Here is a 57671-nt window from a genome sequence, read left to right on the forward strand (position 1 = left end):
TAAGAAATAGAATTTTAATTTATAGCAATTTAACAAAAATAAAAATTCCTTCAGCATAAAGCTGAAGGAACAAAAACATTATTTATTTTTTTATTTTTCTCCACCAACACCAGTTGACAAAGAACCAGAAAAATTATATCATATTAGCTGTATTAATCATATAAAAAAAACCGCTATATAAATATAACGGTTTTAAAGTGAGTTTGTAGGCTTTTTAGTATTTTAATTTTGGGAAATATTTAGTATGTAATAATTCATGAGCTTTTCTACTCATTGGATAATCTAAATAATCCCTGTAAATAGCTTTAACTGATTCATTTTCATGGGATCTTCTAATTACTTTGTTTTTATCTATTTTATTTAATCCCCCAGCTCTTTTCTTAAGAACTTCCATTTTATTTCTAGCTTTAGGTTGTCCACCTCCACCGACGCATCCACCTTTACATGCCATAATTTCAATAGCATGGAAAAATTCTTCTCCAGCTCTTATTTTATCTAGCATTTTTGCAGCTTCTTCCAATCCGTGGGCAATTCCTACTCTAAGTTCAACATCTCCAAGTTTAATTTCAGCAGTTCTAAATCCTTCCCATCCTCTAAGTTCATGGAATTCTATATCTTCTAATCTTTCCCCAGTGATCATTTCAACTGTGGTTCTTGTTGTTGCTTCAATAACTCCACCAGTTCTTCCAAATATAATACCAGCTCCAGAATATTCTCCTAAAGGAGCATCAAATTCTTCATCTTCCATATCTCTTAAATCTATATCTGATTGTTTGAATATTTTAATTAACTCTCTAGTGGTAATAACAAAATCTGTATCATAGTTATCTCCCCTTGAAAACTCAGGTCTTGAAGCCTCATATTTTTTAGCTAAACAAGGCATAATAGCAACTACAGAAACTTGTTCTCTAGTTAATCCTAAATTCTTTGCCCATAAATCCTTTGTTACAGTTGAAAAAATTTCCATAGGTGATTTAACAGATGAAGGAACATCTAACATATCAGGATAACTTTGTTCAAAGAATTTTATCCATGCAGGACAACAAGAAGTTAGAATTGGAAGTTTTACCTCATCTCCATTATAAAATCTTTTTAGCCTTTTTTGAAATTCAGTAGCTTCCTCCATTATTGTAAGGTCAGCTGCCCAACTTGTATCAAAAACATAGTCAACACCTATTTTTTTAAGTGCAGCAACTAATTTTTTTTCTAAGTTTTCTCCAGCTTCGTAACCAAAAGCTTCACCAATGGCAACTCTCACAGCTGGGGCTATTTGTGCAACAACTACTTTATTAGGAGTTGCAATATGTCTAAGTAATTGTATTGTATGATCCCCTTCAAAGATTGCTCCAACAGGACAAGCAACAACACATTGACCACAGTGGGTACATTTGTCATTATCTATTTTATGTCTCTTTTTTAATTCTCCAGAAATACAATTAACAGGACAAACTCTAGTACAGGCAGTACAACCTATACATCTATCTGTAATTTTGAACTTCAAAAGTTGAATACATTGTCCAGCAGGACAGTTTCCATTTTCTATATGACATTTATATTCATCATAAAATTTATCAATTGATTCAAGCACTAGATTATTTTCTTGATTTAAAGCTTCTTTTATAGCTTCAGACAATTGTCTTAAAAGAAAAACATCTCTCATATTTGCTTTTCCCATTGAGATTCTTTCAAGTACTCTCCAAGTTCTTTCTATTTCATATTGAACTCTAGAATATCCTAAATATCCCCTTTGTTGCATTTTTCCAAGTAAAAATTCAATGTAGAATTTTGAAAAAGAAATAATACAATCCTCTTCTGATAAAATAATGATGCTTCTATTGTTATTTTTACTAAATAATTTATAGTCTATTGGAGTGTTTAAAAATTCCTCAGTTATAAATCCTCCAAATGGTAGCCCAAATTGAGCTGCTTTAAATTTTTTCTTTCCAGTTATACCACCAGCTAACTCAATTACATCCTTTAGAGATAACCCTTCAGATATTTCATAAACACCAGGATTAACAACTCTTCCTGAAATTGCAATGGCGTTGTTTCCCTTTTTTATAGCTGCTTTTAATTCTTTTTCAGCTGTAGAAGAAAAAACAGAACCTACAGAACTCTGTATGATAACTTGTTTATTACCGCTAAAAAGATTATTTTCAAACATTATTTCCTCCTAAATTAAATAAATTAATAAAATTATTCTTATATATATTATTATACTATGAAATTTGTAAAATACAAACATAAAAATTTAAATATTACTTAACAGATGAAAAATTAGTCTTTATAAAGAGTAAAATAAACTCTTTTAGGTATATATATATTGAATATTTTAGTTGAGTTGATTTTAATCCTTATAAATAAACAAGTTAAAAATAGTATAATTGTATAAGTTTAATAATTTTTTATAATTATATATTGAATAATGATGATTTTAGAGCAAAATATAATCATCATTATATTTTTAATATTAATTTAGAGTTAACAAAGTCAAATAAGAGTTAAAATTATATTAAATCAAAAAAAATTGGTGAAAAAATGCTATAATTTTTTTTTAAATACATGTTATAATTAATATATACTATAATTAGGAGGGAAAATGAATAAAAATATATTTATAGAAAAGCTTTTTCAGAGAGCTAAAGAACTTAAAATAGAAGAATTTGAAGTTTATTATATATCAGGGGAAAATACCTCATTAAAAATTTTCAATGGCAAGGTGGATTCTTTTTCAGACAATACAAATCAAGGAATTTCCTTTAGGGGAAAATTTCATGGGAAAATGGGTTATTCTTACAGTGAAAGTTTTGATGAAGAGGATGTAAACTTTTTAATTAATGAAGCTAAAGAGAATGCATCTATAATAGAAAATACAGATGAACAAATTATATTTGGTGAAAAATGTGACTATAGGGAAACAGAAACTTATAGTGAGGATTTAGATAATATTAAAATAGAAGAAATTAAAGAATTTCTATTTAAAATGGAAGATTATGTAAAATCCTTAGATAAGAGAATAAAAAATGTAAATAATTGTGCCTTTGTAATTGGAAAGGGAGAAAGAATAATAAAAAATTCCAAGGGAATAGATTTAAGGGATATTGGAAATTTCGCCTATACAGTTATTTCAGTTTCAGTTTCAGATGGTTCTAAAATTAAAACAGATTATGATTTTAAAATTGGAAAAAGATTTTCTGATTTTGATTATAAGAAGTTAGGGGATAAAGTTGTTAAAAAAGCTCTTTCTAAACTAGATGTTGTTAATGTATCTTTAAATAATAAACTATGTGTTATAGAAAATACAACCTTAGCATCTTTAATAGGAAGTATGCTTGGAAATTTTTATGCTGAATCAGTTCAAAAGGGAGTATCTAAATTAAAGGGGAAACTAAATGATACCATTGCAAATGAAAATGTAACTTTAATAGATGATCCATTTTTAAAGGATGGCTATTCTAACTCTTCCTTTGATGCTGAAGGTGTTCCCACAGAGTATAAAGAAATTATAAAAAATGGAGTACTAAAAACTTATTTATATAATTTGAAAACTGCAAAAAAAGATGGAGTAAAATCAACAGGAAATGCAAGTAAAAGTGGTTTCAAAGGTACTATAGGAACTTCATGCTATAATTTATATTTGAAAAATGGTGATGCTTCTCTTGAAAAATTGTTTGAAGAATTAGGTGAGGGAGTTTTTGTAACTAGTTTTGCAGGATTACATTCAGGATTAAATTCAATATCTGGAGATTTTTCATTGGCAGGGGAAGGGTTCTACATTAAAGATGGAAAATTAAGCAAAGCTTTGAATCAAATTACAATAGCTGGGAACTTCTATAATTTATTAGAGGATATAATTAAAATAGGAAATGATTTAAAATTTGATTCCTCTGGAATAGGTTGTCCATCTGTTTTAGTTAAAGGATTAAATATAGAAACTGATACTAAAAATTAAAAATAAAAATTAAAGGGGGCTGTTAAAAAACAGCCCCCTTTTGAGATTTTAAATATTTTATTCTCCTGAAGATATAACTCCCACAGGGCAAACTTCAACACAAGCTCCACAGTTAATACAAGTATCGCTAATTCTATATTTACCTTCTTCTGTAGCTGCTATAGCATCCACAGGACAAACTTCAGAACAAGCTCCACATCCAATACAACCTTCTTCGTCAATTATATGCATACACATCCTCCTAAACTTTAAAAGTGTAAAAAATATCAACCTATAGTAAACTAGTTTTGTTTATTCAAAAAATAATTTAATATCATCTTCAACAGTTCCAATTCCAGCTATTCCAAAAGTATCAACTAATACTTTAGCTACATTTGGTGATAGGAAAGCAGGTAATGTTGGTCCTAAATGAATATTTTTAACTCCTAAGTATAATAGAGCAAGTAATACTATAACAGCTTTTTGTTCATACCAAGCAATATTATATATAATAGGAAGTTCATTAATGTCTTCAAGTCCAAATACTTCTTTTAATTTTAGAGCTATTACTGCAAGGGAATAAGAATCGTTACATTGCCCAGCATCTAAGACTCTAGGAATTCCACCTATATCTCCTAAATCTAATTTATTATATCTATATTTAGCACAACCAGCAGTTAAGATAATAGTGTCTTTAGGAAGAGCCTTTGCAAATTCACTGTAGTAATCTCTACCCTTTTGTCTTCCGTCACAACCTGCCATAACTACAAACTTTTTAATAGCTCCTGATTTAACAGCTGCAACAACTTTATCAGCTAAAGCTATAACTTGATTATGAGCAAATCCTCCAACTATTGTTCCTGTTTCTATTTCTTTTGGTGCTTTACAATGTTTTGCCATTTCTATAATTTCAGAAAAATCTTTAATTTCTCCAACTTCTCCAGGTATATGCTTACATCCTGGGTATCCAGCTGAACCTGTTGTAAATATTTTATCTTTATAAGAATCCTTAGGTGGTACAATACAGTTTGTTGTCATAAGAATTGGACCATTGAAAGATTCAAATTCTTCTTTTTGTTTCCACCAAGCATTTCCATAGTTTCCTGCAAAATTATCATATTTTTGGAATTTAGGATAATAATGAGCTGGTAACATTTCACTATGAGTATAAATGTCTATACCAGTTCCCTTTGTTTGTTCAAATAACATTTCTAAATCTCTTAAATCATGACCAGACACAAGTATTCCAGGATTATTTCTAACTCCTAAATCAACTGTAGTTATTACAGGGTTTCCATATGTTTCAGTGTTAGCTTTATCAAGTAAGGCCATTGCTTCAACACCATATTTTCCTGTTTCTAAAGTTAAATTAACTAACTGATCAACTGTTAAACTATCATCTAAAGTTTTAGCTAAAGCTCTTTGGATAAATATATCAATTTCTTCATTATTATTTTTTAAAACATCAGCATGTTTAGCATATGCAGAGATTCCTTTTATTCCGTAAATAACTAATTCTCTAAGACTTCTAATATCTTCATCTTTAGTTGCTAGTACTCCAACACCTTCATGGAAAATTTCAAAATTTTCTCTTTTATCTTGGAATAAAGCAGCCTTTGATAAACCTGTTTTATCTTTAAGTTTTTTGATTAATTCATCTCTTAAAGCACATGTTTTTTCAATTCTATCTTTTATAGCTTCTCCATCAAAATTAGCATTTGTGATTGTTATAAAAAGATTCAATGTAATTAAACGATTTGTTTCCTTGGTGATTTTTTCCCCTTGATTTCTTAATCTAGTTGTTACCTCTGAAAGTCCTTTAGTTGCATAAATTAATAAATCTTGAATTCTAGCAACTGTGTCATTTTTACCGCAGACCCCTTTGATAGTACACCCAGTATTTCTTGCAGTCTCTTGACATTGCCAACAAAACATTTTTTCTTCCATTAATTTCCTCCTCCTAGTTTTAATAAATAAAAAATTCCCTATAACATTATGACTTTTATAAGGGAGATTTAGTTTAAAATTTTTTTATAAAATTAATCCCTAAATATTAACTTTAAAAAGAGATAGAATTATTTAACTTGTTTAAAAATATTTTTAAAATATGAATTTATTTTATCTTGTCTACTTTCACAATAGATTTTTATTTGATCTCTTACTAAATTTTCAATATATTGTATTTCTGAAGTGTTATCAGGGTAATAGATAGGTATTTCCTTTAAAGGGGTAGAGTAAAATTCCAAGTTATATCCCTTGGATTTACCATTTAATTTGTACCATCTATAAAAAACATCTGAATTTAAAAATCCTAGGATATAAAAAATATTAAATCCTGTTTCTTTAGGAGTTAAATAATAAATATCAGCACTTCCATAGAAGGGTTCATTTGAATAGGCAAATAAATTAGTTTTGCATCTTTGTCTCACTATTATTTTTTCCTCTAAGAAAATATTTTCTTTTCTAGACCATTGAAGTTCATACCAACTTATTCTTCCACTTTTAACTTCCCGTCTATTTTCTAATTTTTCTCTATATTCTAGAAGATGATTTCTAAGATAACTATTAATTTTTACATTTTTATCAATGTAGAGAATCCAAAATTTATTTTCTTTAGTGTAAGAATATTTTAATATATCCTTATTTTTATACATTGGTTTTAAATATTCTTTAAATTTTTTATCATATTCTTTTAATACAAAAGCCTTGTCACAGCCAGAAATTATCCCTTGATTCACATGGAAAAGTTCATTTAGTTTATAGTTTGATTTATCTTCAATTCTTTTATTAAACTTAAGATCATTTTCCTTTATTAAAAGAATTTTTTCTTCACTACTATATAGATCTTCTTCTCTCATTATAAAATTAATATTTTCCAAAGTTACATTTACTTTAAAATCTTTACTATTAGAAATAAGGTTGTCATTTGTTTTTTTCCAAAGAAAGATAACATTATGTTGTCCTGGTGCCTCTTCAAAAACAGACATATTAAAATTGTTAATTTCAAGAAATTTTCCATTCCTTCTTAAAAAATATCTAAGGGTTTTACCACTGTCTGCCTTTAACCAGTAATTGGTGGTTATATATGAAAGTATCCCATCTGGCTTTAATATTTCTATTGCTTTTTCTATGAAAAAGTAAAAATAATCCATTTTAGATTCATAATATAATTTTCCAAAATCAGTTTCTTTAATTTTACTAAACAGTTCTTTATTATTTTTTTCTCCAATGTATGGAGGATTACCTAAAACAATATCATATTTTTCATTAATATCACTTAGGATTCCATCCTTATTTTCAAATAATATTTCTCCATTTAAGTTATACTTTTTTAAAATTTCAAAAACATTTCTTTGAAATTTTTCACCAGCATTTTTATCCAAATCATAACCTTGTATCCACGAAGGATTATACGAATATTCCCCATTAATTTTAAAGGATATCTTTATCAATTTCTCAAGAGTTAAACAGAGAAGATTTCCTGTACCACAGGATAAATCTATGATTCTTAGTTTATCTAGTTGTTTCTTTGAATATACATCTTGAAAGTAATATTTAAGAGCTAAAGTTGTTATAATTTCAGCATATTTAGAAGGTGTATAAACTTTAAAATTATTTTTTCCCATTAAAATACCTCTAATCTTTTTTTATATATAGGATAGGCCCATAAAGATAAATAAATCATTGAGAACACAATTAGCTTGATAATGATGTTATCTATATAGAAACTTCCTAAAATACTTAATCCAGTACTTATTAAAACTTTTATTTTAAACTGTATTATTGACTTTAAATTTAAATTAATATATTTTTTTCTAAATGTGTAAAACAATAAAGAAAAATTACAAATAGCAGCAATTGATGTTGAAAGTGCAAGGCCCTTATACTTTAAAGGTCCTATTAAAAGAGCGTTTAAAAGAATATTTATAATTATTGAAATAACAGAAAATTTAACAGGGTCTTTACTGTTTTTCATTCCGTAAAAGGCTCTAGTAAGTAAGTGTATAGCTGTGTAAAAATAAAGACCTATAGAATAGAAAAGTAAGGCACTACCAGTTATGCTAACAGCATTTGCATCAAATTTACCATAACCAAATAAAAGAGAAACAACTTCTTGTGAGTAAAAACAAAATACTCCCATGGAAGGGATAACAAAGAACAGTAATATATTTAACCCCTTTATAATATTATTTTCAACAGCTTTAAAATCCTTATCAACTATTTTTTTTGAAAGAGTTGGATAAATAACAGTTGAAACAGATACTCCAAAAACTCCAATAGGTAAAGAATATAGTCTAGTTGCATTTTCCAAGGCAGAAACTCCCCCAGCTTGTAAATATGATGCAAAGAATTGGTCCACCATTGTATTTATCTGTCTTGCAAATATTCCAATTAGCATTGGAACTATTAAAAACATTAATTTTTTTAAGTATTCATCCTTAAATATTATTTTAAATTTATATCCCTTAACTTTCTTTAAAAAGGTTGGAACCACAAGTAATAACTGCATTGCTCCACCTAATAAAATCCCATAGGCCATAGCTTTAACACCATATTGTCTTCCAAATAAAATAGCAGAACCTAAAATTGCTATGTTAAAAAATATAGATGTTGATGCAGGTAGGGCAAAGCATTTAAAATTGTTTAAAATAGCACCTATCATACCAGCAAGAGCTATAAATATAAAATAAGATGACATAATTTTAAGTAAATAAGAAGCCATCATTTGAGTTTCATAGGAGAAACCACCAACAATAACACTTATTATTTCCTTAGAAAATACAGCGGTAAAAACAGCAACTAAAACAGAGAAAATTAAAACAATATTCATAATGGAAAAAATAAAATTTCTTCCCTCTTCTTCCCCTTGTAACTTAACCTTTTCGTTGTAAAGGGGAATAAATGATGTTCCAAGTGCCCCTTCCCCAAGTAGTTGCCTAAAAAAATTGCTTATTTTAAAGGCACTAAAAAAAGCATCTGTACTAGCAGATGCTCCAAAATAATATGCTATAACTACACTTCTAGCTAGTCCCAATACCCTACTAACTAAAGTTATTATCATCATAAAAAATCCACTTTTAAACATATATCCTCCAGAATTATCTTGTTGAAATTATTTTTATGAATATAGTTTCACTTGTTGAAATTATATCAATTTTTCCATCTTTATAAAAGTCAAGCAAGGCTAGGAAAATATAAACTAGATGCATCCTATTTTCTGAAATTTCAAATATTTCATCTAAAGATTTTTCTTTTTCATACACACATAGAAGAATTTTTTCCTTTTCTTCCTCTATGGAATATGTTTTTTCATATTTTATTTCAATGAATTCATTTTCTTGTCTATTAATAAATTTTGTATAGCTTTTGCATACATCTTCAAGGGTAAGTTTATTTAAATCATATTCCTTTGCTTGGATTTTTTTAATTTCTTTACCATCTTTTTTTGAGTAGGAAATATTAAATTCGTTTTCAAATTTTCTTACTTCAGCAGTAACTTTTTTAAATAACTGATATTCTTCTAATTTTCTTTTAAGTTCCTTTTCAGAATTTTTTTCCTTATCAATGCTAAGTATTGATTTGGCTTTTATTTCCAAAAGTTCAGTGGCCATAATTAAAAATTCAACCTTAACATTTAAAGATTGATTTTTAAGGTCCTCCATAATTTCCAAATATTCATCAATTATTTGTGAAATTTTAACCTCAGATATTTTAACTTTTTTCTTATCAATTAAATAAATCAAAAGTTCCAAGGGACCTTCAAAATTGTCAAGTTTAAAAACAATTTCATTTTTATTTTCTTTTAAATTTTCTCCATCTTTTAACGTCATTTCCAATTCCTTTTACTAATTCTTCAATAGAGTCGAATTTCTTCTCATCACGTAAGTGTTTTTCCAAGTTAACATAAATTCTTTTTCCATATAAATCCCCTTGAAAATCTAGAATATGAACCTCAACACTTAATTCTCCTGGCTTTAAAGTTGGATTTTCCCCTATATTAATTACAGCTGTATGAATAATGTCTTCCCCTTCAATTTTAACAGTTCCACCATATATTCCAAAGGGAGGATAAATTTTATTCATTATTTTAAGGTTAGCAGTTGGAAATCCAAGCATTCTACCAAGTTTCTTACCGTGCTCAACAATTCCAGAAATTAAAAGTGGTCTACCTAAAAATAAATTAGCCTTTGCCATTTTACCATCTAATATAAGTTTTCTTATAACAGTTGAACTAAGGATTTTCCCTCTACATTCAATTGGTGGTATAACATTTATCTTAATATCCATTTTATGTGTATATTCCTTTAGGAATTCTGTATTTCCACTTCCCTTTTGACCAAAGGTATAATTGAAACCAATAAAAATTTCCCTAGCTCCTAATTTTTCAACTAGGATTTTGTCTATGAAATCTTCCTTTGTAATATTTGCAAAGTCATTATCAAAGGTTTGTAAAACAACATAGTCAACTCCAAGTTCTTCTAAAATAAATAATTTTTCCTTTGTAGTATTGATCATTTTAGGTTTTTTATCTGGAAAAATTACTTCTAAAGGATGATTTAAAAAAGTGTAAACAACAGAAATACCATTGTTTTCCTTAGCCTTATCAACAGCTCCTTGTATAAGTTTTCTATGTCCCCTATGAATTCCATCAAAAGTACCTAGTGCAACATAACTATTATTTAATTTTTCATCGCATTTTAATATATCTTTAATTACTTTCATGTGAAAATTTTACTCCTTTTAATTTTCTTTTAGTAGTTCCTTATAAATAGCTTCAATACGTCTAAATCTATTTCTTATACCTGATTTTGATATTCCTATCATCTCAGCTAATTCTTGAAGAGAACTTTCAGGATTTTTAAGTCTTAGAAAAGCTATTTCCTCTAATACAGGAGTTAACTCATTAAGTCCTATTTTTTTCCCAATATAGTTAATCATTCTAGTTTGTTTCAAGCCAGTGTTTAAGGATTTTGTTTCATTTGCCACTTCCCAATTCATTTCTCTAATTGTTTTATTTTTTAGATCTTTCATCATGGTAGTTTCTTCATATTTATAAAATTCTTTAATGGCACCTAGCATAACAAGTACATCTAATATATCTTCTGAATTTCTAAAATATACAAGTTTCTTTTTTCTTTTATCAGTAATAAAAACTTTTTTATGTAAATTTTCAAATATTCTAAATAATTCTTCTCCAATTTCAATGTTATCAATGAAAAAATCCAAGGCATATTCCTTTTCAGGTGATTTAATATATCCACTCATAAGAAACAATCCTCTTATGAATCCAACTCTTTTTTCCTCATCCTTTAGAAGCTGATCCTCTTTGCAAGTTGCTAGTATTCTTAAAAGATCTTTAAATCCATGTTGATTTTCAATTATAATAACATATACCTTATGTTCTCCAAAATGTTTACTTACAAGATATTTAACTCTTATGTTTAAAGTTGTAACTTCCTTTAATATTCTATATACTCTATTGGCAAGTTCAATACTTTCTAATTTTAACTCTATTCTATCTTCAAGTATAGCATTTTTTACCTCTAAAATTCCACGTAATTCTGCTACTTTTTCTTTAGTTGTATAACTTGATTTTTTTATAATTTCATTTTTTACTTTGTAGGTATAGGACATGTATATTTCTCCTTTCTGAAACTATTTAGTTTCTGCCCAATTTTCACCAATTGCACCATTAACTTTTAACCTTACATTTTCAAAATGTACAGTATTTTCCATAATTTTTTCTATAATTTTTTTATAGTCTTCTACCTTGTCTTCCTTTACTTGGAAAATAAGTTCATCATGCACTTGTAATAGCATTTGGATATCTTCTTTATCTTTTATTTCATCATATACTTCAATCATTACCTTTTTAATAATTTCAGCAGCAGTACCTTGAATAACTGTGTTTACTGCCATTCTATCTGCTTGGTTTCTAAGGTTTTTATTTTTAGAATTTATTCCATCTATGTCTCTTCTTCTTTTAAAATATGTTTCTGAATAACCAGTTTTAGTTGCATTTTCTATGATGCTTTCCTCTAGTTCCTTTACTTTTGGGTATTCTTTAAAATATCTATCAATATATGAAGCAGCTTCTGCTCTAGTTATTTTTAATTCATTTGAAAGACCAAATGGAGTTTTACCATATATAATACTAAAATTTACTATTTTAGCCATTGATCTTTGTTTAGATGTAACCTCTTCATCTTCATTTAAGTCAAATATTCTTTTAGCTGTTAAACTATGTAAATCTTGATCTTCCTTGTAGGCTTTTATCAAGCTTTCATCCTTTGATATTTCAGCTAGAACTCTCAATTCTATTTGTGAATAATCTATTCCAAGAAGTTTATATCCTGGTTTAGTAATAAATCCTTCTCTTATTTCAATTCCCTCTTCTGTTTTAACAGGTATATTTTGTAAATTAGGATCAGATGAAGATAGTCTTCCTGTAGCTGTTCCTGTTTGATTAAATGTAGTGTGGATAATATTATTTTTATCAGCTGTCTTAGGAAGAGCGTCTATATAAGTTGATTTTAATTTAGAAAATTTTCTATAATCTAATATATATTTAGCAATTTCTTCTCCTCTGTTATGAAGTACCTCTAAAACTTCACTGTTAGTTGAATATCCAGTTTTAGTTTTTTTAACAGGATCAATATTCAATTTGAAAAATAAAACTTCAGCCAATTGTTTTGGAGAGTTTAAGTTAAATTCTTCCCCAGCAATTTCATAAACTTTTTGTTCAGCTCTATCTAATATCTCTCCAACTTCTTTTCCCATTTTTGAAAAATAATCTTTGTTTATTAGTATTCCATTTTCTTCCATATTATTTAAAACTTCAATTAAAGGCATTTCAATATCATGTAAAACCTCAAGGAGATTTTTATCCTTTAGATCTTCTATTAAATCCTTATATACTTCCTTAATAAGCTTAACTCTTTTGATTAAATAATCTGAGAAATCTTCCATTGAAATATTTTCAGGAAGTTCCTTTTTAAAAACTTCGCTATATTTATAGATTCCCTCAATACCTTCTCTCATTGCAATAGCTTCAATACCAACTCTAGTTTGAGAAGTTATTAAGTGGTATGCAAGCATTTCATCAAGATCCATTTTTTCAACAGGTAATTTATATATATTTTTCAAAATATTTTTAAAATCATAGGTTACAAATTTCTTATCTAAGTTAAATATTTTTTCCAAATGTTTTTTATCTAAGTTTGTATGAGTATCCCCTAACTTTAAATTGTGGAAAAGTGGAATGTAGTAGTTTGTTTTTCTTGAAATAAATGATATACCAGGTCCCTCTTGATAGAAATAAATTCTCTCTTCCCCTTTTAAGTCATCTATCATATTATTAAGGGTATCTGTTGTGGAAACTATAATAGTAGTAGTCTCTATAACTTTTTCCTTAACTTCATTATTTCCAAAAAGAAGTCCCATTTGAGAAGAATTTTCTTCAAAGGATTTTTTAGGAATAGAGGTAACTTCATCATTTTTAACTTCAGCAGCCTTTTCAGGTTCCTTAGTTTCAGCTTCTTTTATTTTTTCAACAACTTCATCTAATTTCATTCTTTTAATAAGAGCTCTAAATCCAAGTTCCTTAAAGAGAGCTAATAATTTTTCACTATTTATATGAAATGCTAAATCTTCAATTTTAATATCAATTTCAATATTTTTTTTAATAACAGCAAGCTTTCTACTTAAAAATGCAAGTTCTTTATCCTCTATTATATTTTTAATAAGTCCAGGTCCTATTCCAGGAAGCTCCTTTAAATGGTCTACATTTTCATAGATACCCTCTAGATCTTTATATTTTGTTAGCATGGGAATTGCTTTTTTAGGTCCAACTTTTCTAACACCAGGGATCCCATCACTTTTATCCCCAATAAGTCCAAATAGGTCAGGTATTTTATTTGCTGGAACTCCAAGATGTTCTATAACATCCTCGTTATTTGAAATTATTTTAAATCCACCATTTTCACCTTTACCCATAAGACAAATATTTATATTTTCATCAACTAATTGAGCTAAATCCTTATCCCCTGTAATTATAAAAACTTCATAACCTTCACGGGAGAATTTCTTACTAATAGTTCCAAGAACATCATCAGCTTCATATCCATTTATTTTATATTTTTCTATACCAAAGGAATCTAGTACTTCATCAATTCTAGGAAGTTGAGTAAGTAAATCTTCTGGCATAGCTTGTCTATCTTTTTTATAATCTTTATATATTTCACTTCTTTTTAAAGTTGCTCTTTTTACATCTTTAGCAGCACCTATAAAATCTGGAGAAAATTGTCTAATAACACTAAGTAAAGTATTGGTAAATCCATATACTGCACCTGTAGGTTCATTTTTTGTTCTAAAATTCATGTTTGCATAAAATGCTCTATACATTATTGCACTTGTATCTAATAATACTATTTTCTTCATCATTTAGGCCTCCAAATTATAATTTGCTCCTAATTATACCATATATAGCATTATAATTGAATGCTATTTAAATTATACTTTGAGTATATTTCTTGTTTTTATATGTATTTTTTGCTATAATTGAGTGAGCAAATATTATAAATAAAATTATAAACTTGGGAGGTTTTTATATGAATTTAATTGTTTTAACTGGAAGATTAACAAGAGACCCAGAACTAAAATATGGTCAAAGCGGAAAGGCTTACTCAAGATTTTCTATAGCTGTTGATAGAACATTTCAAAAGGGTGAAGCTGATTTTATAAATTGTGTAGCATTTGGAAAAACTGCTGAACTTATTGGAGAATATTTGAGAAAAGGTAAAAAAGTAGGAGTTCAAGGTGCTTTACAAATGAATAGATATGAAGTGAACGGAGAAAAAAGAACATCTTATGATGTTGTAGTTTCCAATATAGAATTTTTAGAACCAAAATCAGGAGCAGGAGCACAACATGCACCTGAACAAAAAAATTATGAAAAGCCAACACCATCAAGTGCACCATCGGCACCAGTTGATGATGATGAATTTCCATTCTAAAGCTATTTAACTAAACTTTTATAAATTTATTTACGACACGGAGGGATTATGAAAAAAAATAGTATTCTTATTCTAGATTTTGGTTCTCAATATAACCAATTAATTGCTAGAAGAATAAGAGAGATGGGGGTTTACGCAGAAATCGTTCCCTATTTTGAACCAATTGAAAAAATTAAGGAAAGAGAGCCTAAGGGAATTATTTTATCAGGTGGACCAGCTTCTGTTTATTTAGAAGATGCTTTTATGATTGATAAGGAAATATACAATTTAGGAATTCCTATGCTTACTGTTTGTTATGGTATGCAACTTACTAATTACCTTTTAGGGGGAAAAGTAGAAGCTGCTGCTAAACAAGAATTTGGAAAAGCTCATCTTTTAATAGATGATATTGAAAGTCCTTTATTTGAAGGTATTCCAAATGATTCACAAGTATGGATGAGTCATCAAGACCATGTTGTTCAATTGGCACCTGGTTTTAAACAAATAGCTCATACTGATTCTTGTATTGCAACTTGTTGCAATGAAGAAAAAAACATCTATGGAGTTCAATTTCATCCAGAAGTAACTCACACTGAATATGGAAAAGAAATCTATAAAAACTTTGTTTTTAACATTGCAAAATGTGAAGAAAACTGGAGCATGACAAACTATATAGATGAAACTGTAAAAAACATTAAGGAAAAGGTTGGAGATAAGAAAGTTTTACTTGGACTTTCAGGAGGGGTAGATTCCTCTGTAGCTGCGACTTTAATTCATAAAGCAATTGGAGATCAATTAATTTGTATCTTTGTTGATACTGGGCTTTTAAGAAAAAATGAAGGAAAAACTGTTATGGAAGTATATGCTGAAAATTTCCATATGAATATTAAATGTGTTGACGCTGAAGAAAGATTCTTAACAAAATTAGCAGGGGTTTCTGATCCTGAAAAGAAAAGAAAAATAATTGGAAATGAATTTATTGAAGTGTTCAATGAAGAAGCTTCTAAATTAGAAGATGTTGATTTCCTAGCACAAGGAACTATATATCCTGATGTTATTGAATCACAATCTGTAAAAGGACCTTCTATGACAATTAAATCTCATCATAATGTTGGAGGACTTCCTGAAGATATGCACTTTACTCTTCTTGAACCACTAAGAGAATTATTTAAAGATGAGGTTAGAAAAGTTGGAAGAGAACTTGGAATACCAGATCATATGGTTGACAGACATCCATTCCCAGGTCCAGGACTTGGAATCAGAATTTTAGGAGATGTGGATAAAGAGAAAGCTGATATATTAAGAGAAGCTGACGCTATATTTATTGAAGAATTAAGAAAAGCTGATTTATATACAAAAGTAAGTCAAGCATTTGTAGTTCTTTTACCTGTAAAATCTGTTGGAGTTATGGGAGACGTTAGAACTTATGAATATACTGCAGTTCTTAGATCTGCAAACACTATTGACTTTATGACTGCTACTTGGTCAAAACTTCCATTTGATTTCTTAGAATTAGTTTCTAATAGAATTATAAATGAGGTAAAAGGAATCAATAGATTAACTTATGACATATCATCTAAACCACCAGCTACCATTGAGTGGGAATAGTAGCAATAATAAAAAACCAGAAGAGAGAAATCCCTTCTGGTTTTATTTATTTAATTTGCTTTTTAAAGGTATAAATTTTTAATATTTGACTCTAAATAAAATTGTAAGCAGATAAATTTTAAAATTAGGAGAAGAAAAATGGCTATAAATAAAATTATTAAAATTTTTGAATTAGATTGTGAAATAGCAATGGATATAGAATTTTCATTTAAAGAATTCTTAATAAGAAATTTTGGAAATAAGAAAATAAAAATTACACAGTATTCAGAATTAAATGATAGTTTTTTTCAAGAAAATAGATCCGAGAGTATTTCTCTATTAGGAATTTGTTCTTTTATTCTTGATTATCCTTTGTCTTTTTTTGATGTGAAAAAATTATCTAGAGAAGTTTTAGAAGTAGGAGAAGAAAGAGAAATAATAAGTTATAATAAAATGATTGTAAATGATATAGATTATTCAAGTGATTTAGATAAATTAATAAAACTTTTAGCTAATAATGACAAATCTATTTTAACTGTATTAGACAGATTTAGAAAAGGTTTATTTATGGAGTGTGAAAGTACTCATAGAGCTTCTGATTTATATAATGATGAAGCTATATTAATTTATTTTAATATAATTGAATTTTTAGCGGAAAAATATGGAAAACAATTTTCAAATTATTTAGAATTAAATATTGAAGAGAGTATAGATAATTTTTATGTCAAAGCTTTCTACTTGACTAGTGAAGAGAAAAAAAATAAAAAGCAGGAAAATTTAAAATTAATAAAATCAATTTTATTAGAAAAAGAAAAGACAGTGAAAAATAAAATTTTATTTATGCTAAATGAATTTGGGATATGCTCTAATCAATTGAATTTATTGATTAGTGATTTTGTTAAAAATAGAAATAATATAGCTCACGGAAATGTATATAATAAATTAAGTTCATGTTGTGGACAATCTTTTTTTAATTTAGAGTTGAATTCAATTAATATATCAAATAATCTTAAAACAATTTGTAAATTAATTATTTCAAAACATTTTCAATTAAATGAAATTTTTAAGGAAGATTATTTAAAAATTATGCCAGTAACAAAAAAGATATTAAAAGATATCATTAAAAATCCAACAAGTTACAAATTAAAAAATATGGAATTGATTAATAGCGAGAACAATATTAATTATGAGGAAATTTATCGTTGTTATATTGCTATTGGAGGAATGAAATTAGATGAACTTTCTTTAATTTTAGAAAAAGAATATTTAGAATTAGAAGTTACAGAAGAAATTAAAGATATTGTTTTGGAAATTTCTACAATATTAGCAGATAGTAATATACAAAATATTTCAAATAAAGCAAAAGAGAATATTGAAAAGGCAATAAATAATAATTGGGTAAATAAATCTGATTTAGAAATGATACTTGAACATCAAATTTTTTATGGAGTTAAATCTAATTGGTTAGAATCATATATTAAAGCATGATAATTTCAGATAAAAATTGGAGGAAGTATGTTTATTGAAAAATTAATTATAAAAGGTTTTAAATGTTTTAAAAATAAAACAGAAATAAAAATAGATTCTTTTAATGGAATTATAGGAAATAATGGAAGTGGTAAAACATCAATATTAGAAGCTTTAAGTAGAATGTTTGGGACTGATTATAAATATAGAAAAATAAATAGTAATGATTTTTTTTTAGAACTAGGTGAAAGTTTAGAAAAGAAATCTAAAAGAGAGTTAAGTATTGAAGTTAAAATAGGATTTTATAATGAAGATGTTGATATTTCAGAGTGTTTTAACCAAATGACTGTAGACTCCATAGGCGGGAAACCTTATTGTAGAATAAAACTTGAAGCTATTTGGGAAAAAACAAGTAACCCTGATGGAGATATAGAAGAAAAAATGTATTGGATAAACTCTAGTGATGAAGAAGTTAAAGATTCTAATAAGATACCTCTAAGTATGTCAGATCGCTCTAAAATAAAAGTTTATTATATTCCAGCAACTAGAAATCCCCAAAAACAAATGCAACATACAAGTGGAACTTTAGTTTATCAATTTTTAAAAAACATTAATTGGTCAGAAAACACCTTAGAAAATTTTGAAAAAACAAATGAAATTCTTTCTAAAATAATTCAAGAGGAGAGGGGTTTTGTAACTCTTAATAATAAACTTTCTAGTTCATGGAGTAAACTTTTTAATGAAAAAATTTATAAAAATATTAGTATAAATACAACAAGCAATGATTTTAACTCACATTTATCTAAAATTGAAGCTAGATTTTCTCCAAATCCAGGTGAAGCAGTTGAAACTGAGGAAAAATTAAGTGATGGAATGAAATCATTATTTTATTTTTCATTAATAACTAGCATGTTTGAACTTGAAGAAATGCTAAGAAACTCTCAAGAAGATTCAGGTTTTAGTGTAGACTTGAAGTTAATGCCAAGTTTAACTATTTTTGCAATTGAGGAACCTGAAAATCATTTATCTCCACATTATTTTGGAAAAGTAATGAAAAATTTTAGAGAAATAACTAAAAACAAAAGGTCTCAAGTAATTGTTACAAGTCATTCTCCATCAATAATAAAAAGAATTAATCCTGAAGAAATTAGATATGTATTACAAGATAAAGATAGGATTTCATCAGTTAAAGAAATTGAATTACCTGCGGATAAAAGTGACGCTTATAAATTCGTGAAGGAAGCGATAAAAGCTTATCCAGAACTTTATTTTTCAAGATTAGTTATTTTAGGAGAAGGAGACAGTGAGGAAGTTGTTATTCCTAAAATTGCAGAGGCTTATGGAATTGAACTAGATTCTGATTTTGTATCTATTGTCCCACTGGGAGGGAGATATGTAAATCATTTTTAGAGATTATTGGATCAATTAAATATTCCCTATATTACTTTATTAGATTTTGATAGAGAAAGAGGTGGTGGAGATTGGGGAAGAATAAAATATGTTTTAAAACAGTTACTTAAAATAGATAGAATTAAAAAAGAAGATTTTATTTTAACAAGTGGTAAAATTTTAAGTGATGTTGAATTAGAATCAATGCATACATGGAAAGTAAATAAATTAAATAAGGATGATTCTAAAGTTAAGAGTTGGATTAATTTGTTTGAAAAATATAATATTTATTTTTCATATCCCGTTGATTTAGATTTTTCAATGTTTTTAAAGTTTCCAGAAGCATATAAAAATATAGAAGTAGGAAAAGGACCAAAAATATCTGCTGAAACTGAAAGTATAAAAAGTGCAATTGCTTCTGTTTTAAAAAAAGAGAATAAGTATGTCGAAAATATTTCAGAATATGAAATTGATGATAATTATGATGTTTGGTTTTGGTATAGATATCTTTTTTTAGGAAAAGGAAAGCCTGTTTCACATTTAAATGCTCTTCTTAAGATAGGGGAAGAAGACATAAAAGAAAGAGCTCCTAAAGAATTGGGAAAACTGGTATTAAAAGCAAAAAAACTTTTAGGAGAAGAATAATATGAGAAAATTTATAGAAACTGATTTTTGGACTCCTAGAGGAGTTGAAAAACTAGAATTTAATGCTGAGAAAGTTGTAAAAGAAATAAATAATAATATACTTGTTTCTGCGGGTCCAGGATCAGGAAAAACAGAATTACTTGCACAAAAAGCATGCTATTTATTAGAAACAAATCAATGTAAATTTCCAAAAAAAATTTTAGCTATAAGTTTTAAAAAAGATGCAGCTAAAAATTTAAAAGATAGGGTAGAGTTAAGAGTAGGGAAAGAATTGTCTAATAGATTTGATTCATTTACTTTTGATGCTTTTGCAGTTAATATTTTATCAAGATTTAGAAATGGGTTACCAGATAATTTTAGACCAACAATTAATTATAAAGTTGATCTTAATTTAAACAACAGATTTGTTATGCAAGAATTAATTAGATCTTTTGAAGGACAAAAAGATCTTTTATTATGTGAATTAAATTCTTTAAATCCCAGTACTTTCGAAAGAGAGTATTTATGTGAAAACAAATTATTTTTAGAAAAGAAGATTAATAATAGTATAGGGGAAAAGGTTTCTGAGCTCATCTGGAATAAAAAAATATGTGAAATTTATCCTTCAGAACTTTCTTTCAATATGATTAATAGGCTTTCTGAGTTTATTTTAAGAATGAATCCTTTTATTTTAAAATATCTAAGACAGACTTATGAGTATGTTTTTTTAGACGAATTTCAGGATACTACTCAGATACAGTATGATTTACTTATTACTTGTTTTAAAGGTAGTAATTTAAATTAACTGCAGTTGGGGATAATAAACAAAGAATTATGGGGTGGGCAGGGGCATTGAAAGATGTTTTTAGTATTTTTATCAATGATTTTAGTGCAAAGCACATTAATTTATATAGTAATTATAGATCGGCACCTTGTTTAGTAAAAATTCAACAAACTATAATTAAAGAGTTAGAAGGTCAAGACGCTTTATTACCGGAACCAACTAACAATTGTTATAAAGAAAATGATGGAATTTGTTATGCATGGGCATATGAAAATGAAGAAAGTGAAGCAGTTCATATTGCCGATAAAATAAAAGAATTATTAAATAAAGATAAAATAAAACCCAGAGAAATATGTATTTTAGTAAGGAATAAACCTGAAAAATATACTTTTAGAATTATTCAAAAGTTAATAGACGAAGGCATTGAAGCAAGAATTGAAAAGGAATTTCAGGACTTATTAACAGAACCTTTAATTATTTTAATGTTAGATTTATTTAAACTTATAATTTATAAAAGAAGTTCAAATGCATGGAGAGAAGTATTAGATTATTTGTTAAATTCAATAATAATTTCAGATGATTTTTATAAAAATGAAAGAAAAATTGAAGTAGAATTAGAACATTTTATTAAAGAATGTAAAAATGAGATTAAATTAGGTATAAATTTAAATAAAATATTTGTAAAAACTATTAAATTTTTAAATATAGATAAAATTAAATCAATTTATCCTCAATATAATCAAAATGATTATTGGAAAAATATTTGTAACATTTTGTATTCTAAATTAAACGAGTATATTGAAAATTATAGTCTTGCTGACTCAATAAAAAGATTTGAAGGAGAAAATTCAATACCTATTATGACTATGCATAAAAGCAAAGGGTTAGAATTTCATACAGTTTTTTTTATAGGACTAGAGGATTCTTCTTTATGGAATTATAAAAAAAATTTAAATGAAGAGACTAATGGATTTTTTGTTGCATTTTCTAGAGCAAAAGAAAAAATAGTTTTTACTTTTTGTAGAAGCAGAAAGAAACGCGCTCAAAATTGGTCTGAGATAAAAAGATTATATGAATTATTGAATTCTTCAGGTGTAATTTTAGAATTGATAAATTAAGTGGATAAAAATATATTTCAGAGGTATAATACATTTAGGGAAAGTAAATTAAGGAGGAAATGATGAATTATAAAATAGGATTAGATAATCTTTGGGCTAATGCTTTCATAGAATTATTTGAAAGAAATCAAAAAAAATCAATAGAATTAGAAACATTAAAAAATTTTCAAAGAGTAGTTAAAAACAGGTTAAAAAAAAATGTAGATAATGTAATATTAACAATTCCTGAAAAAGAAGAAAATTTATTTAGAATAGAATATATAGAAAAGTTTTTTTATAAGAAAGAAATAAATGAGTGTATAACTATTGAATTGAAAGAAACTACAGAAATACAAACACTAAGAAAAAAATATAGAGACAATATAGATTATGAAACATTAATTTCTTTTGTTAATGAAGAGACTTTATCAATATTGGGGATTGAGTTAGGAGGAAAATAGAGCATGAACAAGAAAAGATTAAAAGATCCGATATATGGGTATATTGAAATAGATAAAGAAATTATGGAAAAAGTTGTGGATTCTGAATCATTTCAAAGATTAAGAAACATTAAACAAACTAGTTATACGCCTTTGTATTCATCAGCTTTACATAATAGATTTATACATTCGATAGGGGTATATTATTTAGGAAGTTTAGCTTTCGAGGAATTGCGGATAAAAATAGAAAATCAAGATATTTTAGACAAAGAAAATTTAATTCAAATTGGAAAAAGTTTTAGACTAGCTTGTTTATTACATGATGTAGGTCATTCATCTTTTTCACATTCAGGAGAAGAATTTTATTTGAGAGAAGATTCAGAAAATGGGCCTAAGATATATCAAGATTTGATAGAAATAGTTGGTAATGAAATTTTTGAATCCGATGTAAACAAGTATCATGGGTTAAAAAAATTTGCAGCACCCCATGAAATTATGAGTGTAATAGTTTCTTTAGAGAGGTTTAAAGAATTTATAGAATATAAAAAAATAGATATAGATTTTTTTTCTAGATGTATTTTAGGATATAAATATAGTTATGAAACTAAAGAAAATGATATAAAAAACTTATTTATAACTTTATTAAATTCAAAAATAATAGATGTAGATAAATTAGATTATTTAATTAGAGATTCTTTTGTAACTGGTTTTGAAAGTATTTCCATTGATTATAAAAGATTATTAGAGAATCTAGATATAAAAATAGAAAATAATAAAAAATATTTAGTTTTTGATAAGGGAGCTTTAAGTGTTCTGGAAAATGTTATTTATGCGCATGATTCTGAAAAAAAGTGGATTCAAAATCATCCGGTAGTTTTATATGAACATTTTTTGATTCAGCATACTATTAAAAATATAAATAGGAATTTAGCATCTTCTTTGTTCTGTAAAGAAGCTTTATTAAATGAAGGTAAATTAATATCAGAACAAAAATTTAGATTATTGTGTGATTCTGATATAATATTTTTATTAAAAAATAAATATCCAACAGATTTAACAGATGAATATTTTCATAGAAGTGAAAGAAGACATCCTGTTTGGAAATCAGAAGCTGAGTATAAAGCTATTTTTTCTAGAGATTTAGGTGATTATAAATTAAATGAACTAAGTATTATTTTCAAAAAAATATCAAAATACTTAGAAGATAAATCAAAAGTTCCAGTGATTAATGAAGATTTAATTTTATTATTAAAAGAGGCTAAGGAAAAAGTTGTAGAAGATAAAATAATAGATTTAAAGGATAGAAATAGACTTTTAAATGATTATGAAGAAATGTTAAAATGGGTAGAATCTTTAAAAAAATATTCAAAAGAGAACGAATTAAAGTTTGATTATACTGTATTTTTTACCAATAATTTTAGAAGTGGCTTTCAGAAAGCAGAATTTTCAAATTTAAAAATTTATTTTCCAAATTTAAAGAAGAGTTATAAATTAAAAGATATTTTACCACTTTTAAATTCAGATGTTTATGAAGATCAATTTTTTTATCTTTATTATAAAAGATGTGGAAAAGAGATAGACGTTTCTAATTTTGCAAATTTTTTAAAAAAGAATTTATTTTAAAAAGCAAAATAAAAGTATATTTTTTATAAATAATAAAGGGGTTTTATTTATCTAGAATAATTGTCCTGAATAAATTTTATCTGAAATAATATAGACAGTATCTACTATATTTTCACTATGGTTATACTTAGATTTAATTAAATTTATATTTTCAGAAACATATGGAGGAGCATATATTTTAATCTTTGAAGCTAAATTATCAAAGAAAAAATCATTCAAATTAGTTAAATCTCCTCCTATAACAATTGTATCAACAACATTGTCAACACTTTTATTTATTAATGTTTTTTTCAAAGAAACTATCCTAGCCTTGTATCTTTTCATTTATAGAACTCCTAACCATATTTGAGCTGAACGAGGAGCTATTTCAAGATTAAAGTGTTCTTCTCCATTAAGCTTCATTTCATAACCATGAATTAACTCTTTAAATTCTGCAGGATTTTTAAGACCAAAAAGTGAAATATCAGCACTCATGGATTCATTACTTTTATTAATAGCTATAATTCCTTTCTCCCCTCTTCGAAAGATAAGTAAATCATCATGTTCGTAGAGTATCACCATAGGTTCCCCTATAACAGTATTATGAAACTTGATCATAGCTCTTATATCATCTCTTTTATAAGTTCCTACCCACCGATTAGAATCTTCAGGGTGACTTATCCCACTACCATTTTCTAAAGTTGATTCATTATTGTCAGAATAAACTAAAGGTATTCCGCCATCTCTACCAAAAATATAAACATTTGCTAAAAATTCATCCTCTGGATTTAGCATTAAAGGTCTGAAACTTTCATTGAGAGGTAAATCATGATTAACAGTAAATGTAACAGCACGTGACCAATGAAGAGCTTTATCATAAGAAAAAGGATCTACTAAAAGTTTAAGAGAACCTTGATATCCAAATGCTTTTCTAAGCTGTTCTTGAAGAGGGAAATCATAAGCAGAAATATCAGTTTCAGATAAGAATGGTTTTAAAAACATATCAATTTCAGCTTTATTTGTAGCTAGAACTTCTCCAAATAAAAAAGAATCTTCCAAATAAAACTGGTCAACAATATTTTCTATTTGTTTTTCATTAAGATGTTTAACTGCATCTAATCTAAATCCATCAAATCCCATATTTCTTAATTCGTAAAATAATTTACGTTGATGATGCAACACATTTTGTTTACTTTTTAAATCAGGCAAATCTCCAAGTTGCCCATTTTGTACATCAATAGGATCTGTCCAATCTTCAATATTAACCTGATCATTAAAATCTCCTTCATAGAACAATTCTTTCTTTAAATTTCCATATAATTTATTTTTTTCATAATAATCAATGTTTGCTGAATATTTTTCTAACTCCTCTTCCCCAGGAAATGTTAATTTATCCTTTCGATCTTCATTTGCCATATGATTTAATACAATATCAGCATAAATTTTAATTTCTTTTTCATGAGCTTTTCCTATTAATTCTTCAAGATCAGCTTTATCTCCAAGGTATGAAAGAAGAATTCTATAGTCTTTAGGTTGATAGCGTTGCCACCACTCCTTCCCATCAGGGTCACTATATAAAGGTGGAGCAATAAGTATAGCTCCAAAACCACTGTCTGTAATATTTTGTAATTCATTTATAATATCTCTATATTTCCAATTAAAAGCATGAAGAATAACATCTTTCATAAGGTTCCTCCTCCAACAAAATTTTTAATTTATAAATTGTGTATTCAATACTAATATTACCTTTAAATTTTTTAAAAGTCAATTTATACATTATTATAATATTAGACAATCTTTTTATTTTCTGCATCAACATAAGTTCCCGAAAAATTACATTCTAATAAAATAATATAATATTTTTACACTTTAGTTTTGGATTTTATGAAATATGTGTTATGATAATGCTTAGGTTATTTATAACCAATCGCTAAAACAGGAGAAGATATATGAATATTATTGAATTTAAAGATGTAGCAAAATCACATTTCACTCAAAAGTTATATGAAAATGTTAATTTGGAGATCAACAAGGGAGATAAGATTGCTATTGTTGGTAATAATGGAAGTGGAAAATCAACTTTATTAAAATTAATAAATGGAGATGAGGATCCAACTTTTGGAGATATAATAATTGAAGAAGAAGTACAAATTTCTTACTTTGATCAATTTGGAGAAACAAATTTAGATAAATCAGTAAAAGAATTACTAGATTCACCCTTTGAGCATATAATAAAAGCTCAAGCTTACTTGGAAAAAGTTTCAACTGAGTTTACAGGTGAAGCAGAAAATGATGAAAAAGTCATGAAAGAATTTCAAAAAGCATCAGATATTTTTGAAAGTTTAGGAGCATATGACTACATTCATATACAATCTGAATTTATAGATGTATTTGGATTAGGTAATAAATTAGATAGGAAATTTAAAGAGTTAAGTGGTGGAGAAAAGCAATATGTAAGACTTGCAATAGCTTTATTTAAAGAATCTAATCTGATAATGTTAGATGAACCACTATCATATTTTGATAAAAAGAAGACTGCTTGGTTAGCTAACTTTATAGGGGAAAGTCATAAAGCATTTTTAGTTATTTCCCATAATGTTGATTTTATTAGATCATTTTCCAATAGATTCTTTGATGTGGATAATTTTAAAGTAACTACATATGAAGGGGACTATAGAACTTACCAACAGGAAAAAAAGATAAGAATAAAGGAAGAAAAAAAAGAGAATGAGAAAAAAGATGCTGAAATAGCAGAAATGCGTGAAAGAATTTTAAGAAAAGAAAGATTGTTAGAAAGAGTTGAAGACAAACGTTCTCACGCTATAATCTTAAGAAGAATGGAAAGAGAATTGGAAGAATTGGAAAATGGAAAATTTATACATTCTCAAGAATCTGAATATGCTTATAATTCCAAAAGAGAGAAATATTTTACATTTAATAGAGACATTGGTGATGTAATAGCTTCATTTAATAATGTTTCTAAGGAATATCCTGAAAAACCATTATATAAAAATGTTAATTTTGAAATATTTAAAGATAGTAAAATGTGTATTGTAGGAGAAAATGGAAGTGGAAAATCAACTTTATTAAAGATGCTTCTAGGAGAAGAAGTACCTACCACAGGAACTATTGACCTAAATCCTAGGGCAAAATTTGCTTATATAGGGCAAGAAAATATTTTAGAAGATGAAAATATGAGAATTGCAGAATATATTCAAGATAAAACTGGTTTAAACCAAGATTTTATTGAAGGGGCCATTGATACTCTTTTCAATTACCAAGAAGAATTTAGAAGTAAAAAATTAAATATGTTAAGTGGTGGAGAGAAAAAGAGATTAGAAATATTTAGTAATATTTTAGCTGAAACCCACTTACTTGTAATAGATGAACCTTCTACTTATATGGACAGTTACTCTAGAACTACAATTGCAAATATGTTAAAGGAATATGAAGGTGCTGTTGTACTAGTAACCCATGACAAAGAATTATTAAGAATGATTGATTTTCAAATGTTTGACATTAGAGATAGATTATTTAGAGAGAAAGAAAGAGCTTAAAATATTTATTAATAAGGATTGATTCCTGTGTTCCACAGGAGTTAATCCTTTTTGTTTTCAAATAAATAATTAGTATTGCAATATTTTTATAGATATTATATGATTAAGTGGTGAATAGTATAAATATTAGTATAAAAAACAGAAAGGAAAATCATGATAAAGATTAAAAATATTTCTAAAAGTTTTGATGATTTGAAGGTTATTAATGATATCTCTTTTGAAATTGAAAAAAAAGAGATTGTATGTATACTAGGACCTTCAGGTTGTGGAAAATCAACTTTACTAAATATAATAGCAGGGTTAAACAAAGATTATTTAGGGACAATTGAAAATAATGTTGGTAAAATTTCATATGTCTTTCAAGAAGATAGATTACTTGAATGGAAGACTGTATATGAGAATATTCAGTTTGTTAATAGGAATTCAGAAAAAAAAGATATATTAAAATTAATAAAGGAAATTGGACTAGAAGATTTTGAAAATAGTTATCCTAGAGAGTTAAGTGGTGGAATGAGACAAAGATGTTCCATTGCAAGGGCCTTTAACTTTAAAGCTCCACTTCTTATTATGGATGAGCCCTTTAAATCCCTAGACTATACCCTTTCTCTACAAATGATTAAAAAATTAATTAAAGTTTGGGAGGAACGGGAAAATTCAATTTTAATGGTAACACATAATATTGATCAAGCATTGTTGCTAGGAAATAAATTACTTGTTTTATCAAAAAAACCAACAATTTTACTTGAAGAGATAAAAATTCATATTCCACAAGATAAAAGAAAACTTACAGACAAATTCTTAATAGATACAAGAAATAGAATAATAGATTTATTAATTTAATATAAAATAAGGAGAAATAAATGAAAAAAATATTTACATTAATATTCACACTACTATCACTAACTATCTTTGGGAACAATAAAATCAAAGTTATTGCACCAATGGGTGCCCCATCTATGACTTTATTAAAAGTAATGGATGAAAATAAAGTGATTGGAAATAAAGAGATAGAATATGAAATATTAAATGCATCAGATGTTCTTGCATCTAAAATCATATCAAAAGAAGCTGATATAGCAATTATTCCATCAAATTTAGCAAGTAATTTATATAATAAAGATATTAATATTAAATTAGTTTCAACATCAGTTTGGGGAATTTTATATTTAGTTTCAAGGGATGATTCTGTTAAAACCTGGGAAGACTTAAGAGGAAAAGAAATCACTACAATTGGTAGAAACTTAACTCCTGATGCTATTTTAAGATATCTTATAAAAGCTAATAAGTTAAAGGTTGGAAAAGATATAAAATTAACTTATATAAACAGTGCCCCTGAATTAGCTCAACTATTTTTAGCAGGAAAAATTGATATAGCAATTATACCTGAACCTATTCTTTCATCAGTATTAATGAAGAAAAAGGATACCAATATTATTTTTAATATTCAAGATGAATGGAAAAAAACTACAAAAATAGCTATTCCTCAAGTGGTTATGATAGCCCAAGGTGATTTAGTTAAAAACAACAAGGAATTTCTAGATGAATTTATTGAAAATTACAAAAATAGTATTCAATGGGTAAATGCTAATCCTAATAAAGGAGAGGAAATCAGTTTAAAACTTAGCAAAAGGAATCGAGGAAAAATAATGGCTTCATCAATTAAAAGGAGCAATTTAATGTTTAAAAATGCAAAGGATTCTAAAAAAGAGCTGGAAGAATATTATAAAGTTCTTTTAGAATTCAATCCAAAATTAATTGGAGGGAAATTACCAGATGATAAATTCTATTATGAAAAATAAGGAAAAACTATATACGTTATTGTCTATTTTATCCTTAATTATAATATGGAAAGTTTTAGCAGTGATAATAAACAAAAGTATATTGGTTCCATCTCCAGAAGAGACCTTTAAAGAATTAATTTATATTATAAAATCTCCCTATTTTGTAGTCACAGTTCTTGGTACAATTAAAAGGGTTCTTCTTGGATTTTTCATATCCTTTATATTAGCTATAGTTTTAAGTTTACTTGCAGGTTTTAATAATATAATTTATTACCTTCTAAAACCTATAGTGACAATAATAAAAGTAATCCCAACTATGGGGATTATATTACTTGCTCTTATTTGGTTAAAATCAGAATATGCCACTATATTTGTAGGTTTTTTAATTATCTTTCCTATTTTATATGAGAATAATTTAAAGGGAATAAAATCAGTTGATAAGAATTTATTAGAGATGGGTAAAATATATGAGATTAGTCAGTATAATTTAATAAAGGATATTTATTTTCCATCTATGAAGCCCTTTATTCTAGCAGGAATTAACAATGCTTTGTCAATAAATTTAAAAATTATTGTAGCTGCTGAAGTATTAAGTCAACTTCCTAATTCTATTGGAAGTTTTCTTCAAATTGAAAAAACAGCCTTAAACACTTCAGGAGTTTTTGCTTGGTGTTTAGTTGCTTTAATAATAGGTGGTTCTTTTGAAATAATATTAGGTTATATTTCTAAAATAAAGTAAGAGATGCTTAAATTATTTTTATTAAATTAATTTAAGTATAAAAAGTATATCTTTCATCTTAATTTTCTAAGATGAAAGATATACGATAGGGTATAATTGAGAGTTTTGTATTAAAGCTCAGCTATTTTTTCTAATTCATTTTCTTTTACAATAGTTATAATTTTTCCGCTTCTTTTTACAATTCCCTTGTCAATTAATTTTCCTAAAGCTAGATAGAAATTACTTCTACTACATTTCATGAAATCTGAGAATAGAGAAAAGTTTTTTATATTTATTTGTCCATCATCAGAGTAATTAAGAAGTACATAAGCAAGAAATTTTTCAACATTTTTATCTAAACGGTATACTAATTCTTCTATTAATGAAAAGGAGTCTACAGTTGTATTTTTTAGGTACTGAAAAAGAAAGTTACTATTAGTGAGAAGTTCTTTACTTTTTTCAGAAGAAATCTTAAGTATTTCAGTTTTTTCCATTGCTATATAGTAGAAGTTATCAGTGACTTTTCTTTCTAAAAAATAGTCATATCCACCAAGAATCATTCCATTTTTTTTGGAGTTTTTTAAAGGCATTCTTTTTCCTTTATCATCTTCATATACTAAAAGAAGATTTCCTTTAGTCATAATTCCAAATGACACTCCAAAATTATAGTGATAAATGATTTCAAGAGGTTTAAGTTGTATTTTTTTTTCTATATCCGTATCTAAAAATTGAAATTCTGTATTATCTTTCATTTTTCCTCCTTCAATCTTTTTATTTTAATATTATATATCTTAATGATTTATTTATCAATGATAAAAATGTCCTAAATAGGACAGCAGAATATTACTAAAAATGATATTCTTATTTTATAGTGAATATATTTAAAATAATTTTTTAATTTGAGGGGGAAAATATGAATAAAAATTTAAATAAACAAGAAAGTCCAAAAATTTATCAAATTGAAACAAGAAAAGAGGATTATGTAAGTCCTACAACCTTTGTTCCTAAAAAAGTAGTTTCTATAACTGGTGGTATTGCAGAAAGTATCGTTACTTCAACTGAAAGAATTCTTAATAAAGAGGCACCTTTTCTTAAGAAAGGTGTAGTTAAAGCTATTGGTGAAAATCAATATAATGCATGGGAAATGGTTAGTGACGAAGGAGGAAAAGGACATTTATAAACAGCACCAAATCCTTTAACATATTATGCAGCAGGATCAGCATCGAGCTTATTAACTCAAGTTGAAAGAGGAATAAAAATATTAGGATTAGATGTTAATAATGTAAAAGTTGAGTCAGAAATTTTCTTTAGATGGGATAATCCTTTTACCTATAATTGGTCTGGTTATACTGATAAAGTTGTATCAAGTATCATTGTTGATAGTAAAGAATCACCTGAAAAAATAAAAGAATTAAAAGAATTGGCAATTAAATCTTGGGCTGTTGGTGAAGGGTTAGCAAACGAAACTATAATTGATGCAGCAACAGTTATAAATGGTGAGGATAATTGGAAAGGTCATCAAGCTAAACCTGGTAGAGTAGGTTCACCTATTTCTATTGATGAAGGCTGTGAAATTACAAATATAACTGGTGATGTAAAGTTAGAAACATTCCCTTTAAAAGAAGATTTGTCTTTAGAAATGCATAAATTACCACAATCTTTTACATTTTCTGAAGTTGTAACTGTAGAATCGGTACATGATGCTAAAAAACCTTATATGCATAAAATCCAAGCTAAATCTTTAACTGAAAACTATCAAACATGGGAATTTTATTCTGACGACAGTTGTGGAGATGAAAGAATTGGGAAAGTTCCTACATCATGGGATTATTTTACTTTAGGAACTTCATTTTGTTTAATGAGTCAGCTTACTGCAAATCAGATGTATTTTAAACAAAAAGGTGTTAATATTGAAGACTTTAGAGTAGAGCATCAATTTAATTATACAAAAGAAAATTTTATGACACCATCAATGGCAGGCAATCTTAAGAATGTAATAACAAGGATTGTTGTAAAAAGTAATGCAAAAAAAGAAGATATAAATAGTTTTGCTACTCAATCTCTTAAATGTTGTTTTGCTGGAGAGGGGATTCAAAATAAAACTGAAATGGAATCAGATATTTATCTAAATGGTAAAATAATTAAATAATAAAATAGGTCATTACATAATGCTTTGTAATGGCCTATTTTTATAAATATAATTAATTAAAATTTATAGTGAACTCCTAAAATATATTGAGTAGAATCACTAGAATTGGAAGAACTACTATCTACTTCAGTAAAACTATGATTAACTTTTATTGAAGCAGACACACCAAAACTATCCATTTGAAGTTTAAGTTGATTAAACCATTGAAGAGAGTTATCAGTTCCAGAAGTATTGTTCCAACTGTTACTATATTTTTCAGATTCATTAGCACCAAAAACATAATCAATCCATCCACTGTATAAAAGTGTCCATCCATTTTCAAAGCTGTGTATAGGGGCCATATAGGCTACGTTAAATAGATAACCATCCCATTTATTTTCATTTGGTTTCCCATATGATTTTGTTGCATATCTTGAAAATAAATTTACTCTAATATAGTCAAATCCTTCCAAGTCAAAATAAGTTCCTATTCCTACTTGATGACGTCTAAGTCCACCTTTATAGTCTCCATTATCATAATCAAATTGATATGAAAGAAACCATTCACTGAATCTACCAATTGAAAGATCTTTTCCTAAAAGTCCATCTAAAGATATACGAGGATTAAATTCTCCATAAACACTAGGTTTTACCCCGTGCATATCACTACTTCCAGAGTTTGAAATATCAAAAAAATCATCAAACCAATATAAATCTAATAATTTATATCTATGAAATCCTTCCATTTCAGCGTAGATATCGTCAACACTTCCTCTAGTTCCATCAGCAGAATTATTTCCACTAAATAAACTTACTTGAACCATATTATAGTTCCATGGTTCATATTTTGCCATTGCCAGTTGACCAAAGCATAGCATAATAATAATCAATATTTTTTTCTTCATTCTCTCTCCCTATAAAAATATAATGTATTGTGAAGATATTATAACATAAAAAAGAAAATGAGTTTATAGAAAATCATATTCTTAGTTTTTTACTTCTCCCCTCCATTGACTTTTACAAAGGTAACTGATATAATTTATTCCACAAACCCATAAGGGACTATAAGTTAGTTTAGATAAAGCTCTCATTTTGTGGGAGCTTTTATTCTGTTTTTATAACTTATAGAATATATACATATTTAGAAAGAAGGAGATAGAATGTTTATAGACACACATATGCACTGTACAGAAGGTTCTGATGATAGCTTTATTGGAATTGCAGAAATAGTAAAAATAGCAAAAGCAATGGGACTTAATGGAATCTGTATTACAGACCACGACACTAATAGAGCTAAAGAATGTGTTCTTCAATATGGAAAAGAACATAATTTTAAGGTCTTTGTAGGAGCTGAAATTTTAACACATGAAGGGGATGTATTAGTTTTTGGACTAGAGGATCTTCCAGCAGAAAAGCTTCACGCTCAGGAATTAATAGATTTAGTTAATTCAAAGGGGGGAGCTACTATTGCAGCTCATCCATTTAGAGAAAATAATAGAGGTTGTGGTAAACAATTAAGGGATTTAAAAGGTCTTACAGGTATAGAGACTTTTAATGGAAGTACAAAGAACTATAACAATTTAAATGCATATAAACATGCTGTGGAATTAAATTTAGCTACAACAGCAGCTAGTGATTGCCATACAACTGATGCAATAGGTAAATTTTGTACAAAATTTTTAGATAATATTGAAACAGAAAAGGATCTTATAGAAGCTCTTAAGAATAAAAGAGTAAGACCTGCCATATATAAAGATGGAAAATATATTGAAATAAATGTTTAGAAAAATTTTAGAAAATAAAAATAATAAGGAGTATACATATGAAAAAAATATTAGGTAAAATATTAATTGCAAGTTTAATCTTTACTTTAACAGCTTGTGGTTCAAAGGAATCAAAAGAAGTTGCTAAAACACAAAATCAAGAACAAAAATTGGTTATTTATTCAACTCATCCAGAAAATTTAATAGAAGCAGTAGCCTCTGAATTTCAAAAGGAAACTGGAATAGAAGTGGATTATATAAATTTAAAGGGGGCATTAGCTGATAGAGTATTAGCTGAAAAAGACGCACCTCAAGCAGATATAATGTATGGTGGAGCCTCATCATTATTTATAGACTTATCTAAAAAAGATGTTTTTGAAAAAACTAATCCATCTTGGGCAAAGGATTTAAATCCACTATTTAAAGATCCAAATGGTACATGGTATGGAACAATCCAAACTCCAGTAGTAATATTTTATAACAGTGAAATGTTAAGTAGCAATGAAGCACCAAAGGATTGGAGTGATTTAATAAAACCTGAATATAAAAATAAATTAGTATTTAGAGATGCAAGATCATTTTCAGCAAAGGCAACATATTCAAGTTTATTGTATCAATATGAAAAGGAAGGAAACTTATCTCAAGGTTGGGAATTTATGAAATCATTGGATAGTAATACTAAACAATATTATGGAAGTGGATCATTACAGTTCCAAGCTGTTGGAAGAAAAGAAGCTCCAATAAGTTTTGCTGTTTTAAGTTCTGTTATTGTAAACAAAGAAAAAGGTCTTCCACTAGAAATAGTAGATGCTAAAAGTGGTTCCCCTGTAATTACAGATGCCATTGCAGTAATAAAAAATGCTAAGCATAAAGATGCAGCAATTAAATTCTTAGAATTTGCAGGTAGTGAAAAAATTCAATCTGAACTTGCAATTAAATTTAATCGTATGCCAACTTTAGATAGTGCCCTAGCTAATTCTCCAGAGTGGATGAAAGAAAGTAAATATAGAGTGATGGATGTTGATTGGAGAGTATTATCAGAAAATGAATCTGATTGGATGCAAAAATGGGATTCTGAAATTAAAAGTAACAATTAATAATTAAAAGGGCGATTGCCCTTTTTTTGTATAAAGGAGGATGTGTGATAATTTTCATAGAGATTGTCATACAAGTATTATATGGATAATGTGATTATTAAAAATATAACTAAAAAATTTGATGAAAAGACAGTTGTTGAAAATGTAAGTCTTAATATTGAAGAGGGAAGTTTATTTACTTTTTTAGGTCCATCAGGTTGTGGTAAAACTACTATATTAAGAGCCATTGCAGGTTTTTTAAAATTAGATAGCGGGAATATCTTATTAGGACATAGGGACATAACCAATATACCCCCTGAAAAAAGAGGTGTGGGAATGGTATTTCAAAATTACGCCTTATTTCCTCATATGACTGTTTATGAGAATATTTCCTATGGTTTAGAAATACAAAAAATTCCTAAAAAAGAAATTAGAAAAAAAGTAGATGAATATTTGAGCTTAGTTAAATTAGATAATTATGGGAATAGAAAAATATCAGAGTTATCTGGTGGGGAACAACAAAGAGTTGCCCTTGCAAGATCCCTTATAACAAATCCAAAGATTCTACTGTTAGATGAACCACTATGTAATTTAGATGCTGAACTTAGGATAAAAATGAGACATGAAATTAAGGCTCTTCAGGAAAAATTAGGAATAACAACTATTTTTGTTACCCATGATCAAGAGGAGGCTCTTACAATATCTCATAAAATAGCTGTATTTAATAAGGGTAAGTGCATTCAAGTAGGAACTCCAAAGGAAATTTATTCAAATCCTACAAATTCATTTGTTGCTAATTTTGTAGGGGAAACAAATCTTTTTAAAATAAATAACTCCCATGGGGATATGAAAAAAATATATTTAAATAATGAATTTATATTGGAAATTGAAGGAAATATTTCAAATAATTTATTTGTATCTATTCGTCCTGAACATATAAAAATAAGAAAAAACTCATTGGTAGGTATCAATGAATTTATAGGAGTTATTGAAAATATTCAATTTAATGGGAATATTATTAAATATACTGTTAGGGTCAAAGGTGTTAAGCTAGTAATAACAACTATGAATAGTTTAGATAATTATAATGAATTTTTAGTTTCTCAAGAAGTTTATATTGAAATTCCCAAAAATTCAATAAAACTTCTTATGGATTAGGTGATTATATGAATGGATCAAATAAGAAATATGAAAATTTTGTTGGAATTATCCTATTAATTTTTTTAGTGGGATATATTTTAATTCCAACCTTAAAAACAATAAACTTAAGCTTTTTAGATGAAAATAAATTGACATTTTCCAACTATAAAGATTTTTTCTTTTTAAAAACAAATATAAGTTTTGTTTTAAATACTATTTTACTTGGATTAGCTACTGTTGTTACATGCGGGCTTATAGGAACATCCCTTGCTTTTTTTATTGGATATTTTAAGTTTCCCTATAAAAATATAGCTAGTAAACTTTTGTTAACACCAGTTATGGTTCCAGGTTTAATAATAGTTATAGCATTTATACAACTTTATGGTGAAAGTGGAATTATAACTAAATCCCTTGAGATTATTTTTAATTTAGATAGTATCCCTTTTAAATTTACAGGTTTTTGGGGGATTTTATTTGTGCATGCTTATACCCAATATATATATTTTTTCATAAATGTGTCAGTGGCTATTCGTCATATAGATTATTCCACTGTGGAAGCTGCTAAAAATTTAGGAGCTAAGAATTCTAAGATATTTTTTTCCATTATTTTACCAGTTATTAAACCAGCATTAATTGGATCTAGTATAATGACATTTATAGGGGGAATTGGTTCTTTTTCTGCTCCAAGTTTAATTGGTGGAAAATTTCGTGTTTTAACAACTCAAATATTATTTGCTAAATCAATAATCATATGGAAATTGCCTCTGTGGAAGTTGTAATACTAATGATAATAGCCTTTATATTTCTTTTTCTTTGTAGATATTATGAGAAAAAAAGTAGTTTTCAATCACAAGTAAAAGGTGTTGAGATAAAAGAAATCATAATAGAGAATTCTATACTTAGAAAAGTTTTTGTTATATTCACTGGTCTTTTAATATTATTTATTATTCTTCCAGTTATAACTATCTTTATACTTTCCTTTGTTACATCTGGAACATGGTTAGTAGAAATTTTTCCAAAGGATTTTTCTCTAAGTAACTATATAAAGATTTTTACAAAGTCAAACTCACTAAAACCATTTATAAATAGTGTAAATATGTCTATTATAGCTGGAATATTAGGAGTCGTAATAGGAGTTCCAAGTTCATATATAGTTGTAAAAACTAAAAGTAAATTTAAATTTTTAATAGAAAGTTTGGTTATGCTTCCATGGGCTCTTCCTGCAAGTGCCATAGCAATTAACCTTATTAATGCATTTAATAAAACAAATATTTTTTCTTTAAATAAAATACTTGTGGGAACATATATTTTACTTCCCATATCTTATTTTATAGGGATATTACCAATTGTTTTTAGAAGTACTAATATTTCCATGTATAATTTAAATGATGCCTATGAAGATGCTTCTAAAAGTTTAGGAGGCTCTTGGATTTATACTTTTAGAAGAATAACACTTCCAATTATTATGCCTGGTATAGTTTCAGGTGTTCTCATTGGATTTATAAGATGTATTGGAGAATATACTAGTTCAGCATATTTATATACTGTGGCAAATAAACCAATTTCAATTGCTATGGTAAACGGAGTTTTTGAGTATGAGATAGGATTAGCTATGACTTACGGTGTTTTAACAATACTTTTTATATTTATTTTAAGTTTAATTTCCACATGGAAAATAAATAGAATATAGAGTATGCCAAGTGATTTTATATTAAGGTTTTAAATTTAATTCTTGCAAAATCTCTTGATAACATGTATAATTATGAAAAAAAATAGACACCTACATTTTACAATCAATGTTTTAAATAAAGAATAAATTAGTTAAAGTACCTATGTTTAAAGAAATAATTAATTGTATTTTTAAAATATTATTATGAATTATATAGGAGGAGATAATATGAGCACAGAATATACTGGATTTAGAAATGAGATGGAACCAGCTTTACGTTTAATAGCAATGCCAACAGATACAAATCCATCAGGAGATATTTTTGGTGGATGGATAATGTCACAAGTCGATCAGGCAGGTGCAGTTGTTGCAGCTCAAAGAACTCAAAGCAGAATTGTAACTGTAAAAGTAACTGACTTCCTGTTTAAAGAACCTGTTTTTGTTGGAGATTTAATAACATGTTATGGGAAAATAGAAAAAATAGGTAATACATCTATCACTGTAAAAGTAGTGGTAATTGCCCAAAGAAATAAATATGAAAAAGATCATGTAAAAGTAACTGAAGCAACTGTAAAATATGTAGCAGTTGATGAAAATGGAAATCCAATGCAAATATCAAAATAATTTGATTTATATGAAAATAAAATAAATTTTTTGTTCCTTCAGCTTAAGTTGAAGGAACTTTTATTATTAAAATTAGAAGTATTAACAGTACAAAGAGAGGGTTTATGAAATTATCAGAGTTTAAAACAATGAAAAAAGAGGTGAAAATATATTTTTATATTTTAGCCTTTACAGCTTTGGCAAAGGGTATGAGTATGGATATATTTTCAAATTATTTTAAAGATGCATATGATGTTAGTGCATTTCAAAGGGGAGTAATTGAATTTCCAAGGGAAACACCAGGGATCATTGCTGTACTTGTTATTACATTGTTAGTTTCAATGAATGATATAAAAGTGTCCATCTTTGCACAAATACTTAGTATTATTGGAATTATTTATTTAGGATTATTCACTCCTCAATTTTCAGTAATGCTTATTTTTTTATTTATTAATTCTTTAGGAGCACATATATTTATGCCCCTTGCTGATGGAATTGGAATGTCCCTTGTGGACAAAAATAAGTTAGGTATGCGTATGGGTCAATTTAAAGGAACATCTGTTACTTTTTTAATGTTATCTTCTACAATTGTTTTCATATGTTTTAAGTTGGATATATTTAGTTTTGTAACAGCAATTAAATGGCCATTTATACTAGCAGGGATATTTTCATTTGTAGCATTAATATTATTAATTTCATTAAATAGAATAATGGGACATCCAGTAATTCATCATAAAAAAACAAAATTTATTTTTAGGAAAAAATATAAATTCTATTATATGCTTGTTATTTTATTTGGAGTTCAAAAACAGATTATGTTAGTTTATGGTCCTTGGGTGCTTATTTCAATATTAGGAAAAAAAACAGATACCCTTGCATTGCTTTCAATTGTAGGAGCTTTTATTGGAATTTTCTTTATTCCAGAGCTAGGAAAATGGCTAGATAGATTTGGAGTTAAAAAATTATTATATGCTGATGGAATTTCATTTGTGGGAGTTTATTTCTTATTTGGATTACTTACAACAGGTTATGTTACAGGTGCACTATCAACAGTTGGATGGCCAGTTTTGCTTGGATATTTAATGGTTATTTTAGATAAAATATCCACACAAATGAGTTTTATTAGAACTGTATATTTGAAAAATATTGTGGAAGATTCATCAGAAATCGTTCCTACCCTTGCCCTTGGATTAAGTATGGATCATTTTGTTTCAATTACTTGTGCTATTTTAAGTGGTGTTGTTTGGAATCTTTGGGGACCACAATATATATTTTATTTTGCAGCTCTCATCTCCCTTGGAAATGTTTATATAGCCTATAAAGTAAAATTATAAAATATAAGTTTAAATTTAACCTTTCTATTTAGTGAAGATATAATTCATTAAATAGAAAGGTTTTTATTTATCTTTATTTTATATAAAAGTTTTAAAATATAGTTGACAAGTTAACTGTTTTAGAATATAATCTAGTTGATTAGTTAACTATATTAAGGAGGGTGATAATGAGTGGAATTATGAATGATCCAGTAGGTAAAGAAATTAATGAATTAAGAAGAGATATGAGAAGATTTTTATATTATCATTTGGATAAATATTCCTTAGGAGATAGTCAATTTGAAATATTGATTGAAGTATATAATGAAAAAGGAATATCTCAAGAACAACTGAGTAAAATCAGAAAAGTTGATAAAGCAGCTACAACAAATGCAGTAAAAAGACTTATGGAAAATGACTATATTTATAGGGAAAGAGATCCTGTGGACAAAAGGGCATATAAGCTTTATTGTACTAAAAAAGGGATTGATTTTATCCCGAAACTTAAAGAAATATTAAAGTTAGAAGATTTCATTATTAATAAAGGAATTTCATTAGATGAAATGAAAATATTTAGAACAGTATTAAAAAAGATAGGATCAAATATTGATAATTATTTTAAAGAGGAGAAGTTAATAAAATGAATGTACTAGAAAGATTAGAAACAGAAAAGATTTCAAAGCTATTAATTGAATTTTCAATTCCAGCTATTGTAGGAATGATTGTATTTGCTCTATACAATATAGTAGACAGGATATTTATTGGAAAAGGAATTGGAGCCTATGCTATGGCAGGTTTAAGTATTTGTTTTCCAATATTTATTATTTATATAGCATTTGGAATGTTAATAGGCCAGGGTGGAGGAAGTGTTCTTTCTATTAAATTAGGGGAGCACGATTATAAGGGAGCTCAAAAAGCTCTTGGAAATACCTTTACACTTTTTATATTGGTAAGTCTATTCCTTTCAATTTTTGGGTATATTTATATTGATAAAATACTTTTAATATTTGGAGCCAGTGAAGTAACCCTTCCCTATGCAAAGGAATATATTTTTGTAATTAATAACTTAGTAATTTTTAATTTTATGTCAATGGGAATTAGTAATCTTGTTAGAGCAGAGGGAAATGCTAAATTTGCCATGCAAACTATGATATTAGGTGCTATTACAAATATTATATTAGATCCCATTTTTATTTTTTATTTTCATATGGGAATTAAAGGAGCTGCTTATGCAACAATAGTTTCAAATATGATAGTGAGTTTAATTAATACATATTATTTTACATTTGGTAAAAAATGTCATGTTAGGTTGAGAAGGGAAGATCTTATTTTAGATATGGAAACTGTTAAAATGATATTATCTATTGGTATATCTCCATTTTCATTGCAATTAACAACAAGTTTAGCTACAGTACTTTGTAATAAAGAACTCCTTCTTCAGGGGGGAGATTTTGCTGTTGGAGCAATGGGAATAATAAATAGTATATATATGTTTCTAAGTATGGTAATTGCAGGTATAAGCACAGGTAGTCAACCTATACTAGGATATAATTTTGGTGCTAAAAAATATAATAGGGTACTTAAAACTTTTAAAATATCTATAATTGCAGCTGTTAGTCTAGGATTTTTTTTAATGGTATGCATTTTTATTGTTCCTAGTATTTTTATAAATTTATTCAATGATGGAAATCAAGAAATATTGAAAATTGGAATTAATGGAATAAGAATATACTTTTTATTAATACCTTTAAATTGTTTTTATATAGTTGGATCAAACTATTTTCAATCTATAAATAAGGCTAATAAATCTTTATTTTTAAATCTTTTAAGACAAATTTTTCTAGTTATTCCATTATTATTAATACTTCCACATTATTTTGGTATTAGCGGTATTTGGATGATATTTCCCATAAGTGATCTCATTGTATTTGCAGTAACAGTGATATTTTTAAAAAGACATATGACAAAAATGAGAAGATTAAATTATGCAAGTTTAGCTTAAAGATTGTCCATATTTCCTATATTTTTTAGGTTGTTGTATGAAAAATAAAATAATAATTATTCTTTAAAATTTAAATTATATATGATAAAATACCCTTTTAAAGTTACAGAGGAGGAATAAAATTAAATCATATAAAGAAATTGTTGAAATAATTTATAATAAGTTAACTATATGGAGAAACTTTACTTTAGTGGAGCTTCTATATGTTATAGCTATAGTAATAATGATTCCACTAGGTTTTTTAATATTTAAATTAGCAGTGGAAGGAAAATTAACATGGGGACACGTACTATGGATTAATCTATTGTTTGGTTAAAATATTTTAAAATTAGTGTAAGATATTGACTTATATATTACTTTGTAGTAATATGAGTAGTATTAAATTTAATGAAATTAAGAATATTTGGGGAGCTGCTAAAAGCATGCTGAGATTGGAATGTATTAGTTCAAAACTCTTAGAACCTGATGTAGGTAATTCTACCGTAGGGATTATAGACGATTAATCGTAGTTTTATATTTTATATTGCAAAGATTAGGTCATAACCCTATAGGTTATGACTTTTTTTATTTACATTGATTTTTAGAGGGACAAATATTCTTAATAAAATATATAACTAAAACTAGGAGGAAGAACAGTTGAATTTAAAATGTGGAATAAGTGATGTTGTTGGTGCTAGAATAGGAGTTTATCCTATGCAAGATAATTTTGTAGAGGTAATTTTAGGTGCCTTGAAAGAAACTGATAAAACAGGACTTTATGTTGTAACAGACGATTTAGGAACAATAATACAAGGAAAAAGGGAACGTGTTTTTGCCTATGTAAAGGAAGTATTTTTACGTACAGCCCATGCAGGGGAACATGTAGTTGCAAATGTTTTATTTTCAGTGGGATGTCCAGGAGATGTACCAGAAGATTTTGATTTTGATGCAAAGGCAAAATCTGTGGAACTTCCAATGGAAGATATGCCAATTGCTTGTGCTTGGTCACTATATCCCCTTGGAAGCAAAGAATATTTTCAAGTAATTGTGGAAGAAGTTGAAAAGGCTATGGAAATGTCCAAAGTGGAAGTTGAAAGTTATCATTATTGTACAAGATTAGATGGAAAAGCAAGGGATATATTTAACTTACTTGAAACATCCTTTGAAGGGGTATCAAAAAGAATTCACCATACAATTATCCATGCAACATTTTCAAAGGGAAGCCCATCAAAAACAAAGGAAAAAATTCATATATAATTATAGGGGGAAGAAAATGATTAAAAAATTAGGTTGGACATTGAAGGATATTATAGTTTTATGTGTACTTGGAGTTGCTTTTGGAGCTATGTATTTGGGAGGAGTAACTATTTGGGCATTTGCCAATGCAGCTTTTGGTCCTATTGGTCTTGATATAGTGTATGGAATTTGGTTTACAGCATCTATTACAGGGGCATATATAATTCGTAAACCAGGAGTTGCCCTTGGTACAGAATTAATGGCAGCATTAGGTGAAGTTATATTAGGTACACCATCTGGTATTATGGTATTTATTGGTGCAGCAATTCAAGGACTTGGATGTGAAGCAGTTTTTGCTGCAACTGGTTGGAAAAAATATTCAACACCTGTTTTAGTTTTAGCAGGTATGGGTGCCAGTGTAACAAGTTTTATTTATAATTATTTTGCCTATGGATATTCAAAATTTGCCTTTGTAATGTTAGCTAGTATGTTAGCAGTACGTTTAGTGTCAGGTGCTGTACTTTCTGGTTTGCTTGGTAAATGGATTGGTGATGGTCTTGCAGCTACAGGTGCCTTGTCTTCATTCCCATTAGGTCGTGAAAGAGCTAAAAAGAGAGTTAATGGATAATGGCAAAGGTAAAGGTTTTAAATCTATCAGTTGAAATTAATGAAAAATTTATTTTGAAAAATATTAATATGGAATTTGATACAAGGGATAGAATTTTAATTTTAGGAGAAAGTGGTAGTGGTAAATCCACTCTCCTTCTATCTCTTATGGGAATTATTCAAAGATTTAACAACGCTTGTGTAAAGGGAAATATATTTATAGATGGTGTGTCTGTTAAGGATATGAAAATATCCAAAGTAGCTAGAATTTTTGGAATAGTATTTCAAAATCCTGAAAGTCAGTTCTGTTCCCTTTATCCAAAGGATGAGGTAGCTTTTTCTTTGGAGAATCAATGTATGGATCCTTTACTAATGCCTAGTATAATAGAAAAATCATTGGAAGCATTTGATTTTCCAAAGGAAAAAGAAAATCAACTTATTAATACCCTTTCTGGAGGAGAACAGCAACGTCTTGCACTTTCTTCAATTGGTGCTGTGGATTCTCAAATGTTTTTATTAGATGAACCAACTGCAAACTTGGATCCAAAGGGTAGAGAGCAAGTGGTGAAATCTGCTAAGAAAGCTGGGGAAGAGGGAAAGGGATTAATAGTTGTAGAACATAATTTGGAAAATTGGATTCCATTTTTAGATCAGTTAATTGTTATTGATGGAAATGGTGAAATATTTTGTGATGGAAATATTCGTGAGATGTTTTATGAGCATAGTGATTTGTTAATGAAAAAAGGAATATGGTGCCCCTATAGTATTAGAGTATATGGAAAATTAAGAGAAATGGGATATAATTTTAAAAATGTCCCTTGTAATATTCAAGAGTTGAAAAATGAAAGAATCCCTGAAAATTTATTGAGAAAGGTAATGGATGTTTCTTGTAAACTCTCTGATAAATTAAAAATAAATAGAGGAAATCCAATACTTAAAGTGGAAAAATTATCTGCTGGATACAAAAAAAATAAAAGGGTATTAAAGGAAATAGATTTAACTGTAAATGAAGGGGATTTTTTTGCTTTAGTTGGTGGAAATGGTAGTGGTAAATCAACTTTATCAAAGGTTATATTAAAACTGGCCAATATTTTTAGTGGAGATATTTTTCTTTGTGGAAGAAAATTATCCTCATATAAGGAACAAGAACTTTATGATTTAATTGGTTATGTATTTCAAAATCCTGAACATCAATTTTTAGAAGATACAGTGTGGTCAGAAATTGCCTATAGTATGGATCAAGTTACCAGGGATAAAAATATTAGAAATAAAGAAGTAAATAGACTGTTAGAAGATTTTCATCTTAAAAATTATGAAATGAACAATCCTTTCAGTCTTTCTGGAGGACAAAAAAGAAGACTTTCTGTTGCAACTATGCTTGTGGGAGAAAGGAAAATGTTAATACTAGATGAACCTACTTTTGGACAAGATGAAAGAAATACTAAAATGTTAATGGAAAAACTTGTTAAATTAAATGAACAGGGTATGACAATATTTATGATAACCCATGATTTAGATTTGGTAGATTCCTATGCAAACAATACTGCTGTGTTATATAACGGGGAAATTTTATATAGTGGTGACACTGAAAATCTATGGAATGAAGGGGAAATAATTAAAAAAAGCGGTCTTGATTTTCCCTATAGAGTTAAACTTTTAAATGAGGTGAGTCTTTCATGAATATGAAAAAATTTAATCCCTGTGCAAAACTTCTTGCTAATTTAATTGTTGTACTAGCATCTTTAATGGTTTTTGATCCATATACAATGGGTATGCTATTTAGTTTTAGTTTTTTCTTTGCTATTATTACAAAATCATTTAATTCTAAGAATTTAAAAATGATTATTCCCCTTGTGTGTTTTGCCTTTGGAATGCTTTGGATGAATGGCTCCCTAGCAAGGGTTCAAAATCCAAAAATTATTGCAACTCTTTGGCATATAAACTTCACAGATAAGGGTCTTATTGTGGGAATGGTTTTATTTTTTAGAATTTTAACAATTGGAATTACTTCTATTTTATTTACTTGCAACACTGAGCCTGATGCTTTAATATTAAGCTTGATTAAAGAATTTAAACTAAATCCAGGAGTAGCTTATGGTATACTTACAGCTTTACGTTTTTTACCATCAATGGAATCTGATCTTGCTTTAATTAATGCAGCTCATAAAATCCGTAGTTCAAAGGGTAAAAAATGGTATAAGAAGAAAAATCCATGGTATAGAAATGCAATACCATTACTTGGAACAAATATTAGAAAGGCGGAAAGAGTTGCCATTGCAATGGAGTCTAGAGGTTTTCAAACAGATATGAAAAGAACATATTATCGTACTATTAATTGGTATAGAAGGGATACAATATTTGTTTTTGCTACTTTAATAGTGGTTGTTTCAATTATTGCTTTTTCTTATAATTTAGGTTGGTTAGTTGGTTTTAAACGTTGGCAAGGATTTTAAAAAGGAGGTCTTAATTAGTTTTTAAACTATAGACCTCCTTTAAATTTATATTATATTTTATTTTCTGTGATCAGGTAATATAAATGCAATAACTATAAGAACAATTCCTATTGCACCTGCAACAAACAATCCAGGAATATTAGGAAGTAAAGGAATGCTTCCCTTGGCATTGGTAACAGCTAGAGTCATTTTTCCTCCTAAATCATAAAATAAGAAAGTATCTTTAATTTTTCCATAAATAAGAGTTAGTGATAATGCTCCAACCATTCCTCCTAAAACAAAGAAAATAGCATCTTTTCTACCTTCACCAAGGGCAACTAATCCTGTTCCTGGGCAAAAACCAGATAGGGTCCAACCTAAACCCATAATACCTCCACCTATTATAACTCCAACATAGGATGATTTTATACTTAAATGTGATGGATCAATAACTCCAAATAGCATAAGCATAAATAATAGTAGATTACTAAGTCCAATAGCTAGAAGGATTGTTTTCATTAAATGAAAATCTTTTAGTCTAAGCATGTTTATAATTTTTTGTGGATTTGAAGCTCCAACTTTTTGAAGAATAAATCCAAATAAAAATCCAATTACAATAGCAAGTATTATAGCCATTCTTTATTACCTCCTTTGTATATGAATATAGCTGCAGGTATTGCAATGGCAAATGCTCCCAAAGCAAATAAATAGCCACTGACAGATGTTTGCATCATACCACTCATCATATGTCCACTGGTACATCCCCCAGCAAGTCGAGAACCAAATAGGGCTAGTATTCCACCTAAAAATGATCCTAAATATCTTTTTACACGGGATTTTCCAAATTTATCTTCCCAAACTTTAGGAAGGGATTTGTTTTCTTCTTTACTTTCTTTATCTTTTAATTTGCTAGCAGTAAAACCTCCTAGAATCATTGCAAATACAAATACATAACTATAATTTAAAGGTTCGGCAATACTTTTAGCATATTTTCCTCCGCTTTTATTTATATATGCATTAAAGCTAGAATAACCACTTTTAGCTCCTGAATCTTTAACTACTAATTCTTGAACTGAGTTCCATGCTACACCATCAAATATTACAAACTGTGTAGAAACACCAATTGGCTTTACTAGGGCCACAGCAACAATAAAAATAAGACCTAAAATTGTACCACTTAAAAACCAATGCCACTGTTTTTCTTTGATAAATTTTTTCATATTATCCTCCTTTTTATATTAATTTCTAGAAATAATTTGTTCTAATTTAACTTAATTTAATTATATAACTATATTTTTTTTAATTCAAGAGATTTTTAATTTTTTAAAAATACAAGGAATATATAAATTTACAGGCTATTAAAAGTAAAACTATTGAAAATATTTTTTTTAATTTTCCTTTATTGACATTTAAAGAAATTTTGCTTCCTAGTAATCCCCCAAGTAAAGCTGCTATTGCTAGAGTTAATCCAATTTTATAGTCTACATTTCCTTGAAGAGCGTGTCCAAAAAGTCCAAAAAGAGCTGTAAGAGCTACCATTACTGTTGAAGTTGCTATTGCTATTCCCATGGGAACTCCACAAAGTAGTACCATTATTGGTAGTTTAATTACTCCCCCTGTTATTCCTAATATACCTGAAATAATACCTATTAGAGCAGTACTTAATATAACCAGTGGAACATTTACCACATATTTATGCCCATTAAATTCCCTGTGCCAGTAATAGAATTTATTTTTTTCTAATTTTAAACCTCCATCTCTTTTTGGATTCATCATTTAAAATCCAGCTATTATTAATATTATTATAAGTAATATTTTAGGATAATTCTCTGGTAAAAGAGAACTGTAATATCCCCCTACAAAGGCCATAATATCAGTTGGTGGATCCATAACAATTGCTAACTTCCAATCCACTAAGTTATTTTTATGAAAACGAAATAAAGCTGCTAGGGAAGTTGCTAGTATTAAAATTAAACTTATACTAGGTGCTGTTTTCATAGTATATCCTGCAAATAATAAAATGGGAACGTATAAAATTCCTCCTCCCATTCCTATCATTGAAAAGAAAGTAGAAACACAAAAGAAGGTAAGAGATAATAGTATTATGCTTTCCATATTAACCTCTCTTTATTCTCTAGATTTAAATTTCCATATGAATATTTAATTATCATTATAATTTTCCTCCATTAGTATGTATATTTATAGATATATTAGTTTATTTATTTACTATACTCTTGACATCTATCCTTGTCAATTTGTTTTTTAAATTTGTCTTTTAAAATTATTAAAGATTTGATACTATAGTTAGTAAGTAGAGAGAATATATTCTATACATTTAATAAACAAACTACATACTGACAAACTTAAGTATGCATATTGTCAAAGGAGAATTAGTATGAATACAGATAAAATTAGTTTAATTGTTGGTTTTTTAATATTGTCTTCAGTTTTTTCATTGAGAATTTCAAAAAAATATAGCCTGCCAAGTTTATTATTATTTTTAGGAGTTGGAATGATGGCAGGGTCAGAGGGGATTGGTGGAATATATTTTGATAATATGGCCATTGCCCAATTAATTGGTGGAATATCCCTGGCATTTATACTTTTTAATGGTGCCTTTTCAACAAAGATGGAGGTTTTAAAAGAAGGTGGAAAAGAAGGTTTAATGCTAGCTTTCATAGGAGTAATTATAAATACATGTATTGTTGGAATAATAGTTTATTTTGTTAGTAGTTTTAGTATATTGTATTCCCTTTTAATAGGAGCTATTGTATCTTCAACAGATGCTTCAGCAGTTATGTCATTACTTTCCTTTGGAGGACTTAGATTAAAGAAAAAAGTTTCTTCAATTCTTTTAGTTGAGTCAGGAACAAATGATCCAATGGCAAATGTAATTATAATTTTATTAATAAGTATAATGACTAGACCAGATTTTTCTTCCCTTGAGGGAATAACATTTTTGTTTTTACAAGTTGTAGTTGGAGGAGTAATTGGATATTTATCAGCAAGGGTAAGCATAGAGATGTTAAAAAGATTTGCCCTTAAATTACCAGCAATATATCAGCTAACTATGGTATCAGGGGTTTTTTTAACCTTTGGACTTACAAATATATTAAAAGGTAATGGTTATCTTGCAATATATATATATGGATTAATTTTAGGAAATTCAGGAATACATTTTAAAAAGAGCTCTAAAGAATTTTTTGGAAGTCTATCTTGGGGAATTGAAATGGGAATATTTATTATTTTAGGACTTTTAGTGTTCCCAAGTAAACTAATCCATGTTTGGAAAATAGGAACCTTTATAGGACTGAGTTTAATGTTATTTGCTAGACCTTTAAGTGTAATTATAACTCTATATAAGTCTAAACTTAATATGAAGGAAAAATTATTTATTAGTTGGGGTGGACTAAAGGGGGGGAGTTCCAATTGTTTTTGCAATATTACCTGTTCTTGCAAATATAGATGGAGCTGAAATTATATTTTCCATTGTTTTTTATGTTGTGGTAATTTCAGTGGCTATTCAAGGAACTACTTTGCCCTTTGTAGCTTCATTATTTAAAATAAAAGACAATGACAGTTCAAAATATGTTGAGCCTGACATAGAACAAATGGAATTTTTAGAAGAAAAACTAATTAAACTAAGGGTGCAAGTGGGAAGCTCATTTCATAATAAAAGTATTATAGATATGAAACTTCCAAAGGGAGTTTTACTTTTACTTATTGAAAGGGGAAATGAAAAAATATTTCCTAAAGGAAACACAAAAATATTAGAAAGGGATTCCCTTCTTATTTTTGGAGAAGATCAAATTAAATTAGAACAATTAATTAAAGAATGGGGTAAAGTTGAAAAGGAATAAAAAACAAGCTAGAAATTTAATTCTAGCTTGTTTTAATTTATTTTAACATTTTATTTAGATTTCTTCCCTTTAATTCTTCAGGAATCCATTTAATTATTGCAAAATTTTCATTTGAAATTTTATTGACTTTATTTATCCATTGTATTTCATTACTTGCCTTTACTTTTAAAATATCATTTGTTGTATTAGTTGCATAAAAACTTGAATTAATAACCCATCATTTACTATATATACCAGCTCTGTTTAAATCTTCTTGTAACCTAGTGGCTTCATAAACTGGGGTAGCTTCAGGTAAAGTAACTATAATAACCTCTGTTAAATTTTTATCCTTTAATTTAGGTAATAATAATTTAACTGAACTTGGAACATCCCCTTGAGTACGTTTAATTTCATTATTATAGCTTTCAGTTGACTCAAGTAATAATAAAGTATGACCTGTTGGAGCTGTATCAATGACCACTGTTTCATCTTGAGATCCTTCAACTATTTTAGCTAAAGCTCTAAATACAGCTATTTCTTCAGTACAAGGAGATCTTAAATCCTCTTCTATATAGGCAATATCTTCATCACTCATAGTTTTTCTTGCTTTATCTAATACTTCTTTAGTATATTTTTCTAGTTCTTTCTTTTCGTCAATACTACTGATTTTGACACCATGTCCTTCTTCTAAAACAAACTTTAAATGTGAAGCTGGATCAGTTGTTGTTAGATGCACTTTTTTCCCTTTTCTTGCTAATTCTTGAGCAATAGTAGCAGCAATAGTAGTTTTTCCAACTCCTCCCTTACCCATTGTGAATATAACTTTTTTATTAGACTTGTATAAATCTTCAATTACATTGTTTAAATTTAATATATTATTAGTATTTAATTTTTCATTATTATACTTAATATTATTTTTTTTAAATAATGATCTTATATTTTCAAGGCCAGTTATATTGTATGGTCTTAGGGGGATTTCAAAGGTTTTAATGTCTTTAATTCCAGTTGGAATGTTATTTATTGCATCTTGTTGTTTTTTGTAAATAGAATCAGAAAGATAATCATTGTGCCCTTTAAGTATTCCGTTTACTATTAATAATTGGTTATCTATACCAATATCATGTAATTCTAAAGAGGCTCTTTCAGCTTCTTTTAAAGCTGATACTTCAGGACGAGATATTAGTATAAGAGTAGTTTTTTCACTATTTGCTAGGTTTTCCACAGCATTCTTATATATTTCTTTTTTATCTTCAAGTCCAGATAATTGGCCTAAACATGATGCACCATGTGTACTATCACTAATGAAATTAGTCCAAGCTGAAGGAAGTTGAAGCATTCTTAGTGTATGCCCTGTTGGAGCTGTATCAAAAATAATATGATCATATTTATCTGCAGTTTCTTTATCTGTTATAAATCCAGAAAATTCATTAAAGGCTGCTATTTCAACTGTACAAGAACCAGATAGTTGTTCTTCCATACTATCAAGTGCTTCCTTTGGCAATGTATTTCTATATGGAGCTAGTACACTTTCCTTATATTCAGCTGCTGCTACTTCAGGCTCGAAATTTGCTACTACTAAATTAGGAACTTCTTTTATAGGGACCCCTTTGTTGTTTAACTCTGTGTTAAAAACATCTTGAAGATTAGAAGCAGGATCAGTACTTACAAGTATTATTTTTTTCCCCATATCAGCAAGGGCAACTGCAACTGCACAAGCTGTTGAAGTTTTACCAACTCCACCCTTTCCAGTAAAAAATAAATATTTAGTTAAATTTATATCTTTTAAGTTGAAATTTTGAAACATATATTTCCTCCTTTTAACTTAACAACATCCACTACAACAACAATTTTTTTTAGGTTCTGATTTTTTATCTCCCATTAAATATTCCTTTGGAATATCTAAAAATTTACAAAATTCTTCATCTGTTAAATAGTCATTTGTCTTTACAATTTTCCCATCAACAGTTGTAATAGGTAAAACTTTAATTCCTTCCTTTGATATTAGTTGATTAATTTCTTTGTTATCCACAAATACTTTTGGATTTTCACTTAAATTATGTCTTTCTATTAATATGTCCTTGTTTTTTAATTTGTTTATAATTGTTGAAATTCTTAAAAGCTTCTCATTAACTGTGGGACCGCAGACACCTGTTGAACAACACATAGCTGGATCAAAAATTATCATTTTTTTCATAATTATCCTCCTTTATTATATTACTATATTTGATTATACTCATAGAATGCGCAAAAAAAATAATTTACTTTAATAACTTTTTATAGGTTTTGAAAACCAATTTTTTGTATTATTTGCTATCTTAACCAATTGAAGCATAACTGGAACTTCAACTAAAACTCCAACTACAGTTGCAAGGGCTGCTCCTGAATCTAATCCAAAAATTGATATGGCCACAGCCACAGCTAATTCAAAGAAATTTGATGCTCCTATCATTCCAGCTGGAGCAGCTAAATCATGAGGTAGTTTCCAAGCTTTTGACCATAAATATGCAATGAAAAATATTAATACAGTTTGAATAATTAATGGTATTGCAATTAATAGAATATTAAGTGGATTATCAACAATAGTTTGTCCTTGAAAAGAAAATATAATTCCTAAAGTTAGTAATAGTCCAGTTATTGTAACATTACTAAATTTAGGAATGAAAGTTTTTTCAAAATATTCTAATCCTTTGTTTTTAGTTATTACAGTTCTTGAAATAACCCCAGCAGTTAAAGGAATTACCACAAATAAAACAACTGATAAAAATAATGTTCCCCAAGGAATTGATATATTACTCATTCCTAATAAAAATGCAACTATAGGAGCAAATGCAACTAAAATAATAAGATCATTTGTTGCCACTTGTACTAAAGTATATGCAGGATTTCCCTTGGTTAAATGACTCCACACAAATACCATAGCAGTACAAGGTGCTGCACCTAAAAGAACAGTTCCTGCAAGATATTCTTTACCAAGCTCAGGAGATATAAAATTCTTAAATACCACAGTGAAGAAAAATAAAGATATTCCATACATGGTAAATGGTTTTATGAACCAATTTGTTACCCATGTAACAATAAGACCTTTGGGATTGTCCCCTACCTTTTTAATACTGTTAAAATCAACTTTTAACATCATAGGATAAATCATTAACCAGATTAAAATTCCCACAGGAATTGAAACCTTTGCATACTCAAACTTACTTAAGAAATTAGGTATTATTGGTAGATAAACTCCAATAAGAACTCCAATTCCCATACATATCCCCACCCACAGTGTAAGATATTTTTCAAAAAATCCAATGCCTGTTGGCATTTTATTTTTTATCATAACTTTTATCCTCCTATTCAATTTTTATTTTAAAGTGCTATCTGTTCCTTTGTTTATGCTTTCGCAACTAATACCACTTTTTTTATATGTTAATAGCTTATCCATATCCTTTAGAAATTTTTCATTTTCAGCCATTTTACTTTCTAAATATTTATACAGGGATTTATTTTCTTCAATGAACTTTGGATTAATTTTGTAATATGTCCATTGGGATTTTTTTTCAAATGCAACAATTTTTTCATTTTTAAGTTTAGTTAAATGTCTTGATGCATTTGACTGAGTTGTATTTAAAATATTTTCAATTTCACAAACACATAATTCACCCTTTCTAAGTAAATTTATTATTCTAAGTCTATTTTCATCCCCTAGAGTTTTAAATAAATTATTCATTATTTCCTCCTTTTTAATATTACTATATTTGAATACACTCATATAGTACACCTGAAATTATTTTTTGTCAACAAAATTATTATAAAATGATTGTTTATTGACTATTTTAAAATATATGTTAAACTTATTTTAATATATCAAAAAGGTTTAAAACAAGGGAGAGTAATATGAATAAAAAAGTAACAGATATCCAGCTAACAAAGAAGTTAATTTATTTTAGCTTACCTTTGATCTTAAGTGGACTATTACAACAACTATATAATTGGGCTGATGCTTTTATAGTGGGAAATGTTGAAGGGGAGATAGCCCTAGCAGCAATTGGATCCACAGGGGTTATTATAAATCTTTTTGTTATGGGAATAACCGGATTTACCTCTGGGATTTCTATATTATCAGCTAGATATATAAGGGAAAAAAATCAAGGGATACAAAATGAAATATTAGCTACTTTTCTTATTCTTTTGGGGATTATTTTAATTTTAATAAGTGGTGTTACCATATATTTTTCTGAAAATATATTAATGGCTCTTGGAACTCCCACAGATATTTTTTATATAGCAAAAAGATATTTACAAATTGTTTTGTTAGGTATTCCTTTTATCACTGTATTTAATGTGTATGCTGCTGTGTTAAGGGGAATTGGAGATAGTAAGGTTTCTTTTTATGCTGTGTTAGTTTCAGCTGTTACAAATATATTTTTAGATATTTTGTTAGTAGTTTTATTTACTTTTGGAGCCATAGGAGCTGCAATTGCAACAGTAATATCCCAATTAATGATGACTATTTTTATTATAGCTTATGCTAAGAAAAAATATAATATACATTGGGAACCAAGAAAAAAGATTTTTAGTATGAATTTTCTTAAAAAAGGTTCCTCTTTAACTACACCAATTACCATACAGTCTGTTGTTACTTCTTTAGGTAGTATTGTTATGCAAAATCTTATGAATACTTTTGGAACAACTACAGTGGCTGCTATAACAACAGCTTACAGAATTGATACCCTTTTGCTTTTACCAGTTGTGAATCTAGCAACAGGAATTTCTATTATTACTTCTCAAAATATTGGTTTAGGAAGAGCTGAAGATGCTAGAAGAAGTTTATTTATAGGATTAAAACTTAGTTTAGTTGTGTCAATTCTCCTTACAATTCCAGTTATAACCATTGGAGAAAATTTAATAGGAATATTTGGAGTTGGGCAAGAGGCTGCTGCAATTGGAGGAAGATTCTTCTATTCAATAGGTTGGTTCTATTTTATTTATGGTTTAGCAATGGCTATGAGAGGTTATACAGAAGGAAAGGGAGATGTTTTATATTCAAGTATTAGTGGTCTTTTATCCCTTGTGGTGAGAATAGTATTATCATATAAGTTAAAGGATTCAACAGGGAATATGTCCCTTGCTTATGGGGAAGGCCTTTCTTGGGTTTTTCTTTTCTTATTATTTGCAGGAAGATATGTATATATTGAAAGGTATAAGAATAGAAAAAGAGTCTAAAAATTTAATGTTATTTAAATTTTTTGATAATTTTTTTCCATTTATGTCCTACCATTTCATCTGAAACTTGGAGAATCTTTTTTATTAAAAAAAGTATGTCTGTATCCCCTGACCAATATTTTTTTATTATTTCTGGATCAATTTGATTAATAAGATTAATAAGATTATTAAGAACATATGCAGCTATAGCAATGTCATCCACATAACCAATTGGTCCTAAAATTAACTCTGGAATAAAGTCTAGGGGTGAAATAAAATATGTAATAGCTGCTGCTAATTTTGCTTTTTCTTTAGCTGGAACATCTTTATCTAGAGATAATTTTACTAAAAGATGAAACAAATCAGGAGCAGCCATAATATATTCAACCCATTTATTTGTTTTTCCTTTTTTAGATTGTGCCCAAATTCTAATTTTTTTTCTTAATTTTTCATAAAAATCCTCATTTTCTTCTAGCATCTTTTCTCCTTATAAATTAATCTTGTATTATAGTTTTTTTTAAATGTATCTAAATAATTTTTAGTTGTTTTATTCTTTGGAATTCCATTAGAATAAAATGGTTTTATAATTTTTTTAAATGGAGTAACTATATGGAAAAGTATAGAGCAAAATAAAACTATTACTATAACCTTAAATACCCATTTAAATATTAAAAAACTAAGAATGGTAAATAGTATAAATAATATAATTGAAATTGTTAACATAAAATTCTCTCCTAATATTAATTGGTCTTTTAACATTAATTATATTCTAAAGGGGTTAGAAAGACAAGATTTTTATTATTTCTATTAAATTAAAAAAAATAATTAAGATATTATTATAAGGGCTAAGTAAGGCACAATATTAAATACCAATATAGCTATTTTATAAACTGCTAAAAACTTAAAATATTCTAAGTGTAAAGTTGTTTCGTCTAAAGCGAATAATTTTGAATGAATCTTTGAAATGTGTTTTTGAAATACTGTCATTATGAAAGTAGAAAATAAAAGAAAAATAATATTGATTATACAGCACCAACCTAGAAATGATTTAATTATATTTAATTCCATTATTAAAACCTCCTTTTGTTAGTCTAATTATATAACATATATTATATAGTTCAAGGGATAAATGAATTTTAAATTTAAAAATTATTGCTATTTAGTTCTTGCGAGAAAATAATAAAAGGTATATAATTAAATTTAAAGGAGGTGAGAGGAATATGACAAAGTTTATAGCTAATGAAGAAAGAGATGATTCAAAATATCAAGTTCATAGATTAGGTTGTCCTAATAGACCAAAATCAAATTTTTTCTATGTTGAAGCGAGCAATTTAGACAGTGCAATAAAAAAAGCTAGCAAAGAGACAGGAAAAACTTATTGTGCTTGTAAAGTTTGTAAGTAACAAATAAAAAACCCCCATTTTATAAAATGAGGGCTTTTTTATCTTTTAAATGTTTTTTAATTATAGCATTATTTTTTGAATGTGGTCATGAAAAAGATTAGTAAGTTCTTTATCTAATTCTAAAAGTTCATTTATTCTTTTTTGAATATAGTAATCATTGTAGTTGTTATCTTTGTAAAATTTAAAATTATCAAGAGCAGTTAAAAATTCCATAAATTTATTATCTAAATTTATGCATTCATAAGGAATCTTTTTTTCAAAATTATTAAAATTATTATATTCTTTTTCTATTTTATCTTTATATAAATCTATATTTTTTTTAATATCTTTACAAGCGTAAATATTTAAAGCTATATTTTTAGCTTTTAAGAATTTTAAAAATATAAATTTTAAGTAAGAACCTTTAGTAGATTCTTCTATTTGATATGAAGAATTAATAGTTAAATCAGTAAGTTCTGTTTCATATTTCTTGTTTTTAGAAACAGTTTTAAAACGATATAAAGCTCCTTCTGTTCCAACTTTATTTAGAGCATCATATACAAAAATAGTCAATTCATCAATATTTTTAGATTTTATATTTAAATTTAAGTTGTTTTTTATTTCTGAAAGTGATATTTTTTCTAACAATTGATGTAAAATACTTTGATTTTGTAAAAAAATTGAATTTATATATATCCTTAAAATTTTTCTTGATTTTTTAGGTATAGAAATATCTTCTGAATCAATAATTTCATAACATTTTCTTAAATTAATTTTTTTATTTTTTAGTAGAATTTCTAATATTCCATCTTCTGATATTCTTATCATCTCTTTTTTAAATTTTTCTTGATTTTCTAGAGAATTTTCAATAGGTATTTTAATAAGTTTATTTTTTTGATTTAAGTCTTTATCTTTTATATAATTTGAAATATATGGTTGCATAAAAAGCCAATAACCTATGTCAGTTTTTTCATCATATAAAACAAGGATTAGAGGAATATCACAATCTTTTATAAATTTAATAAGTTTTACCGGACAATTAAAATTAATATAACTATCTTTTATCTTAATTTCTTTTTGAGCTTTTAATTGAACTTTTATATATTTTGATTTTGTAATATATTTAAGCAATTCTTGTTCTTTTTCAAAAATTTCAATTTCACCATCAACATCATTATCTTGATCATATTGACGATATTTAAATTTTGAATTTATACATTTTCCTAATAAATAATGGATTGATTTTTGTTCTAGTAATTGATTATAAGCATATTCTGATTTCATAAATTCTCCTTATATAACATATATTAAGATTTAGTATTATAAACTTTGTCATCAT

At 27.4% G+C, this 57671-nt stretch carries 56 protein-coding genes, 2 pseudogenes and 1 riboswitch (1 of these 59 running past the window's edge); of the genes and pseudogenes, 33 read left to right on the forward strand and 25 right to left on the reverse strand.

Annotated features, from left to right (window positions below):
• Positions 1 to 214: 214 nt before the first annotated feature.
• Positions 215 to 2164 carry a [FeFe] hydrogenase, group A gene (locus tag GIL12_RS00550; RefSeq protein ID WP_163468055.1) on the reverse strand — a complete coding sequence of 650 codons (1950 nt, stop codon included), beginning with the start codon at positions 2162 to 2164 and terminating at the stop codon, positions 215 to 217.
• Positions 2165 to 2599: 435 nt separating this feature from the next.
• Here GIL12_RS00550 and GIL12_RS00555 point away from each other — a divergent pair, with 435 nt between their 5' ends.
• Positions 2600 to 3952 carry a TldD/PmbA family protein gene (locus GIL12_RS00555; RefSeq protein WP_163468057.1) on the forward strand — a complete coding sequence of 451 codons (1353 nt, stop codon included), beginning with the start codon at positions 2600 to 2602 and terminating at the stop codon, positions 3950 to 3952.
• Positions 3953 to 4009: 57 nt separating this feature from the next.
• Here the strand turns inward: GIL12_RS00555 and GIL12_RS00560 are convergent, their stop codons facing one another.
• The 8 genes from GIL12_RS00560 to polA all read right to left on the reverse strand — a co-directional run bounded on the left by GIL12_RS00560 (position 4010) and on the right by polA (position 14371).
• Positions 4010 to 4183, reverse strand: a complete 174-nt coding sequence (locus tag GIL12_RS00560) for an ATP-binding protein (RefSeq protein WP_163468059.1) — start codon at positions 4181 to 4183, stop codon at positions 4010 to 4012.
• A 60-nt stretch (positions 4184 to 4243) separates the two neighbouring features.
• Entirely contained in the window at positions 4244 to 5878 is a 1635-nt protein-coding gene (hcp, locus tag GIL12_RS00565; protein ID WP_163468061.1) for a hydroxylamine reductase, read from the reverse strand.
• Positions 5879 to 6006: 128 nt separating this feature from the next.
• The gene (locus GIL12_RS00570; protein WP_163468063.1) at positions 6007 to 7557 is read right to left on the reverse strand and encodes a TaqI-like C-terminal specificity domain-containing protein; all 1551 of its coding nucleotides are present in this window, start codon (positions 7555 to 7557) and stop codon (positions 6007 to 6009) included.
• Positions 7557 to 9017: a murein biosynthesis integral membrane protein MurJ gene (murJ, locus tag GIL12_RS00575; RefSeq protein WP_163468065.1), complete on the reverse strand. Its 1461-nt coding sequence runs from the start codon at positions 9015 to 9017 to the stop codon at positions 7557 to 7559. The genes GIL12_RS00570 and murJ overlap by 1 nt, the downstream gene beginning before the upstream one ends.
• Positions 9018 to 9030: 13 nt before the next feature.
• The gene (locus tag GIL12_RS00580) at positions 9031 to 9762 is read right to left on the reverse strand and encodes a ScpA family protein (RefSeq protein WP_163468067.1); all 732 of its coding nucleotides are present in this window, start codon (positions 9760 to 9762) and stop codon (positions 9031 to 9033) included.
• Positions 9725 to 10654 carry a bifunctional riboflavin kinase/FAD synthetase gene (locus GIL12_RS00585; RefSeq protein ID WP_163468069.1) on the reverse strand — a complete coding sequence of 310 codons (930 nt, stop codon included), beginning with the start codon at positions 10652 to 10654 and terminating at the stop codon, positions 9725 to 9727. Before GIL12_RS00585 ends, GIL12_RS00580 begins: the two co-directional genes overlap by 38 nt.
• Before the next feature lie 18 nt (positions 10655 to 10672).
• Positions 10673 to 11566, reverse strand: coding sequence for a DNA-binding protein WhiA (gene whiA, locus GIL12_RS00590; RefSeq protein ID WP_163468071.1), 894 nt, complete (start codon positions 11564 to 11566; stop codon positions 10673 to 10675).
• Between the two features lie 21 nt (positions 11567 to 11587).
• Entirely contained in the window at positions 11588 to 14371 is a 2784-nt protein-coding gene (gene polA, locus GIL12_RS00595; RefSeq protein ID WP_163468204.1) for a DNA polymerase I, read from the reverse strand.
• Positions 14372 to 14541: 170 nt separating this feature from the next.
• On the opposite strand from polA, the gene GIL12_RS00600 reads away from it, so the two are divergent.
• From GIL12_RS00600 to GIL12_RS00640, 9 genes are all read left to right on the forward strand, one after another.
• Positions 14542 to 14946: a single-stranded DNA-binding protein gene (locus GIL12_RS00600; protein ID WP_163468074.1), complete on the forward strand. Its 405-nt coding sequence runs from the start codon at positions 14542 to 14544 to the stop codon at positions 14944 to 14946.
• A 48-nt stretch (positions 14947 to 14994) separates the two neighbouring features.
• A complete protein-coding gene (gene guaA / locus GIL12_RS00605; RefSeq protein WP_163468076.1) occupies positions 14995 to 16533 on the forward strand; it encodes a glutamine-hydrolyzing GMP synthase in 1539 nt (512 codons plus the stop codon).
• A gap of 138 nt (positions 16534 to 16671) precedes the next feature.
• Entirely contained in the window at positions 16672 to 18000 is a 1329-nt protein-coding gene (locus tag GIL12_RS00610) for a hypothetical protein (RefSeq protein ID WP_163468078.1), read from the forward strand.
• 27 nt (positions 18001 to 18027) lie between these two features.
• The gene (locus GIL12_RS00615; protein ID WP_163468079.1) at positions 18028 to 19389 is read left to right on the forward strand and encodes an ATP-dependent endonuclease; all 1362 of its coding nucleotides are present in this window, start codon (positions 18028 to 18030) and stop codon (positions 19387 to 19389) included.
• A 6-nt stretch (positions 19390 to 19395) separates the two neighbouring features.
• Positions 19396 to 20013, forward strand: coding sequence for a hypothetical protein (locus GIL12_RS00620; protein ID WP_163468080.1), 618 nt, complete (start codon positions 19396 to 19398; stop codon positions 20011 to 20013).
• A gap of 1 nt (position 20014) precedes the next feature.
• Entirely contained in the window at positions 20015 to 20797 is a 783-nt protein-coding gene (locus GIL12_RS00625; RefSeq protein WP_163468081.1) for a UvrD-helicase domain-containing protein, read from the forward strand.
• A 47-nt stretch (positions 20798 to 20844) separates the two neighbouring features.
• Positions 20845 to 21894 (forward strand): ATP-dependent helicase, encoded by a 1050-nt coding sequence (locus tag GIL12_RS00630; RefSeq protein ID WP_163468082.1) that lies wholly within the window; start codon positions 20845 to 20847, stop codon positions 21892 to 21894.
• 62 nt (positions 21895 to 21956) lie between these two features.
• Positions 21957 to 22334 carry a hypothetical protein gene (locus GIL12_RS00635; RefSeq protein ID WP_163468083.1) on the forward strand — a complete coding sequence of 126 codons (378 nt, stop codon included), beginning with the start codon at positions 21957 to 21959 and terminating at the stop codon, positions 22332 to 22334.
• 3 nt (positions 22335 to 22337) lie between these two features.
• Entirely contained in the window at positions 22338 to 23936 is a 1599-nt protein-coding gene (locus GIL12_RS00640) for an HD domain-containing protein (RefSeq protein ID WP_163468084.1), read from the forward strand.
• A 51-nt stretch (positions 23937 to 23987) separates the two neighbouring features.
• On the opposite strand, the gene GIL12_RS00645 is transcribed toward GIL12_RS00640, so the two are convergent.
• Both GIL12_RS00645 and GIL12_RS00650 read right to left on the reverse strand, forming a co-directional pair.
• The gene (locus GIL12_RS00645; RefSeq protein ID WP_163468086.1) at positions 23988 to 24260 is read right to left on the reverse strand and encodes a hypothetical protein; all 273 of its coding nucleotides are present in this window, start codon (positions 24258 to 24260) and stop codon (positions 23988 to 23990) included.
• Positions 24261 to 25601 carry an alpha-amylase family glycosyl hydrolase gene (locus GIL12_RS00650; protein ID WP_163468087.1) on the reverse strand — a complete coding sequence of 447 codons (1341 nt, stop codon included), beginning with the start codon at positions 25599 to 25601 and terminating at the stop codon, positions 24261 to 24263.
• A 263-nt stretch (positions 25602 to 25864) separates the two neighbouring features.
• Between GIL12_RS00650 and GIL12_RS00655 the strand changes: the two genes are divergently transcribed.
• The 4 genes from GIL12_RS00655 (at position 25865) to GIL12_RS00670 (ending at position 29992) form a co-directional block, all read left to right on the forward strand.
• Complete coding sequence (locus tag GIL12_RS00655; protein ID WP_163468089.1) at positions 25865 to 27472, forward strand: ATP-binding cassette domain-containing protein; 1608 nt, start codon at positions 25865 to 25867, stop codon at positions 27470 to 27472.
• A 153-nt stretch (positions 27473 to 27625) separates the two neighbouring features.
• Positions 27626 to 28312: an ABC transporter ATP-binding protein gene (locus GIL12_RS00660; protein ID WP_203522448.1), complete on the forward strand. Its 687-nt coding sequence runs from the start codon at positions 27626 to 27628 to the stop codon at positions 28310 to 28312.
• A gap of 20 nt (positions 28313 to 28332) precedes the next feature.
• Positions 28333 to 29271, forward strand: coding sequence for an ABC transporter substrate-binding protein (locus tag GIL12_RS00665; RefSeq protein ID WP_163468091.1), 939 nt, complete (start codon positions 28333 to 28335; stop codon positions 29269 to 29271).
• Complete coding sequence (locus GIL12_RS00670) at positions 29246 to 29992, forward strand: ABC transporter permease (protein WP_163468093.1); 747 nt, start codon at positions 29246 to 29248, stop codon at positions 29990 to 29992. Before GIL12_RS00665 ends, GIL12_RS00670 begins: the two co-directional genes overlap by 26 nt.
• Before the next feature lie 110 nt (positions 29993 to 30102).
• Here GIL12_RS00670 and GIL12_RS00675 read toward each other — a convergent pair whose 3' ends face one another.
• Positions 30103 to 30723, reverse strand: coding sequence for a Crp/Fnr family transcriptional regulator (locus GIL12_RS00675; RefSeq protein ID WP_163468095.1), 621 nt, complete (start codon positions 30721 to 30723; stop codon positions 30103 to 30105).
• Positions 30724 to 30884: 161 nt separating this feature from the next.
• Here GIL12_RS00675 and GIL12_RS00680 point away from each other — a divergent pair, with 161 nt between their 5' ends.
• The gene (locus GIL12_RS00680) at positions 30885 to 31151 is read left to right on the forward strand and encodes a hypothetical protein (RefSeq protein WP_163468097.1); all 267 of its coding nucleotides are present in this window, start codon (positions 30885 to 30887) and stop codon (positions 31149 to 31151) included.
• Positions 31152 to 31391: 240 nt separating this feature from the next.
• A complete protein-coding gene (locus tag GIL12_RS00685; RefSeq protein WP_163468099.1) occupies positions 31392 to 32120 on the forward strand; it encodes a hypothetical protein in 729 nt (242 codons plus the stop codon).
• 56 nt (positions 32121 to 32176) lie between these two features.
• Here GIL12_RS00685 and GIL12_RS00690 read toward each other — a convergent pair whose 3' ends face one another.
• Entirely contained in the window at positions 32177 to 33004 is an 828-nt protein-coding gene (locus tag GIL12_RS00690) for an outer membrane protein OmpK (protein ID WP_163468101.1), read from the reverse strand.
• Positions 33005 to 33259: 255 nt separating this feature from the next.
• Here GIL12_RS00690 and GIL12_RS00695 point away from each other — a divergent pair, with 255 nt between their 5' ends.
• From GIL12_RS00695 to GIL12_RS00755, 13 genes are all read left to right on the forward strand, one after another.
• Complete coding sequence (locus GIL12_RS00695; RefSeq protein WP_163468103.1) at positions 33260 to 33883, forward strand: PHP domain-containing protein; 624 nt, start codon at positions 33260 to 33262, stop codon at positions 33881 to 33883.
• A gap of 38 nt (positions 33884 to 33921) precedes the next feature.
• Entirely contained in the window at positions 33922 to 34959 is a 1038-nt protein-coding gene (locus tag GIL12_RS00700; RefSeq protein WP_163468105.1) for an extracellular solute-binding protein, read from the forward strand.
• An 81-nt stretch (positions 34960 to 35040) separates the two neighbouring features.
• Positions 35041 to 36096: an ABC transporter ATP-binding protein gene (locus GIL12_RS00705; RefSeq protein ID WP_163468106.1), complete on the forward strand. Its 1056-nt coding sequence runs from the start codon at positions 35041 to 35043 to the stop codon at positions 36094 to 36096.
• 8 nt (positions 36097 to 36104) lie between these two features.
• A complete protein-coding gene (locus GIL12_RS00710; protein ID WP_163468108.1) occupies positions 36105 to 36857 on the forward strand; it encodes an iron ABC transporter permease in 753 nt (250 codons plus the stop codon).
• Positions 36845 to 37768, forward strand: a complete 924-nt coding sequence (locus GIL12_RS00715; RefSeq protein ID WP_163468110.1) for an iron ABC transporter permease — start codon at positions 36845 to 36847, stop codon at positions 37766 to 37768. The genes GIL12_RS00710 and GIL12_RS00715 overlap by 13 nt, the downstream gene beginning before the upstream one ends.
• 207 nt (positions 37769 to 37975) lie before the next feature.
• Positions 37976 to 38371, forward strand: coding sequence for an acyl-CoA thioesterase (locus tag GIL12_RS00720; RefSeq protein ID WP_163468112.1), 396 nt, complete (start codon positions 37976 to 37978; stop codon positions 38369 to 38371).
• Between the two features lie 104 nt (positions 38372 to 38475).
• Entirely contained in the window at positions 38476 to 39684 is a 1209-nt protein-coding gene (locus tag GIL12_RS00725; RefSeq protein ID WP_239056022.1) for an MFS transporter, read from the forward strand.
• Between the two features lie 167 nt (positions 39685 to 39851).
• The gene (locus GIL12_RS00730; protein WP_163468114.1) at positions 39852 to 40307 is read left to right on the forward strand and encodes a MarR family winged helix-turn-helix transcriptional regulator; all 456 of its coding nucleotides are present in this window, start codon (positions 39852 to 39854) and stop codon (positions 40305 to 40307) included.
• On the forward strand, positions 40304 to 41665 hold the full coding sequence (locus GIL12_RS00735; protein ID WP_163468116.1) for an MATE family efflux transporter: 1362 nt from the start codon (positions 40304 to 40306) through the stop codon (positions 41663 to 41665). Before GIL12_RS00730 ends, GIL12_RS00735 begins: the two co-directional genes overlap by 4 nt.
• A gap of 394 nt (positions 41666 to 42059) precedes the next feature.
• Positions 42060 to 42172: riboswitch (TPP riboswitch) on the forward strand.
• A gap of 129 nt (positions 42173 to 42301) precedes the next feature.
• Positions 42302 to 42901 carry a YkoF family thiamine/hydroxymethylpyrimidine-binding protein gene (locus GIL12_RS00740; RefSeq protein ID WP_163468118.1) on the forward strand — a complete coding sequence of 200 codons (600 nt, stop codon included), beginning with the start codon at positions 42302 to 42304 and terminating at the stop codon, positions 42899 to 42901.
• Between the two features lie 16 nt (positions 42902 to 42917).
• Entirely contained in the window at positions 42918 to 43508 is a 591-nt protein-coding gene (locus tag GIL12_RS00745) for an ECF transporter S component (protein ID WP_163468120.1), read from the forward strand.
• On the forward strand, positions 43508 to 45166 hold the full coding sequence (locus tag GIL12_RS00750; RefSeq protein ID WP_163468122.1) for an ABC transporter ATP-binding protein: 1659 nt from the start codon (positions 43508 to 43510) through the stop codon (positions 45164 to 45166). The genes GIL12_RS00745 and GIL12_RS00750 overlap by 1 nt, the downstream gene beginning before the upstream one ends.
• The gene (locus tag GIL12_RS00755) at positions 45163 to 45939 is read left to right on the forward strand and encodes an energy-coupling factor transporter transmembrane protein EcfT (RefSeq protein WP_163468124.1); all 777 of its coding nucleotides are present in this window, start codon (positions 45163 to 45165) and stop codon (positions 45937 to 45939) included. The genes GIL12_RS00750 and GIL12_RS00755 overlap by 4 nt, the downstream gene beginning before the upstream one ends.
• A gap of 57 nt (positions 45940 to 45996) precedes the next feature.
• On the opposite strand, the gene GIL12_RS00760 is transcribed toward GIL12_RS00755, so the two are convergent.
• The 3 genes and pseudogenes from GIL12_RS00760 to GIL12_RS10085 all read right to left on the reverse strand — a co-directional run bounded on the left by GIL12_RS00760 (position 45997) and on the right by GIL12_RS10085 (position 48033).
• Complete coding sequence (locus GIL12_RS00760) at positions 45997 to 46554, reverse strand: DUF6691 family protein (protein ID WP_163468126.1); 558 nt, start codon at positions 46552 to 46554, stop codon at positions 45997 to 45999.
• Positions 46545 to 47138, reverse strand: a complete 594-nt coding sequence (locus GIL12_RS00765; protein ID WP_163468128.1) for a YeeE/YedE thiosulfate transporter family protein — start codon at positions 47136 to 47138, stop codon at positions 46545 to 46547. The genes GIL12_RS00760 and GIL12_RS00765 overlap by 10 nt, the downstream gene beginning before the upstream one ends.
• A gap of 103 nt (positions 47139 to 47241) precedes the next feature.
• Positions 47242 to 48033: pseudogene (locus tag GIL12_RS10085) on the reverse strand (sulfite exporter TauE/SafE family protein).
• Between the two features lie 280 nt (positions 48034 to 48313).
• Here GIL12_RS10085 and GIL12_RS00780 point away from each other — a divergent pair.
• Positions 48314 to 49393 carry a potassium/proton antiporter gene (locus GIL12_RS00780; RefSeq protein WP_163468134.1) on the forward strand — a complete coding sequence of 360 codons (1080 nt, stop codon included), beginning with the start codon at positions 48314 to 48316 and terminating at the stop codon, positions 49391 to 49393.
• 40 nt (positions 49394 to 49433) lie between these two features.
• Entirely contained in the window at positions 49434 to 49778 is a 345-nt protein-coding gene (locus tag GIL12_RS00785; protein WP_163468137.1) for a TrkA C-terminal domain-containing protein, read from the forward strand.
• 37 nt (positions 49779 to 49815) lie between these two features.
• On the opposite strand, the pseudogene arsA reads toward GIL12_RS00785, so the two are convergent.
• From arsA to GIL12_RS00805, 4 genes and pseudogenes are all read right to left on the reverse strand, one after another.
• A pseudogene (gene arsA, locus GIL12_RS00790) lies at positions 49816 to 51561 on the reverse strand (arsenical pump-driving ATPase).
• Between the two features lie 18 nt (positions 51562 to 51579).
• Positions 51580 to 51951 carry an arsenite efflux transporter metallochaperone ArsD gene (gene arsD / locus GIL12_RS00795; RefSeq protein ID WP_163468139.1) on the reverse strand — a complete coding sequence of 124 codons (372 nt, stop codon included), beginning with the start codon at positions 51949 to 51951 and terminating at the stop codon, positions 51580 to 51582.
• A 69-nt stretch (positions 51952 to 52020) separates the two neighbouring features.
• The gene (gene arsB / locus GIL12_RS00800; RefSeq protein ID WP_163468141.1) at positions 52021 to 53085 is read right to left on the reverse strand and encodes an ACR3 family arsenite efflux transporter; all 1065 of its coding nucleotides are present in this window, start codon (positions 53083 to 53085) and stop codon (positions 52021 to 52023) included.
• A 24-nt stretch (positions 53086 to 53109) separates the two neighbouring features.
• Entirely contained in the window at positions 53110 to 53475 is a 366-nt protein-coding gene (locus GIL12_RS00805; RefSeq protein WP_163468143.1) for a metalloregulator ArsR/SmtB family transcription factor, read from the reverse strand.
• Positions 53476 to 53642: 167 nt separating this feature from the next.
• On the opposite strand from GIL12_RS00805, the gene GIL12_RS00810 reads away from it, so the two are divergent.
• Positions 53643 to 54971: an MATE family efflux transporter gene (locus tag GIL12_RS00810; protein ID WP_163468145.1), complete on the forward strand. Its 1329-nt coding sequence runs from the start codon at positions 53643 to 53645 to the stop codon at positions 54969 to 54971.
• A gap of 10 nt (positions 54972 to 54981) precedes the next feature.
• Here the strand turns inward: GIL12_RS00810 and GIL12_RS00815 are convergent, their stop codons facing one another.
• From GIL12_RS00815 to GIL12_RS00825, 3 genes are all read right to left on the reverse strand, one after another.
• Positions 54982 to 55428: a YkvA family protein gene (locus tag GIL12_RS00815; protein ID WP_163468147.1), complete on the reverse strand. Its 447-nt coding sequence runs from the start codon at positions 55426 to 55428 to the stop codon at positions 54982 to 54984.
• The gene (locus GIL12_RS00820; protein ID WP_163468149.1) at positions 55422 to 55673 is read right to left on the reverse strand and encodes a hypothetical protein; all 252 of its coding nucleotides are present in this window, start codon (positions 55671 to 55673) and stop codon (positions 55422 to 55424) included. Before GIL12_RS00820 ends, GIL12_RS00815 begins: the two co-directional genes overlap by 7 nt.
• 102 nt (positions 55674 to 55775) lie before the next feature.
• Positions 55776 to 56018, reverse strand: a complete 243-nt coding sequence (locus GIL12_RS00825; protein ID WP_163468151.1) for a DUF6868 family protein — start codon at positions 56016 to 56018, stop codon at positions 55776 to 55778.
• Positions 56019 to 56170: 152 nt separating this feature from the next.
• Here GIL12_RS00825 and GIL12_RS00830 point away from each other — a divergent pair, with 152 nt between their 5' ends.
• A complete protein-coding gene (locus GIL12_RS00830) occupies positions 56171 to 56353 on the forward strand; it encodes a hypothetical protein (RefSeq protein WP_163468153.1) in 183 nt (60 codons plus the stop codon).
• Positions 56354 to 56413: 60 nt separating this feature from the next.
• On the opposite strand, the gene GIL12_RS00835 is transcribed toward GIL12_RS00830, so the two are convergent.
• Positions 56414 to 57616 (reverse strand): DUF4365 domain-containing protein, encoded by a 1203-nt coding sequence (locus tag GIL12_RS00835; protein ID WP_163468155.1) that lies wholly within the window; start codon positions 57614 to 57616, stop codon positions 56414 to 56416.
• Between the two features lie 23 nt (positions 57617 to 57639).
• A protein-coding gene (locus GIL12_RS00840; RefSeq protein ID WP_163468157.1) for an SIR2 family protein crosses the window boundary here: on the reverse strand, positions 57640 to 57671 show its final stretch. The gene runs 1561 nt beyond the window's last position; only the last 32 of its 1593 coding nucleotides appear in the window; its start codon lies off the right edge, out of view; the stop codon is at positions 57640 to 57642.

It is taken from the genome of Fusobacterium sp. IOR10 (assembly GCF_010367435.1).
Classification (GTDB): Bacteria; Fusobacteriota; Fusobacteriia; order Fusobacteriales; family Fusobacteriaceae; genus Fusobacterium_B.

Coding starts and splice junctions, on each gene's coding strand:
- GIL12_RS00550 (WP_163468055.1), bottom strand. CDS start 2,164: ATGTTTGAAAATAATCTTTTTAGCGGTAATAAACAAGTTATCATACAG.
- GIL12_RS00555 (WP_163468057.1), top strand. CDS start 2,600: ATGAATAAAAATATATTTATAGAAAAGCTTTTTCAGAGAGCTAAAGAA.
- GIL12_RS00560 (WP_163468059.1), bottom strand. CDS start 4,183: ATGCATATAATTGACGAAGAAGGTTGTATTGGATGTGGAGCTTGTTCT.
- hcp (WP_163468061.1), bottom strand. CDS start 5,878: ATGGAAGAAAAAATGTTTTGTTGGCAATGTCAAGAGACTGCAAGAAAT.
- GIL12_RS00570 (WP_163468063.1), bottom strand. CDS start 7,557: ATGGGAAAAAATAATTTTAAAGTTTATACACCTTCTAAATATGCTGAA.
- murJ (WP_163468065.1), bottom strand. CDS start 9,017: ATGTTTAAAAGTGGATTTTTTATGATGATAATAACTTTAGTTAGTAGG.
- GIL12_RS00580 (WP_163468067.1), bottom strand. CDS start 9,762: ATGACGTTAAAAGATGGAGAAAATTTAAAAGAAAATAAAAATGAAATT.
- GIL12_RS00585 (WP_163468069.1), bottom strand. CDS start 10,654: ATGAAAGTAATTAAAGATATATTAAAATGCGATGAAAAATTAAATAAT.
- whiA (WP_163468071.1), bottom strand. CDS start 11,566: ATGTCCTATACCTACAAAGTAAAAAATGAAATTATAAAAAAATCAAGT.
- polA (WP_163468204.1), bottom strand. CDS start 14,371: ATGAAGAAAATAGTATTATTAGATACAAGTGCAATAATGTATAGAGCA.
- GIL12_RS00600 (WP_163468074.1), top strand. CDS start 14,542: ATGAATTTAATTGTTTTAACTGGAAGATTAACAAGAGACCCAGAACTA.
- guaA (WP_163468076.1), top strand. CDS start 14,995: ATGAAAAAAAATAGTATTCTTATTCTAGATTTTGGTTCTCAATATAAC.
- GIL12_RS00610 (WP_163468078.1), top strand. CDS start 16,672: ATGGCTATAAATAAAATTATTAAAATTTTTGAATTAGATTGTGAAATA.
- GIL12_RS00615 (WP_163468079.1), top strand. CDS start 18,028: ATGTTTATTGAAAAATTAATTATAAAAGGTTTTAAATGTTTTAAAAAT.
- GIL12_RS00625 (WP_163468081.1), top strand. CDS start 20,015: ATGAGAAAATTTATAGAAACTGATTTTTGGACTCCTAGAGGAGTTGAA.
- GIL12_RS00635 (WP_163468083.1), top strand. CDS start 21,957: ATGAATTATAAAATAGGATTAGATAATCTTTGGGCTAATGCTTTCATA.
- GIL12_RS00640 (WP_163468084.1), top strand. CDS start 22,338: ATGAACAAGAAAAGATTAAAAGATCCGATATATGGGTATATTGAAATA.
- GIL12_RS00645 (WP_163468086.1), bottom strand. CDS start 24,260: ATGAAAAGATACAAGGCTAGGATAGTTTCTTTGAAAAAAACATTAATA.
- GIL12_RS00650 (WP_163468087.1), bottom strand. CDS start 25,601: ATGAAAGATGTTATTCTTCATGCTTTTAATTGGAAATATAGAGATATT.
- GIL12_RS00655 (WP_163468089.1), top strand. CDS start 25,865: ATGAATATTATTGAATTTAAAGATGTAGCAAAATCACATTTCACTCAA.
- GIL12_RS00660 (WP_203522448.1), top strand. CDS start 27,626: ATGATAAAGATTAAAAATATTTCTAAAAGTTTTGATGATTTGAAGGTT.
- GIL12_RS00665 (WP_163468091.1), top strand. CDS start 28,333: ATGAAAAAAATATTTACATTAATATTCACACTACTATCACTAACTATC.
- GIL12_RS00670 (WP_163468093.1), top strand. CDS start 29,246: ATGATAAATTCTATTATGAAAAATAAGGAAAAACTATATACGTTATTG.
- GIL12_RS00675 (WP_163468095.1), bottom strand. CDS start 30,723: ATGAAAGATAATACAGAATTTCAATTTTTAGATACGGATATAGAAAAA.
- GIL12_RS00680 (WP_163468097.1), top strand. CDS start 30,885: ATGAATAAAAATTTAAATAAACAAGAAAGTCCAAAAATTTATCAAATT.
- GIL12_RS00690 (WP_163468101.1), bottom strand. CDS start 33,004: ATGAAGAAAAAAATATTGATTATTATTATGCTATGCTTTGGTCAACTG.
- GIL12_RS00695 (WP_163468103.1), top strand. CDS start 33,260: ATGTTTATAGACACACATATGCACTGTACAGAAGGTTCTGATGATAGC.
- GIL12_RS00700 (WP_163468105.1), top strand. CDS start 33,922: ATGAAAAAAATATTAGGTAAAATATTAATTGCAAGTTTAATCTTTACT.
- GIL12_RS00705 (WP_163468106.1), top strand. CDS start 35,041: ATGGATAATGTGATTATTAAAAATATAACTAAAAAATTTGATGAAAAG.
- GIL12_RS00710 (WP_163468108.1), top strand. CDS start 36,105: ATGAATGGATCAAATAAGAAATATGAAAATTTTGTTGGAATTATCCTA.
- GIL12_RS00720 (WP_163468112.1), top strand. CDS start 37,976: ATGAGCACAGAATATACTGGATTTAGAAATGAGATGGAACCAGCTTTA.
- GIL12_RS00725 (WP_239056022.1), top strand. CDS start 38,476: ATGAAATTATCAGAGTTTAAAACAATGAAAAAAGAGGTGAAAATATAT.
- GIL12_RS00730 (WP_163468114.1), top strand. CDS start 39,852: ATGAGTGGAATTATGAATGATCCAGTAGGTAAAGAAATTAATGAATTA.
- GIL12_RS00735 (WP_163468116.1), top strand. CDS start 40,304: ATGAATGTACTAGAAAGATTAGAAACAGAAAAGATTTCAAAGCTATTA.
- GIL12_RS00745 (WP_163468120.1), top strand. CDS start 42,918: ATGATTAAAAAATTAGGTTGGACATTGAAGGATATTATAGTTTTATGT.
- GIL12_RS00750 (WP_163468122.1), top strand. CDS start 43,508: ATGGCAAAGGTAAAGGTTTTAAATCTATCAGTTGAAATTAATGAAAAA.
- GIL12_RS00755 (WP_163468124.1), top strand. CDS start 45,163: ATGAATATGAAAAAATTTAATCCCTGTGCAAAACTTCTTGCTAATTTA.
- GIL12_RS00760 (WP_163468126.1), bottom strand. CDS start 46,554: ATGGCTATAATACTTGCTATTGTAATTGGATTTTTATTTGGATTTATT.
- GIL12_RS00765 (WP_163468128.1), bottom strand. CDS start 47,138: ATGAAAAAATTTATCAAAGAAAAACAGTGGCATTGGTTTTTAAGTGGT.
- GIL12_RS00780 (WP_163468134.1), top strand. CDS start 48,314: ATGAATACAGATAAAATTAGTTTAATTGTTGGTTTTTTAATATTGTCT.
- arsD (WP_163468139.1), bottom strand. CDS start 51,951: ATGAAAAAAATGATAATTTTTGATCCAGCTATGTGTTGTTCAACAGGT.
- arsB (WP_163468141.1), bottom strand. CDS start 53,085: ATGATAAAAAATAAAATGCCAACAGGCATTGGATTTTTTGAAAAATAT.
- GIL12_RS00805 (WP_163468143.1), bottom strand. CDS start 53,475: ATGAATAATTTATTTAAAACTCTAGGGGATGAAAATAGACTTAGAATA.
- GIL12_RS00810 (WP_163468145.1), top strand. CDS start 53,643: ATGAATAAAAAAGTAACAGATATCCAGCTAACAAAGAAGTTAATTTAT.
- GIL12_RS00815 (WP_163468147.1), bottom strand. CDS start 55,428: ATGCTAGAAGAAAATGAGGATTTTTATGAAAAATTAAGAAAAAAAATT.
- GIL12_RS00820 (WP_163468149.1), bottom strand. CDS start 55,673: ATGTTAACAATTTCAATTATATTATTTATACTATTTACCATTCTTAGT.
- GIL12_RS00825 (WP_163468151.1), bottom strand. CDS start 56,018: ATGGAATTAAATATAATTAAATCATTTCTAGGTTGGTGCTGTATAATC.
- GIL12_RS00830 (WP_163468153.1), top strand. CDS start 56,171: ATGACAAAGTTTATAGCTAATGAAGAAAGAGATGATTCAAAATATCAA.
- GIL12_RS00835 (WP_163468155.1), bottom strand. CDS start 57,616: ATGAAATCAGAATATGCTTATAATCAATTACTAGAACAAAAATCAATC.